Annotated in this window: 37 protein-coding genes and 6 pseudogenes; 20 read left to right on the forward strand and 23 right to left on the reverse strand. The window is 70.1% G+C overall.

The window, feature by feature from the left end; genetic code table 11:
- Together AC0666_RS32970 and AC0666_RS32975 are read left to right on the forward strand one after the other, a co-directional pair.
- A pseudogene (locus AC0666_RS32970) lies at window positions 1-323 on the forward strand (amino acid permease); the annotation flags it as partial.
- A 343-nt stretch (window positions 324-666) separates the two neighbouring features.
- Window positions 667-1572 carry a LysR substrate-binding domain-containing protein gene (locus AC0666_RS32975; protein ID WP_468973511.1) on the forward strand — a complete coding sequence of 302 codons (906 nt, stop codon included), beginning with the start codon at window positions 667-669 and terminating at the stop codon, window positions 1570-1572.
- Between the two features lie 288 nt (window positions 1573-1860).
- Here AC0666_RS32975 and AC0666_RS32980 read toward each other — a convergent pair whose 3' ends face one another.
- Window positions 1861-4224 (reverse strand): non-reducing end alpha-L-arabinofuranosidase family hydrolase, encoded by a 2364-nt coding sequence (locus AC0666_RS32980; protein WP_468973393.1) that lies wholly within the window; start codon window positions 4222-4224, stop codon window positions 1861-1863.
- Window positions 4225-4750: 526 nt separating this feature from the next.
- Window positions 4751-6322: a sigma-70 family RNA polymerase sigma factor gene (locus AC0666_RS32985; protein WP_468973394.1), complete on the reverse strand. Its 1572-nt coding sequence runs from the start codon at window positions 6320-6322 to the stop codon at window positions 4751-4753.
- Between the two features lie 354 nt (window positions 6323-6676).
- On the opposite strand from AC0666_RS32985, the pseudogene AC0666_RS32990 reads away from it, so the two are divergent.
- Window positions 6677-6880, forward strand: a pseudogene (locus AC0666_RS32990) (ABC transporter ATP-binding protein); the annotation flags it as partial.
- A gap of 491 nt (window positions 6881-7371) precedes the next feature.
- Complete coding sequence (locus tag AC0666_RS32995) at window positions 7372-9807, forward strand: SpoIIE family protein phosphatase (RefSeq protein ID WP_478709005.1); 2436 nt, start codon at window positions 7372-7374, stop codon at window positions 9805-9807.
- 159 nt (window positions 9808-9966) lie between these two features.
- Here the strand turns inward: AC0666_RS32995 and AC0666_RS33000 are convergent.
- From AC0666_RS33000 to AC0666_RS33015, 4 genes and pseudogenes are all read right to left on the reverse strand, one after another.
- A pseudogene (locus AC0666_RS33000) lies at window positions 9967-10372 on the reverse strand (peroxidase family protein).
- Window positions 10373-10447: 75 nt separating this feature from the next.
- Window positions 10448-10816 (reverse strand): VOC family protein, encoded by a 369-nt coding sequence (locus AC0666_RS33005; protein WP_468973398.1) that lies wholly within the window; start codon window positions 10814-10816, stop codon window positions 10448-10450.
- 743 nt (window positions 10817-11559) lie between these two features.
- Window positions 11560-12660, reverse strand: coding sequence for a serine hydrolase domain-containing protein (locus tag AC0666_RS33010; RefSeq protein WP_478709006.1), 1101 nt, complete (start codon window positions 12658-12660; stop codon window positions 11560-11562).
- Window positions 12661-13968: 1308 nt separating this feature from the next.
- Window positions 13969-14368: pseudogene (locus tag AC0666_RS33015) on the reverse strand (transposase); the annotation flags it as partial.
- A gap of 187 nt (window positions 14369-14555) precedes the next feature.
- On the opposite strand from AC0666_RS33015, the gene AC0666_RS33020 reads away from it, so the two are divergent.
- Window positions 14556-15389 carry a PIG-L family deacetylase gene (locus AC0666_RS33020; protein ID WP_478709007.1) on the forward strand — a complete coding sequence of 278 codons (834 nt, stop codon included), beginning with the start codon at window positions 14556-14558 and terminating at the stop codon, window positions 15387-15389.
- 503 nt (window positions 15390-15892) lie between these two features.
- On the opposite strand, the gene AC0666_RS33025 is transcribed toward AC0666_RS33020, so the two are convergent.
- Window positions 15893-16093 carry a hypothetical protein gene (locus AC0666_RS33025; protein WP_478709008.1) on the reverse strand — a complete coding sequence of 67 codons (201 nt, stop codon included), beginning with the start codon at window positions 16091-16093 and terminating at the stop codon, window positions 15893-15895.
- Between the two features lie 126 nt (window positions 16094-16219).
- Here AC0666_RS33025 and AC0666_RS33030 point away from each other — a divergent pair, with 126 nt between their 5' ends.
- The 3 genes from AC0666_RS33030 to fabV all read left to right on the forward strand — a co-directional run bounded on the left by AC0666_RS33030 (window position 16220) and on the right by fabV (window position 20350).
- Window positions 16220-18175, forward strand: a complete 1956-nt coding sequence (locus tag AC0666_RS33030; RefSeq protein WP_478709009.1) for a DnaB-like helicase C-terminal domain-containing protein — start codon at window positions 16220-16222, stop codon at window positions 18173-18175.
- Window positions 18176-18350: 175 nt separating this feature from the next.
- Window positions 18351-18578 carry a hypothetical protein gene (locus AC0666_RS33035; RefSeq protein WP_478709010.1) on the forward strand — a complete coding sequence of 76 codons (228 nt, stop codon included), beginning with the start codon at window positions 18351-18353 and terminating at the stop codon, window positions 18576-18578.
- Window positions 18579-19135: 557 nt separating this feature from the next.
- Entirely contained in the window at window positions 19136-20350 is a 1215-nt protein-coding gene (fabV, locus tag AC0666_RS33040; RefSeq protein WP_468973410.1) for an enoyl-[acyl-carrier-protein] reductase FabV, read from the forward strand.
- Window positions 20351-20806: 456 nt separating this feature from the next.
- Here fabV and AC0666_RS33045 read toward each other — a convergent pair whose 3' ends face one another.
- From AC0666_RS33045 to AC0666_RS33055, 3 genes and pseudogenes are all read right to left on the reverse strand, one after another.
- Window positions 20807-21079, reverse strand: a complete 273-nt coding sequence (locus AC0666_RS33045; protein ID WP_468973411.1) for a LuxR C-terminal-related transcriptional regulator — start codon at window positions 21077-21079, stop codon at window positions 20807-20809.
- A gap of 146 nt (window positions 21080-21225) precedes the next feature.
- On the reverse strand, window positions 21226-21459 hold the full coding sequence (locus tag AC0666_RS33050) for a hypothetical protein (protein ID WP_468973413.1): 234 nt from the start codon (window positions 21457-21459) through the stop codon (window positions 21226-21228).
- 23 nt (window positions 21460-21482) lie between these two features.
- A pseudogene (locus AC0666_RS33055) lies at window positions 21483-21839 on the reverse strand (ATP-binding protein); the annotation flags it as partial.
- A 118-nt stretch (window positions 21840-21957) separates the two neighbouring features.
- Here AC0666_RS33055 and AC0666_RS33060 point away from each other — a divergent pair.
- A complete protein-coding gene (locus tag AC0666_RS33060; RefSeq protein ID WP_478709011.1) occupies window positions 21958-23466 on the forward strand; it encodes a DUF4246 domain-containing protein in 1509 nt (502 codons plus the stop codon).
- A 65-nt stretch (window positions 23467-23531) separates the two neighbouring features.
- Here AC0666_RS33060 and AC0666_RS33065 read toward each other — a convergent pair whose 3' ends face one another.
- Genes AC0666_RS33065 through AC0666_RS33080 form a run of 4 tightly spaced genes read right to left on the reverse strand, consistent with a single transcriptional unit; the run spans window position 23532 to window position 28403 of the window.
- Window positions 23532-24542 carry a DUF5914 domain-containing protein gene (locus AC0666_RS33065; RefSeq protein WP_468973417.1) on the reverse strand — a complete coding sequence of 337 codons (1011 nt, stop codon included), beginning with the start codon at window positions 24540-24542 and terminating at the stop codon, window positions 23532-23534.
- Window positions 24539-25558, reverse strand: a complete 1020-nt coding sequence (locus AC0666_RS33070) for a phytoene/squalene synthase family protein (RefSeq protein ID WP_468973419.1) — start codon at window positions 25556-25558, stop codon at window positions 24539-24541. Before AC0666_RS33070 ends, AC0666_RS33065 begins: the two co-directional genes overlap by 4 nt.
- On the reverse strand, window positions 25555-27075 hold the full coding sequence (gene crtI, locus AC0666_RS33075; protein WP_478709012.1) for a phytoene desaturase family protein: 1521 nt from the start codon (window positions 27073-27075) through the stop codon (window positions 25555-25557). Before crtI ends, AC0666_RS33070 begins: the two co-directional genes overlap by 4 nt.
- The gene (locus AC0666_RS33080) at window positions 27072-28403 is read right to left on the reverse strand and encodes a polyprenyl synthetase family protein (RefSeq protein ID WP_478709013.1); all 1332 of its coding nucleotides are present in this window, start codon (window positions 28401-28403) and stop codon (window positions 27072-27074) included. Before AC0666_RS33080 ends, crtI begins: the two co-directional genes overlap by 4 nt.
- Window positions 28404-28619: 216 nt before the next feature.
- Between AC0666_RS33080 and AC0666_RS33085 the strand changes: the two genes are divergently transcribed.
- The 3 genes from AC0666_RS33085 to AC0666_RS33095 are packed head-to-tail and all read left to right on the forward strand — an operon-like array spanning window position 28620 to window position 32135.
- On the forward strand, window positions 28620-29807 hold the full coding sequence (locus AC0666_RS33085; RefSeq protein WP_478709014.1) for a lycopene cyclase family protein: 1188 nt from the start codon (window positions 28620-28622) through the stop codon (window positions 29805-29807).
- Between the two features lie 55 nt (window positions 29808-29862).
- Window positions 29863-30582, forward strand: a complete 720-nt coding sequence (locus AC0666_RS33090; RefSeq protein ID WP_478709015.1) for a class I SAM-dependent methyltransferase — start codon at window positions 29863-29865, stop codon at window positions 30580-30582.
- The gene (locus tag AC0666_RS33095) at window positions 30579-32135 is read left to right on the forward strand and encodes an FAD-dependent oxidoreductase (RefSeq protein WP_468973429.1); all 1557 of its coding nucleotides are present in this window, start codon (window positions 30579-30581) and stop codon (window positions 32133-32135) included. Before AC0666_RS33090 ends, AC0666_RS33095 begins: the two co-directional genes overlap by 4 nt.
- A 99-nt stretch (window positions 32136-32234) precedes the next feature.
- Here the strand turns inward: AC0666_RS33095 and AC0666_RS33100 are convergent, their stop codons facing one another.
- The 3 genes from AC0666_RS33100 to AC0666_RS33110 all read right to left on the reverse strand — a co-directional run bounded on the left by AC0666_RS33100 (window position 32235) and on the right by AC0666_RS33110 (window position 34615).
- Window positions 32235-32723 carry an isochorismatase family protein gene (locus AC0666_RS33100; protein ID WP_468973430.1) on the reverse strand — a complete coding sequence of 163 codons (489 nt, stop codon included), beginning with the start codon at window positions 32721-32723 and terminating at the stop codon, window positions 32235-32237.
- 420 nt (window positions 32724-33143) lie between these two features.
- Entirely contained in the window at window positions 33144-33374 is a 231-nt protein-coding gene (locus AC0666_RS33105) for a hypothetical protein (protein WP_478709016.1), read from the reverse strand.
- A gap of 677 nt (window positions 33375-34051) precedes the next feature.
- Window positions 34052-34615 (reverse strand): PadR family transcriptional regulator, encoded by a 564-nt coding sequence (locus AC0666_RS33110; RefSeq protein ID WP_468973434.1) that lies wholly within the window; start codon window positions 34613-34615, stop codon window positions 34052-34054.
- Window positions 34616-34707: 92 nt separating this feature from the next.
- Between AC0666_RS33110 and AC0666_RS33115 the strand changes: the two genes are divergently transcribed.
- Complete coding sequence (locus AC0666_RS33115) at window positions 34708-35268, forward strand: hypothetical protein (protein ID WP_468973436.1); 561 nt, start codon at window positions 34708-34710, stop codon at window positions 35266-35268.
- A gap of 252 nt (window positions 35269-35520) precedes the next feature.
- On the opposite strand, the gene AC0666_RS33120 is transcribed toward AC0666_RS33115, so the two are convergent.
- Entirely contained in the window at window positions 35521-35979 is a 459-nt protein-coding gene (locus tag AC0666_RS33120; protein ID WP_478709017.1) for a hypothetical protein, read from the reverse strand.
- Window positions 35980-36119: 140 nt separating this feature from the next.
- On the opposite strand from AC0666_RS33120, the gene AC0666_RS33125 reads away from it, so the two are divergent.
- The 3 genes from AC0666_RS33125 (at window position 36120) to AC0666_RS33135 (ending at window position 37447) form a co-directional block, all read left to right on the forward strand.
- The gene (locus AC0666_RS33125; RefSeq protein ID WP_478709024.1) at window positions 36120-36320 is read left to right on the forward strand and encodes an RHS repeat-associated core domain-containing protein; all 201 of its coding nucleotides are present in this window, start codon (window positions 36120-36122) and stop codon (window positions 36318-36320) included.
- A 35-nt stretch (window positions 36321-36355) separates the two neighbouring features.
- A complete protein-coding gene (locus AC0666_RS33130) occupies window positions 36356-36565 on the forward strand; it encodes a hypothetical protein (RefSeq protein ID WP_478709018.1) in 210 nt (69 codons plus the stop codon).
- A 207-nt stretch (window positions 36566-36772) separates the two neighbouring features.
- Window positions 36773-37447: an Lsr2 family DNA-binding protein gene (locus tag AC0666_RS33135; RefSeq protein ID WP_478709019.1), complete on the forward strand. Its 675-nt coding sequence runs from the start codon at window positions 36773-36775 to the stop codon at window positions 37445-37447.
- A 479-nt stretch (window positions 37448-37926) separates the two neighbouring features.
- On the opposite strand, the gene AC0666_RS33140 is transcribed toward AC0666_RS33135, so the two are convergent.
- From AC0666_RS33140 to AC0666_RS33155, 4 genes are all read right to left on the reverse strand, one after another.
- On the reverse strand, window positions 37927-38214 hold the full coding sequence (locus AC0666_RS33140; protein WP_468973446.1) for a chaplin: 288 nt from the start codon (window positions 38212-38214) through the stop codon (window positions 37927-37929).
- 579 nt (window positions 38215-38793) lie between these two features.
- Window positions 38794-38922: a hypothetical protein gene (locus AC0666_RS33145; protein WP_478709025.1), complete on the reverse strand. Its 129-nt coding sequence runs from the start codon at window positions 38920-38922 to the stop codon at window positions 38794-38796.
- Window positions 38912-39316: a transposase gene (locus AC0666_RS33150; protein WP_478709020.1), complete on the reverse strand. Its 405-nt coding sequence runs from the start codon at window positions 39314-39316 to the stop codon at window positions 38912-38914. Before AC0666_RS33150 ends, AC0666_RS33145 begins: the two co-directional genes overlap by 11 nt.
- 346 nt (window positions 39317-39662) lie before the next feature.
- The gene (locus AC0666_RS33155; RefSeq protein ID WP_478709021.1) at window positions 39663-40070 is read right to left on the reverse strand and encodes a VOC family protein; all 408 of its coding nucleotides are present in this window, start codon (window positions 40068-40070) and stop codon (window positions 39663-39665) included.
- Window positions 40071-40155: 85 nt separating this feature from the next.
- Here AC0666_RS33155 and AC0666_RS33160 point away from each other — a divergent pair, with 85 nt between their 5' ends.
- The 4 genes and pseudogenes from AC0666_RS33160 to AC0666_RS33175 form a co-directional block, all read left to right on the forward strand.
- Window positions 40156-40779: a TetR/AcrR family transcriptional regulator gene (locus tag AC0666_RS33160; RefSeq protein WP_478709022.1), complete on the forward strand. Its 624-nt coding sequence runs from the start codon at window positions 40156-40158 to the stop codon at window positions 40777-40779.
- Window positions 40780-40878: 99 nt separating this feature from the next.
- Window positions 40879-42504 carry a PEP-utilizing enzyme gene (locus AC0666_RS33165; protein ID WP_478709023.1) on the forward strand — a complete coding sequence of 542 codons (1626 nt, stop codon included), beginning with the start codon at window positions 40879-40881 and terminating at the stop codon, window positions 42502-42504.
- The gene (locus tag AC0666_RS33170; RefSeq protein WP_468973456.1) at window positions 42501-43355 is read left to right on the forward strand and encodes a PEP/pyruvate-binding domain-containing protein; all 855 of its coding nucleotides are present in this window, start codon (window positions 42501-42503) and stop codon (window positions 43353-43355) included. The genes AC0666_RS33165 and AC0666_RS33170 overlap by 4 nt, the downstream gene beginning before the upstream one ends.
- 165 nt (window positions 43356-43520) lie before the next feature.
- A pseudogene (locus AC0666_RS33175) lies at window positions 43521-43755 on the forward strand (DUF4246 family protein); the annotation flags it as partial.
- A 174-nt stretch (window positions 43756-43929) separates the two neighbouring features.
- Here the strand turns inward: AC0666_RS33175 and AC0666_RS33180 are convergent.
- Window positions 43930-44307, reverse strand: a complete 378-nt coding sequence (locus tag AC0666_RS33180) for a hypothetical protein (RefSeq protein WP_468973457.1) — start codon at window positions 44305-44307, stop codon at window positions 43930-43932.
- Window positions 44308-44567: the final 260 nt, after the last annotated feature.

Raw genomic sequence — 44567 nt, forward strand, 5'->3', positions numbered from 1 at the left:
TCGTCCTGAACTTCGCGGCGATCGGCATCCTGGCCACGTGGGGCATGATCATGATCTGCCACCTGCTCTTCTGGCGGAAGACGCAGCAGGGCGAGCTGACGCGTCCTGGCTACCGGCTGCCCGGCTCGCCATGGACCGAGATCGTGACCCTCGGCTTCCTGGCCTCCGTCCTGGTGCTGATGTACGCCGACGGCGGGGCCGCTCGGACCACCGTGCTGTGTGTGCCGCTGATCGTCGGGGCTCTCGTCGCCGGGTGGTTCGGCGTGCGCGGCCGGGTGGCCGGCATGCGCAGGGCAGCCGAGGACGCCCAAGCCAGGCCATGACGGGCGGCGACATGTCCGGGAAGGGCCGCCCAGGCAGCAGTGGCCGGTGACATCACCTGCCTGATGGGGGGCGTGCCGCGATCCTGCCCAGGACGCACGCAAATGTGACCTCATAGCGCTTTTCAACCGCCGGGTGGTCACCTTACGATCCGACCGCGCCCCAGGGATTCCTGCCCCCCGCGTACCCCTCGCCCCTATGGCACCCAGCCCTAAAACCCGCGGCGCTGCTCCTTGCAATCCGCCGTCCTCAGCCCGAGTCAACCGCGACGCGTAGCGTGGCATTCACAGTCTGCGCATGCGGAACAAGCTCTCCAAGAGAAAGCCAGCTGTTTCAGGCGCTGTCATGTTCGATCTTCACCGGCTCAGACTTCTCAGGGAGCTCAAGCACCGCGGCACGCTGGCCGCCGTTGCCGCTGCCTTGTCCTACAGTCCATCGACCATTTCCCAGCAGTTGTCCTTGCTGGAATCCGAGGCCGGCGTCCGGCTACTGGAACACGTCGGTCGGCGGGTGCGTCTCACCCAACAGGCGGAAATCCTTGTTGCACACACCGAGGCCGTCCTGGAGCGGCTGGAACGCGCGGAGACCGACATCGCGACATCCTTGACCGATTTGACCGGAACGCTCCGCATCGCTTCCTTTCAGAGCGCGGCGCTGGCCCTGGTCCCCCCCGCGCTGAACCTGTTGCATGCAGCTCATCCGCTCCTGCGTGTCCATCTCACTCAGATGGAGCGGGAAAGGGCCCTCTCTGCCCTGCTGGCGCGCGACTTCGATCTGGTCCTCGACGTGGAGTACCCCGGCATTCCCGGTCCACGGCCCGCGGAGGTGGAGCAGGAGGAGTTGTGTGAGGACACCCTGCATCTGGCTCATCCGGCCATCGGGGGCGTGGCAGACCCCATGGAGGCTCTCCAAAGCCTGGCAGGAGAGCCGTGGATCATGGAGCCCGAGGGAACCATGGCTCGCCGCTGGTCGCTGGCATTGTGCCGCGAAGCAGGCTTCGAACCCGACATCCGCTACGAGTCCACCGACCACTTCCTGCACCTGAGACTCGCCGAACAGGGTCATGCGGCCGCGCTGCTTCCGGGCTTGGCGTGGCACGGTCGCCCCATCACCGTCCCCATACAGCCTCTGCCACGGGCTCATCACAAGCGCAGGCTGCTCACTGCCGTGCGTCGCGGAGGCGGCCAGCACCCCACCATCAAAGCCACACGGCAGGCACTGCTCCAGGCTGCTGAGCAGTTGGTGCTGTGACCGCATGAGCCGCGGGGCCCGGCTCTCGTCAGGCCGGACGTCCGAGTCCGTCTTCGACCGTGTCGATGAGAACCTGCGTCCGGGGTGGCGTCGTAGTGCTTCGGTCCGTACCCACGATGAACGTCCACAGAGATGAACGTCCGCAGAAGAGAGGAACCCCAGCCGACCCGCGGCTGGGGTTCCTCTTGGCGGTGACTATCGCTCAGCAGGTGGAGTCACCCGTGCCTGAACCGTTCGTCTCCGCGCCGGGAGGCCGGCCCGAAGCGTGATCACCGCGGATCGGGGAGGTCAGCGCTGCAGGGTGAGAACCCCCGGCCGGTACGGCAGTTGGTCGTAGGGGCCGCCCGCAGTGGGGGACTTGCCCTGGTAGAGGAACTGCAGGTTGCAGGGGTCGATGGTCATGGTCTGGTCGGGGTTGGTGCGGACCAGGTCACCGTGACTGATGTCGTTGGTCCAGGTGGCACCGCTGTTGGCCTTGCCAGCGAAGGGGTTGCTCTCGGTGGCGGCCTGGGGGGTCCACGAACCGCTCAGGCTGGAGGCCGTGAACGAGCGGAAGTAGCGCTGCTCATTCGCGCCCCGAGCCTCAACGAGCATGAGGTACTGGTTCTGACCCTGAACCTTGTACACCTGCGGCGCCTCGAAGAGGTTCTTCACCGTGTCGCTCATGACGGTCGTGTACGCCGAGCCGAAGTTGCCCGGGAAGTTCCCGATCGGCATGCTCGCCCGGTAGATGCTGCCGTTGTCACCGGCGAAGAACAGGTACATGTTCTGGTCGTCGGCGATCAGGGTCTGGTCGATCGGGGCGGCGTTGGGGATGCTGCCGGTGAACAGCGGCTGCGGCGCGGACCAGCCGTTGGGGTTGGTGGGGTCGCTCGACGTGCGGTAGATGAAGGGCCACGCACCCCACTGGTACGCCAGCACCCAGATTTTCTTGGGCGCGAAGTAGAACAGCGTGGGCGCCACCGCGGGCTGGCTCATCCCGGTCTGGCCGGCCGACGCCATGTCCGTCCAGTTCGTGAAGGGACTGAACATCATCGAGCCGTACGACGACCCCGACGCGCTCGACGCGTAGACCAGGTGCTTGCCGTTGTACACCACGCTGGTGAAGTCCTTCACCGCGGCCCACCCGTTCGCCGGCTGCGCCAGCGCACCCGTCGACGTCCACCGGTACGTCGACGGAAGGGCACACGTGCCGCCCGTCGGCGCGGGCGTTGTCGGGGTCGACGTCCCGGACAGGCCGGTCCACTTCTGGTTGGTGCCGGACCAGCAGGAGTACAGCTGGATCTTGGTGCGGTTGGCGGTGGCCGCGCCGACGGCGTCGAGGCACAGCCCCGACTGCACGCCGGCGATCGTGCCGTTGGTGTTGACGTTCCACTGCTGGCTGGCGCCGCCGTCGCAGTCCTCGATGACCACCGCGGTGCCGTTGCCGGTGCCCTTGGACATGGCGTCCAGGCACTTGTTGCCGTAGATCATCAGCTGCTTGCCGGAAGTATAGGTCCAGCGCTGATTGGCCTGTCCGTTGCAGTCCCACAGCTGCGCCTGAGTGCCGTTGACGGTGGTGGAGCCGTTGATGTCCATGCAACGACCGGAGGGGACGCCCTTGATCGCCCCGGTACCGGTCCCGCCGGTGGTGGCGGGGGCGGCCTTGAGGGCGTTCACGACGGCGGTGTAGGCGGCCTTGGGGTTGCCGTTGTTGTCGAACAGCAGGGGGCTTTCGCCGCTGCGCCAGGAGTCGCTGTCACGGATGCCCCACACCGTGATGCCGGTGCACCGGGCCACGGACAGACAGGCCTTGACCGTGTTGGCGTAGTGGGTGGGCGACGCCTGCGCGATGTCCAGCTCGGTGATCTGGACGTCAACGCCCAGGGCGGCGAAGTTGGACAAGGTGGTCTGGAAGCTGGACGGCGGGCCGCCGGTGCCGAAGTGGCTCTGGAACCCCACGCAGTCGATCGGCACGCCACGGGACTTGAAGTCCCTGACCATGCTGTAGACGCCCTGGGTCTTGGCGTCCGACCAGTTCTCGATGTTGTAGTCGTTGTAGCAGAGCTTGGCCGAGGAGTCTGCCGCCCGGGCGGTGCGGAACGCTTCCTCGATGAAGCCGTTGCCCAGCACGTTCTGGAACACCGAGCTGCGGTGCTGCGAGGAGCCGTCGGCAAACGCCTCGTTGACCACGTCCCAGGCGTAGATCTTGCCCTTGTAGTGGGTCATCTCGGTGGTGATGTGATGGTTCATCACGCTGCGCAGCGTGTTCGCGTCGCCGATGGAGCTGACCCAGGACGGGAGCTGCGAGTGCCAGACGGTGGTGTGGCCGCGCATCCGCTGGCCGTGTGCCATGGCACGGTTGACGATCTGGTCGGCGGGGCCGAAGTTGAAGTTGCCGCGGGACGGTTCGATGGCGTCCCACTTCATCTCGTTCTCCGGGGTGATCATGTTGAACTCCCGGTCCGAGATCGCGGCGTACTTGGAGTCGCCGAGCCTGCCGGCGGCCACGGCGGTGCCGAAGTACCTGCCCGAGGGGGCCGCCTGCGTACCGAGGTTCGCGGCTCCGGCGGAGCTGGGGAGAAGCGTCACGACACCGGCCACCAGCGCCGCGGCCGACAGTCCTATCGTCAAGGTCCGGCGACGCCGGCTGAGACGGTGCAGGCCCTTCATGATTCTCCTCGGGGGTCGCGGGTCACCCTGGGTGCCGTGATGGTGCGCGCATCGGCCGGTTGGACCTGATCCGCCGCGGGTTGGGTGCGGTGCAGGACGTGGCGCCGTTCCTGCATACCGGTCGCACGGGGTTCGTGCGTGTGTCGCGTCATGGGAGGGGCTTTCTTCGGGAGAGACGTCAACGGGGAAGTGGGGGAACCTCCCGCGCCGGCACGCCATGGTGAGCGGCGGGAAGGGCACCCCACGTTATGGAGGCCTCGGAACGCGCGGTCTCGTAACAAAAAAGTCGCGCCGCCCCGACGATTGCCCAGTGATGCATCTCGCAGGAAAAAAGCGTTATGCCAAACTCCACGGTCTGGTCGGCCCGGTGGAAAGGCGTGCCACCCTGACCATCAGTGGGGGTTGAGGAAAGTCGATGAATGCGGACCGAAGCTGGATGCGGCGCAGCACTCGGCTCACTGCCGGTTCGAGAACGGCGTGGTGCAGGATCACGAGCTGTCACTGCGCGGCTCGGTCCGAAAACAACTCAAGGAGCGGTAGCCCAGCCCTTGCGCATGATGAAGGACGCCTGGCCGGCAAAGGCCCGTGTGCCGTCGGAGCCATCGAGCCAGATGCCACCGTCGCGGTGGCGGAGGACCGATCCGGGATAGTTGTGCGCGTGCAGGGTTACCGACCCGGCGACCGCCCCGGGGTGCGGACAGAAAGTGGCGTCTTCACGGAACAGTTCGCTGCCGTCATTGGTGCTCAGCCGTAGCCGCAGGTCACGATGGCGCAGGTAGCGACCATCGGCGGCGCGGAAGGTGACGCACCGTGTGTCGGCCAGTCCCCGGAGGACCGTGAAGGTGACCCGCTGCCGTGTCTGCGCGCTGCTGGACGCGGAGACGCGGCCGAGCGTCGCGAAGTCGTCGGCGTACGTGAGGTACAGGGCGGGGTCGTCCACGGACTCCAGCGACTGTGCGCCCAGCGGAACAGTGCCTGCGACGGCGGACGGACTCACCGGGGACGGCCCGGCCGACGTGGTGGTGCTCGACGGGATCGGCGTGGGGTTGCCGGCTGTGGGAGCGGCGACGACGCCGGGCACCCGAGGCGCCGGTTCGGGCCAGGTCGCGTAGGTGGCGGTCCCGGCGACGAGCACCGCGCCGGTGGCGAGCCCCACCAGCGGATGAGCGGTCACGGCGTGGAGTTTGCCGATCAGCGAGCTGTGCAGACCGCCTCCCCCCGTCGCCGTCGCCGTCGCCGTGCCGACGGCGACGGGTGCTGTGGCCAGCCCGGCGGCGCTCGCGGCCGTACCCGACAGCAGGCCCTTGGCGACCAGCGCGGCGATGAGTCCGGCCGGGACGGCCAACGGCGCGAGGTCGAGGAGCAGTAGTTCGGCCGGAACCCGTTCTGTCGCCGTCGCCATGCAAACCGGGCAGTCGCGGGTGTGCCGCGCGATCCGCTTGCGCCACACCGATGTACGGAGACCGTCCCAGCCGACGACGGTCTCGCCCAACTGCGGACAGCGCGGATCGGCCTCCAGCGCCGCGACGATCGTCCGGCTCAGTTCCAGCTGCTCACGCATGCGTTGCAGGCGAACTCCGACGTGGGCGACGGTGAGCCCGGTCGCGTCAGCTATGTCGTCACGGCTCAGCGAGCCGGCGCGCTCCTGCCACCACAGCGACAGCAGCACCCGATGGTCCTGATCGAGCCACCGGCCGGCTTCGACGACCTGACGGCGCTCGTCCGACACATGCAGACGCAGGATCGTCACGTCCTCAGGCTCGGCGCCGGCGTCCGGTACCTCGAATGCCTCGTCGATGACCGTGACCCGGCCGGCGAAGGCGCGTTGCCGCTGCCAGTGGGTATTGATCTGGCGGAGCGTGATCGACACCAGCCAGGATCGGAAGCTCTCCGGGGCACGCAGGGCCGGCAGGTCGCGCACCACGCGCAGCAGGGTTTCCTGGACGACGTCGTCGACGTCGGCATGTCCGCTCAGCGCTCGCCGGACGATGTTGTAGAGCAACGGCAGGTACGCGGCGATCAGCTCCTCGCGCGCCCGATCGTCACCGGCCTGCGCCGCGACAACCAGCCCCGCGTGGTCCGCATGCATGAGCCCCATTCCCACCTTCCTCAGGGGAGCGATCCGCCGAGTACGGCGTCACACCGTAGCCTCGGGTATTCAACTGGGCTCGGTTATCTGACGCTGAGTTAGGAGAAGGTACCCTGAGCGCGAGGATTCGAGTCGAGGTCGGATCCGCCGCAAGAACAGGTGCACCTTCTCGGTGAGCGAGCGTACAGGGTGATCAGCGGCTGTCCGTGGCCGCTGACGGGAAGGGTCTGGTCAGGCACGCCGGAGTAGTACTGCTGTACCAGGTCGCGGACCGTGTCTGGTTGACCGCCGCACTGGGTCGGCCGTGCAGAGGGGCGGGAGTGCGATCTGGCGCGACCGCGGACACCCGCTGCTCGGTGCGGCGAGCGCAATGCCGGCTCGGCGGACGGGCCTGCCGTACAGCCGGCTTTCCTGGCGGTGCTCGGGATCGGCGGGGGGCGGGCGGCGTCCGAGGCGATTCCCGTGTCCACGCTCATCGCCTTCCGCTGCACCTCTTCTACCTGCGGGAGCCGGTGTCCCAGCTGCTGGTCGACGCCATGTCCCGTGCAGGAGGGCGCGGCCGTGATCTGCAGTGGCGCGGCCTGGCCACCCGCTACGACTGTGAGGAGGTTCAGGTGCCGCTTCGGACGGTGGCCTGCCCCGCGTTACGATTGGCTCGGTGCCTTGGTTTTCATCGCCGCCGCCGGCACATCACACGCTCGCGGAGCGGCCACCCCAAGCGTCGGCACCGTCGCTGGAAACCTCGCCCGGCGGCCCAGGGGAGCCCCCTCCAGCCACCGGCGGCGCCGAACGCGGCGGCCGTCTGCTTCCGTCATCGTGCTGTGTGCCTGAGCACGCCCTCCATCCGCGACGGTGTGCCGGAAGCATGCCTCCCTGAGACCCGTGTCCGAGCGATCTGTCGGGTGCGTTCCGCTCCCGCCCGACGATCTTCTTCTCGGTATTGCTGCCCTGCCCCGAGGCGGGCAATCCGCTCTGACTCGCGCTGACGGCGTGAGGCGCGACAGCATGGAGGGAGGGCGGTCGACCGGGCCTGCCCGCGTAAGAGAGCGTTACACATTGTGACCAGGCAGCGCTTTGCGTTCTGCGGGGCTGAGCTGGCCGCTGTCTACGTGCTCGCCGAGGGCCGCGGGGAACTGCACCTGGCCGAGATGACCGGAAACCGCGCCATGCTGTACGGGCTGCCGGCGGTCCTCTCCGTGGAGGGGCACTCCCCGGCCGCCGAGGCCTACCGTTCGGGCCGTCCGCTGTGGCTGAACCCCAAGGAACTCGCCGCATACGTGGAGGAGGACCCGCACCACTACCCCGGGCGGGTGCGGGACGACTCCGTGCAGGCGGCGCCTGCCAGTGTCTCGCTCGGTGCCCTGCCGCTCGGACACGGCTCCAACGAGTTGGGATGTCTGATCGTCGCCGGCAAGGTCCCCGACGGGTTCAGCAACGATCGCCGGAGCCTGCTGGAGCTGTACGCCGACCAGGTCGCCGCCGGACTGGAATCGGTGGCCGCGCACGCGCCCGGGCGCACCGCCCCGCGCCCCGTGCTGGGACACACACTGGTGCCGCTCCGGGGCGGCGCGTTCATCCTGGACCTCGGCTCCGGCCGTATGGAGGCGCACGCGCGCGTGCTGGAGCTGCTCGGCATCCCGCCGGACCAGTTCGGCGGCAACGTGGAGATGCTGCTCGCGAGTGCCGTACCGGACGACATCCCCGCACTGATGGCCATCATCGAGCCCGACAGGCTGACAGCGGATCCGCAGCAGCTGGCGTTCCGCGTCCGCAGGCCAGGAGGTGAACTGCGCTGGCTGGGCCTGCGGAGCCGGGTGATGACGGACGACGAGGGCACCCCCGTGCGGGTCCTCGGCGTGGTGGCCGACGCCTCCTACCTCCGCCCCAGTGCCGACGAGGTCTCCATCGTGCAGCGGCTGTCCACCAAGCTGGCCGGCTCGACGACCACCAGGGACGTCAGCCAGATCGTCGTGAATGCCCTGCGCACCCCACTGAACGCGAGCCGGGTGGCGGTCGCCGAGCTGGAGGCCGACCGGCTCGTGGTCACCGTGCTCGACCCTCCCGAGCCGCGCGCCTGGCCGGGTATGTGGCGTTCGGAGTGGCGATCCGAGTGGCCGGACGCCTCGATGCACGACCTGCCCACGCTGCAGAACGCACTTCGGGAGGGCCATGTGAGCCTCTGGCCGCCGGGTGCGGACCTCGAACCTTCCCTCGCGGGGATCGGGCCCGGTGGGCTTGCGGTCCTGCCGCTGCCCGCCGACGGCCGGATGGTCGGGGTCTGCCTCGTCGGATGGGACGGTGAGCACCGGTTCGGACCGGAGGAGCGGTCGCTGCTGACCGCCACAGCGGGGCTGGTGGGGCAGGCGCTGATGCGCGCGCACGCGCTGGACGCCGGCCATGAACTCGCCACGATGCTCCAGCGCAGCCTGCTGCCGCGCAAACTCCCGTCGCTGCCCGGTGGGATGGCCGTCGCCCGCTATCTGCCCGCGACCGTGGGGCTCGAAGTGGGCGGCGACTGGTACGACGTCATCCCGCTCGGCGACGGCCACGTGGCGCTCGTCATCGGCGATGTGCAGGGGCACAGCGCCGGAGCTGCGACCATCATGGGCCAGATACGAACGGCCGTGAGGGCCTACGCAGTGGAACGCCACCCGCCCGACGTGGTCATTGCCCGGGCCAACCGGCTGCTCGTCGGCATGGAGACCGACCTGTTCGCCACCTGTCTCTACGTGGACCTGGACATGGAGGAGGGCATCGCCTGGTGCGTCCGCGCCGGTCACCTGCAGCCGGTCCTGCGCAACCCGGACGGCAGCACCGAGGAGATTACGGTCGAAGGAGGACCGCCCCTGGGAGTGGTCACGGACGCCGAATTCCCCATGACGGAGATCGGCTTGGTCCCGGGGACCGTCCTTGCCCTGTTGACGGACGGCATGGTGGAGTCGTCCAACGTCCGTCTGGAGGACGGCATGCGCCGGGTGCGCGACGTACTGGCCACAGCAGACCCGGCCGACCCGGGGAGGGTGGCCGACGAACTGCTCGCGCGGGTCAACCGGCGAGACGACGACGTGGCGCTGCTGCTCCTGCGCTACGACGGCACCCGCGTCCGGCCGATGCGGACCAATTGGACCGTCTGGCGGCTCCCCAACGCCGTCCAGCACGCTCGCCGTTTCACCGCGCGCACGCTGCGCTCGTGGGACGCGGAAAAGGAGATCGATGTCGCCCTGCTGGTGGTCTCCGAACTCGTCACGAATGCGATCGCCTATACACAGGGAGAGGTACGGCTGGATCTGACGCTCTCCGCGGACCGGCTGCGGATCGCCGTGAACGACGCTTCACCCCGCAGCCCGGTCAAGCCTACGGACGTGGACTGGTCGGCAACGGGTGGCCGGGGGCTCCTCATCGTCGAGGCGACGACGGCGTCGTGGGGCTCGGTACCTCTCAGCGGCGGCAAGCAGGTGTGGGCCGAGGTGCCGCTGGCCACTGCGCGCGGCTGACCAAGCGCGCGGAGCGGCGCCGCCCTGGGGGCAAGCGGTGGCCCTGGATTCACGTAAACAGTCGGGTTCGGCTGCGCCTGCCCCAGGGTGGTGATGAGCGCCTGCGCCAGGGGGACACCCGCCGTGCTCACGGTGACGACCTCCCGCGCGCGAAACGGATCAGATCGGCAGATGGAAGACGTCGTCCTGGATGTTCGAGATCTGCGTGTTCCGCTTGATCCCGACCGACATCCTCGTGCTCTTGATCGCGGTGACCTCGGCCGTCGTGAGGGCCGGGCCGTTCTCGAACCAAAGGCGGTTGCCGGCTCGCGTCCGCGTGAGCTGATCGGTGATGACCGCGGTGAAGAGCGGACCGAAGGCCGTGCCCGGGACGTGAGGCTCGGCGACCACCGATCAGCGGGTCGACCAGGCGGACGTCGCCGTACGCGGCGTTCAGCTTCGCCTGTACCACCGGGTCCGGCGTCAGCTCGGCGAACGTGCGGCGCGTGGGCAGCCCGTACGCCTCGCGGCACCAGTTGTAGTCCGGCACACCGTGGTCGCGGGCGCGCTGGATGTCCACCGCCACCAGGTCCGGCGGCCGGGTCGCCGGGGGCCCCTACCGCAGGTAGCCCACGATCGGCACGAGCACCGCGGAACTGCGTCACCGGGCCGGGATCGATTGGGTGAGGTTCACCGGGTTGCCGTCGGGGTCCTGAATGTGGGCGACGCGCTGTCCCCACGGCATGTCGTTGGGGCCGCTACGGACGGAGCCGCCCAGCGCCTTTACCCGGTCGAGCGTCTCGTCGACGTCGTCGACACCGATGCTGAGCAGGATCCGCGGCGCCGCCCCGGTCCCCGGGTTGGCCGTGGCCACCAGTCCGAGATCGGTGTCGCCGATGCGCAAGCCGAGGTAGAAGGCCGGGCCTTCCTCCGGCACTCGGAAGACCTCCTCGGCGCCGAACAATTCCGTATAGAAGCGGAGCAGGACGTCCTGGTCGGCAGTAATGATCACTGGCTGGATGGTGGACATGGCTCTCCTGTCGAGAACGGTCGTGTCGCTGGGTAGACCGTTCGAGGGCGGTGAACTCATCGGCCGCCGCGGTGCCGGCCGTCCTGGCCGTGACGGGTGCGGTCCTGGCCGTGACCGGTCCATGCCCAACTGGGCGCTTTGGGTGTTCCCCCGGGCGGCGGCCTGCCACCTGATTTGCGGCGTATTCAATCTGTCACTAAAGGCGACACGAGGGTTGTCGGTGGATGACGGAGCAGAGCCGAATGATCAAGCTACGGATGGACGGCGCGTCGGGTAGCCGTCGCTGATTCTTGCGGGGTGCGGCAGGCGCCATCGCTGCAGTCGGCACCGGGGTGCTGTTCTCGGGCACCGCTCAGGCGGCGCCGGCGGTCTTGCGGGTCGGCAAAGGTTCTGCCTCTGCTGCCGGGGATCGGGGTGGGATGCCACTGCCTCCGGGCGGCACGGACGTCCCGCGCCGCATGTACGCGGCCAATGTCGCGCTGAAGCTGAGCAGCCTGGGCGCGCTCACGCTCGACTTCAAGGGCGGCATCACCTTCCTGGTGAGAGCGGCCACACAGGACAGGATCCCACTGGAAGTCCAGGGGTTCAGGAGGGAGGCGGACACGAGTCCGCAAACCCCCAACAGCGGAAATGCTCATCGCCCTGACGCTGTCGGCAACCGCGCTCCCGCCACTGAGCGTCCTGCAGACCCGTGAAAACGGTGGCCTGGAGATGCTCGTCCAATCTGAGCCTCACTGTTGAGATCATCGACAAGTCGACCGGGGAAGCGGTCCAGATGTTGATGGGTCCTTACGAGAGGCGACCTCGTTCTGGAGGGTGCGCAGCAGGTCGAAGGCGGGGGCGTCGACGGGGCGCTGGGTGTTGCTCAGGACGATGACGGCCGCGCCGGTCTCGGGGTCGAACCCGACGAAGGAGGAGAAACCTCCGGTTCCCCCGTTGTGCCAGATCTGCAGGTGGGCGCCCTGGCGGGGGTGAAGGCGGTGGGCCCTCCAGCCGAGGTGCATCCAGGCGAAGGGGCTGTTGCGGTGCTCGACTTGCCGGCTGAGGCGGATCGCTTCCGCGAGCTCGGCGGGGGCGCCGCTGTCCAGTTGGGCCCGTACGTAGGACACCAGGTCGGTCGCGGTCGACCACAGGCCGCCCGCCCCGGCGAGGTCGGCCAGGTTCCACGGCGGGGTGGGGCGGCGCCTGCTGTCATGGCCCTGGGCGAGCCGGCCGGGCCGGGCGGCGGGAGCAGCCACCATGGTGTCGGACATGCCGAGCGGGGCGCACACGTGTGTGGTGACCAGCTGCTCGTAGGTGGTGCCGGCGCGGCGGGCGAGGGCCAGCCCGAGGAGTCCGGCGCCGAGGTTGGAGTAGTGGACCCGTCGGCCCGGGGGAGAGCCGAGGCGGGTGCGGGCCAGCCCGGACAGCAGGACGTCCGCGGTGCAGTCGGCGTACGGATCGGGGGTACGGGGGCGCAGCAGGGCCCGCAGCAGCATGCCTTTGGGCAGCCGGGGCAGACCGGAGGTGTGGGTGGCCAGGTGCTGCAGGGTGATCTCCTGCCCGCCCCGTGATGGTACGGCTGTGCCGTCGGGGAGGAGACGGGCCAGCGGGTCGTTGAGGTCCACCGTGCCGGCGACCGCCATTCGTGAGAGGGCCAGCGCGGTGAAGGTCTTCGTTACCGAGCCGATCTCGAACAGCGTGCCGGCGCCCGGTGTCCCGCTGCCGGTCCCTCCGGTGGTGCCCGCCCCCGCGACCCCCACATGCCCGTCGACGACGGCGGCGACCACGACGCCGACGTGCCGTCGGGCGAGCCGGTCCGCGGTCGTCAGGGCGAGCGTGCCGAGTTCCTGCGCCTTGTCCATGTCTAAATGATGCGGAAGTGCGATCACCCGCCGACAGCGCCGCGATGATGATTCCCCGCCGCCGCCGTGCGACTTGAGGAGGAGCAGGTCCGATACGAAGGAGGCTAGGCGCTCGGCATCCTTGCGTTCCTGCTGTCGCTGGTCAGTGAATCTGGGTAGGTGTGATGTTCCTGGCCCGGGACTTGCACAGATTGGCTGCGTGTGGTCGAGGCTTGGCGACTTGTCGAGCCTGTGCAGAGTGGAAGCTCACTGGTGTTCACCGACGCCCCCACCGACACCGCCCTCAGGCTGCCACGGGCGAACTCGGTCAGGCACTGAACGACTACGCGACCTGGGCATGGATGGCCAACGGCCCCTGCGGATCCGGCCTGCCCGCCGCCGACTTGCTCCTCACACTGGGCCGCTGGGAGAGAAGGCCAGTTCCGCGGTGTTCCCCCGGCCCTGGTTCCTGCGACGACCAAATGGGTGCCGTCCGCGCTGAACGCCATCGTGTGGGCGGTACCGACCGGTGAGGAGAGCGAGCGCGTCACCGTCCCGGTGGTGGGGTTGCGGAAGCTCAGCAGCACCTTCATCCCAGCTGCCACCAGTGTGGAGCCGTCCGGGGTGAAGGCCATGGCTCCGTTGGGGGAATCGTTGGACGAGAAGTCGGCGATCATTTCGTGCGAGTCGGTGGCCCCATAACCAGCCGTCGCCGGAGATGTTGCCTCCCGTGAGGGTGCGCCCGTCGGGACTGAACGCCACCGTGTACAGCTCCTTGTCGGTCAGCGGTTGCGGTGGGACCAATGGTTCCGGCCGATCGGGACGGCCGCAGCGCCGAGCGCAGCCAGACCGCCGATCAGAAACACGCGCCGGGGCAGGCGGCGCCCTGGAGGGCATCTCGGGACCGCTGGGTGCCCGGTGACCAGGCGGGTGTTGCTCCATGTCGTCGGGTATGTCCGGGGCTCGACCGTGGCGGGAACGGCCTCTGCAATTGCCCTCGTGCATAGCGGGACCGAAGAAGAAGGTGCCGAGGCCGGGGTATGCATCTGGCGTTCGGCGATCATCGTCGCGATCGCTGGTGGGAGCCATTGGGTGGTCGGCGGAGTGGGGTTGGTGAGGTCCCTGAGGATGTCGGCCACACATGGGCGGTCGCCGGGAGCCTTGGCCGGGCAGCACTGCAGCAGGCCCGTCAGGCGGATGGGCAGGCCGGCCAAGTCGGGTTCGTCGTGGGCTATGCGGTGCAGGAGGCCACGAGATCGGCCCACCCAGCGCTGTCGGGCAAGTAGTTAGCCATCAAGCCAGCGCGGGGAGGCGATCGGGCTCTTGCGGCTTGGTGAGCCGGCGGGTCGTGGGGGTGATGGCGGCCCAGGTGATCAGGGTCCCGGAGTGCTGGACGAGTCGTTCGTAGTCGCGTGCATGTCTGCGGGCGTGCATCATCCAGGTCAGGGTTCATTCGACGACCCGGCGGCGGGGAAGGACGACGAACCCGGAGGTGTCCTTGGGGCGGCTGACGGTCTTGATCGTCAGGCTCAGGTGGTTCTTTGCCCAGGTCACCCGCTCGCCAACGTAGGCGGAGTCCGCCCGGATGATGGTGATCTCGGGTGCATGAGCCGAAGCCGGAAGAGGCCTTCTTGGCGGCCTGGCTGTCGTGGAGGTCGGCGGGGGCCATGACGAATAGTGGCAGGTGGCCGGTGTCGACCACGAGATGGCGCTTTCGGCCGTTGTTCCTGGAAGGCCGACGGCTGCGCCGGGAACAGCCGGTGCGGTCGGCGCGGTTGCATCGACCGAGGGACCGGAGCCACGGGCGGGGAGCACGGCGACCACGAGGTCGTCCGCCCACAGGATTCAGGCCCCAGGATCGCGGTACGCCCGCCGCGAGCTCGGACCAAGAAGTATTTCTGCAGGAGGATTGTTTCATGACTGACCGGCCCTTGACGCTCATGGCAGTGCACGCCCACCCCGACGACGAGGCCACCGGAACCGGAGGGGTCCTCGCGCGGTACGCGGCGGAGGGCATCCGCACGGTTCTCGTGACGTGTACCGACGGCCGTTGTGGTGATGGACCGGAGGGTGTCAAGCCGGGTGATCCCGGGCACGATCCGGCGGCCGTCGCCTTGATGCGCCGTCAAGAACTGAAGGCGAGCTGTGATGTCCTGAAGATCAGCGATCTGGAGATGCTGGACTATGCCGACTCCGGGATGATGGGCTGGCCGAGCAACGACGCCCCCGGATCCTTCTGGCAGACCCCCGTGGAGGAAGGCGCCGCCCGACTCGCGGAACTCATGCGGCACTACCGACCCGATGTGGTCGTCACCTACGACGAGAACGGCTTCTACGGCCACCCCGACCACATTCAGGCGCACCGCATCACGATGGCGGCGCTGGAGATGACCGAGCTGACGCCGAAGGTGTACTGGACGACGATTCCCCGCTCGGGGATGCAGCGGTTCGTGGAGATCATGCGCGAGTTCCATGAGGACATGCCGGAGCCGGATCCCGCCGAGGCCGCCGCGATGGCCGAGATCGGCCTCCCCGACGATGAGATCACCACGTGGGTGGACACCACCGCGTTCAGCGGTCAGAAGTTTGATGCTCTGGCCGCGCACGCCAGTCAGGGCGAGAACATCTTCTTCCTCAGGATGGGCAAGGAGAGGTTCGGCGAGTTGATGGGTATGGAGACCTTCGTACGGGTCAAGGACGCCACCGGCGCGGCTGTACCCGAGAACGATCTCTTCGCCGGACTGCGCTGATCCGCCCGTCCGACCGGAGTCCGGGAGAGCTCATCGGCCGCACGGCCCGATCGAGCGGGTCCGGGAGCTCGCGGCCGCGGGCCCGGGAGCTCCCGGGCCCGCGGGAGGCTCCCTGCGGGAGCGGTGGGGCCGCAACCGCTCCGACCTCGCCGGGCCCATGGCAGCCGTCCGCTTCGCCCCGGAGTCCGGCCGGCCCTGTGCCCGACGCGTCGGCTTGGGCGACGAAGCCACGCCTGGACCAGGCCCGCGTAGTGGCGGGCCGGCATGGCTGCGGCGAGCCGTACGGTCGTGCGCGCCCGGCGGATTCTGCCTCCCGGCTCCGTGCCCGCCTCGGGACCGGCCGATGCCGCCGCCCCGGCACGGCAGTCCCGTCCGAGCCTGCTGAGCCGGTACGGAGGCAGGCGCCGGACGGCTGCCGCCGCGCGACCGCCGCCACACGGCTTGCCCCCGCCCCGACGTCACTGCCCCCACGACCAGCGCCTTGGCCCGGGCGTTGCAACCACCTACGTCAGGGCTGTGATCACGACTGCGAACACGGCACTGATCACGGTCAGGGTGGTCGCAAACGCCTTGCCGGCAGTGGCGACGCACCCGGGTACCGGACTCCCGCCCCATCGGGCGACGGCGAACGCCGCACCGGCCGCCAGGAGCGATACGACCACCGCTAGGACCGTCGCCAACAGCAGCAGCGCAGTGTGAGTCATGTTCACGATTCCCTCCAGGATCGATTGCGTGGGAGGCGGCGCTCCTCCACACCGCCCTGAATCGACGATCCAGCCCCCGCTGAGGCTGGAGAACCGCTTGGATGTTGTTTCCCCGACAATGTCGGGTTGTTCGACGGACAACGCGTTGTGGAGGGGGCCGATGTGGGAACTGCCAAGCGGCCGGGACGGCCGTGGGCGAAGGCTCGCGCGTCGTCACAGGAGATCAATGACCTCATCCATATCCTGCGTGACTGGCTCGACACGGTCCACGTGTCGGTGACTCAGCTGCACGGTCTTCTGACCCCGGAGCATTTCGGCGGCTCGGTCCCGCCGTTGTGGCGCCTGCGTGAGCAGCTCAACGGCGTAGGACTGACCTGGGAACTGGCCGAGGCCGTTGCGGATGTCTGCTTCCCGGCCGAGACGGGGCAGCAGGCGGCCGAACGGCTGGCACTGATACGGCCGTTGTGGGAAGCGGCAGGCGCGTCTCCGACCCCGGCTCGTGTCGATGCGACGTACGAGCTTCTGGAGGCTCAACGGGGGAAGATCGCTGCCCTGGATGAGCTCAACCGTGTGCGCCAGGCGTACGAGATCAGCGAGCAGGCCCGGCTGCAGGCCCTGCAGGTGGCCACGTTCCTCTTCGTTCTCCTTGGTCAGACCCAGGCGCAGGTGGCCCAGCTCACCCGTCGGCTCGACGCCATGCGGAGGTCTGCTGGATCCCAGCCGGCCGAGGTGACCAGAACCGAGGACCGCCTCGGGCGTTCTCAGCAGCAGACGGAGGACCTCCGCGCCCAGCTGGCCCGTGCCGAGGCGGAGCGGGACAGGGCACAGCAGGTCGCGGACCTCGCGGCACGACAGATCATCCAGCTGGAGGAGGAGCTACACGGCCTCCGTCCCGAGGCGGAGACCGTTGAGCAGACCACGCCCAGTGCTGAGGTCATGGTTCCCGGGGCGGTCGGGGTTTCGGCGGACGACGACGCCCTCGACGAGGTGGACGCCGCTCTCCGGAAAGCACGCGAAGTTCTCGACCGCGAGCACGAGGCGGTTCAGGAAGCGGCCGAGGACGTCGGATGGCGGGCCGAGGAGGCACCAGAGGCTGACGGCTGGGAGCGGAACTTCCGCGTCATCAGGGGCGAGGGGTTGTTCGGAACAACCCCTGACAACTCCCCTTCCGGCGAGGATCCAGCCACCGGTTCGGCCTCGGGCGCCGAGCGGAACGCCGTAGGCCCACCGGCCCTGCAACTCGGAGATGTCCTCGAAGGAACCCTGGACCAGCTCGAAGCGATGGGTGTTCACGGCACGTCCGGCTTGCCAACCGGTTTCAAGGACCTTGACGCCCTGACGGGCGGGCTGCGCCCGGGGCAGCTCGTCGTCGTCGCGGCCCGCCCCGGCATGGGAAAGTCAACTCTCGTACTGGACATTTTGCGTTCGGTTGCCATCCGCAGCAACCTTCCCTCCGTCCTCTTCGCACTGGACCAGAGCCGCAACGACGTGGCAATGAGGCTCCTGTCCGCGGAAGCCCGCGTCCCGCTGAATCACATGCGAGCTGGGACGATGGGCGACGAGGAATGGACTCGGCTGGCCCGGCGCGCGCCGGACGTAACTTCTGTGCCCCTCTACATCCAGGATGACGCCTACTCCCAGTTCACGGATCTGCGCTCGCACGTTCGCGAACTGCACGCTCGGACAGACATCCGACTCGTTGTCGTCGATCCCCTGCACCTGCTTGCCCACAACCGGCCCATGGACACCCGCTCCGGTGCGATCTCCGAAATGGGGCGCCAGCTGAAGCTTCTGGCCTCAGAACTCGGCGTCTGTGTGATCGCCGTATCGCGGCTCGATGGGTTCCCCAAGTCGCGCGCCGACTGGCGGCCGACGCTCGCCGACCTGCGCGATGCGGACGACCTCGTGGAGAGCGCCGACCTGGTCATCCTTCTGCACCGCGAGGACGCCTACGACATGGAGTCCGCCCGCGCCGGGGAGGCCGACCTGATCGTCGCCAGGCACCGTCAGGGCCCTACGAGTACGATCACCGTGTTCTTCCAGGGGCACTACTCTCGGTTCGTCGACATAAACGACATCTGACAGAGGAGTTGTAGGATCTCGGATTTCGCGGCACAGTCTCAGATCCGATGGCACAACGGTGGTTTCGGCGTCGTAGTCGCAGGACAGCCGAAGGCGGTGGTGGCGCGGTGGAACCCAGGGTCCGGCGGGCGTCCAGCCAGACCCTCTCGAACTCATCGGCCGAGATCGCGGCAGCGTGCGACGCTTCCTCCCATCCCTGGAGCTTGCCCTCGACGACGAGGCCGTACCGCTGCTCGTAGCGGCTCATCGAGGCGATGTCCGCGCGCTCCTGATACCGGAGAACCTCTTCCAGGGAGGCGGCGGTTACCGGGATGCCGTCATCGCCTCGGACGTCCACTTGCCGGAGAACCCACCCCTCCTCATCACCCTCGAAGTACGCCACAGGTCCAAGGCCTCGTCGTAGGTGCGGATCCACATCGCCATGACACCACCTTCGCGCAGGCAATAGGGCGCGCCGCAACGGCACGCGCAGGGCTGCGAACAGCTCACCCGTCTCCAGCACCGGGCAGCCTCACCCAACGGATCGGCGGGCGTCTCGTACATCGTCCACCAGACCGGAGGCAAGGATGAGTTTGGCCCGTCGTCGGTCGCAGCGTCCCGTCGGCCGGTCAGGGGAGCCCGCCGGCCCGGTACTACGTCCCTTTGCAGGGATGGCCCTGGGTGGTGGTGACGGTGTCCCACCAGCCCGGCATGCTGCGCCGGTCCCGTGCTGAACGAGCCGATGGGGTGCGCACCAGTGACACCGACCGCATGGGCGCCGTCCGAAGCCCTGAACGGTGATGCCCAGCAGGTCAGGGCTGCCTCTGGCTCGACTGGAAGTGGTGGAACACTCCAAGACCGGACCATGATCATTGTTCTTGGCGGGACCACCGTGTGCGGGGAAGCAGACGCAGACTTGCAGGGCGTGGTCGGCCGAGCTGGTCGCCGCGTCCGTTCCCGGCCGACCCAAGGACTGTCATCGTGAGCGAGCGTATTCTCACCCCCCGCAACCGGGGCTTCCTCTTCCTCGACTCCCACCCGGAGGGCTGCCGGCAGCTGGTGGCCGACACGTGGCAGGCATGCCCCGCGCCCGCCGGCGTGCCGGAGAGCGACGGGCCGGTCGCGCTGGTCATCGGCTCCTCCGCCGGATACGGCCTCGCGGCCACGCTTGCCGGACTCAAGCGCGCCGGTATCCGTGGTATCGCGGTGTCCTTCGAGAAAGCCCCCACCGTGCGGCGTACCGCGACGGCTGGCTGGTATCGGACCGCAGCCACCGCCGACATCGCCCGCACCGCCGGGCGGGACCTGGTCTTCCTCAACGGCGACGCGTTCTCCGACTCGATGAAAGATCAGGTCGCCGACCTCATCGAGCAGCGTTTCGGCGGTCGACTGGACTACCTGATCTACTCGGTGGCCGCGCCCCGGCGAACCGACCCCGACACCGGTACCACCTACGCCTCGGTCCTCAAGCCGATCGGCCAGGCGAACCGCACCAAGACCCTCGTCTTCGACGCCGAGGGGGTTCCCGAGGTCCGCGAGGTGGAGACCGAACCGGCCGAGGGCGACGACGTGGAGCAGACCGTGGCCGTGATGGGCGGTGCGGACTGGGAACGCTGGATCGACCACCTTGCCGCGCGGGGACTGCTTGCCGACAAGTTCTCCACTGCCGCGCTGTCCTACATAGGCTCGTCGTTGACGGCGGCTATCTACCGGCAGGGCACCATCGGCGCGGCCAAAGGCCATCTGGAGGCCACCGCCCGCACCCTGAACGAGCGGCTCCACAAGACAGTGGGCGGGCGGGCCGTGACCTCCGTCAACGGCGCCGCCGTCACCCAGTCCTCCACCGCGATCCCTGGCATCGCCCTGTACACCGGCCTGTTGCGCGGCGTCCTCGGAGAGGACCTCGTCCCTCCGATCCGCCAGCTCGCCGCCTTGTGGGACCAGCTCACCGGCGCCGCCCCGCTCGCCTTGGACGAGGAGGGCCGTATCCGCCTGGACACCTTCGAACTGACCGACGATGTCCAGGCGGCCGTCGCAGAACGCTGGGAGACCGCTACCACGGCGACCATCGCCGACCTGGCCGATCTCGACTGGTTCCGCGCTGAGGTCCGACGCCTCTACGGATTCTCCGTGCCCGGCATCGACTACACAGCGCCGGTCGCCACCGACGTTCCCTGGCCCAACCACACCCCCTGACCCGCGTCCGGAGAAGCACCAGGGGGAAGGCGCCACGGAGCGACCTCACCCCTCATCGGCAGCGTCCTTGTCGCGCAGGGGCCGCATCCCGCCGGGCAGGTCCGGGAGCTGGAATGAGTACCGCCCGAGCAGGTTGATGTGGTGCCGGACGAACGGCGAGAGGCGCGCCACATCCGACCACGCGAACCTACGACGCCGCCGGCCGTCCCGCCGAGCTCACTGCCCCCTTGTGGCCGTACGCTCGCCTTCGAGCGCGACGCGGCCGCCGCGAGCAGGTTCCCGTTGTGGCAGGCGGCAGAACGGCCGAAAAAGCGGCCGCCCCGCGCGGGGGTTCAGCGGGCCGGTCCGGACCTTTCGTCTCGGCGCGGCAGCCCGGGCGAGGGGGCTCTGCTGCGCGCCTCAGGGGCCTGAGCGCCCGGGCGGCTCAGGCCCCTGACAGGGGCGGAGCGCCGGCGGTCAGCCGGCTTCCGCGAGGGTGGGGGTGGTGGCCTGGGTGTAGGCCGCGGCGGCCAGGCAGGCCTTCAGCCGTGAGCACAGGCCCAGCTTGGCCAGGATGCTCACGATGTGGGCGCGGGCCGTGCGTTCGGTGATGAAGAGACTGTCGGCGATCTCGCCGTTGGTGGGGCCGTCGGCGAGGAGGAGGAAGACCTCCTGCTCGCGGGTGGTGAGGCGTCCGACCTCGGCGAGGGCGGCCATCCTGCTGGGTGTGGGGCGGTCTTCGGTGTGCACGTTCCCCCTGTCTACGCCAGGGGCGGAGATCTGGCGGTTCTGCCCCTGGGGACTGGTGAGCCGAGGGCTCGGTTCGGTGCGATGTGCCGGACGAGGGACGCCTGGTCAGTGGCGTGCAGGTCCGGCGCCGGTGTCCGGTGCGCCGGTCAGGACGTGGCCTCCCGCGACCGGGACTTGGCGACCCAGTAGGCGCCCTGGACGATCAAAGCGATGCCGGCCAACTGCGGCCCGTGCCTCAGGAGCGTGTTGTCGCCCGCGATGGGCAGCAGGCCCCACGTGGTGATGACCACGAGGACGATTCCGAGGAGACCGGCTGCAATGCCTGCCGCGAGGTAGAACGCGGGCGACCGGTGCGACTGGTCAGGTTCTGGTGCATTCATGATCATATTTCTACCTCCGCAACTCACCCGCCTCGTAACTTCTCGGCCATCCCGCCGTGGGAGCAGGGGTCATGGGGTGCCGTCGGGCACGTCCTCCGGGTCGAGGTGCCCGGACGCCTGCAGCGTAAAATGAAGTTGCCGCCGAAGGTGAGCCGGTCGACGATGGCCGCGCAGAGGCGGGGGTCGGTGAAGGTCTTGGTCCCGCCAGAGAAGGACGTGTTGGAGGCGATGGCGACGCTGTTCTTCTCCTCGCGTTCGGTCAGGGCCTGGAAGAGGAGTTCGGCGCCGCGGCGGTCGACTTCCCTGGAGCCGAGTTCGTCGATGCAGAGGAGGTCGACGCGGCCGTAGCGGGCGATGGTCTTGGTCAGCCCCACGGTGTCCCGCCTCCGGGCGGCGGGGTGACCGCGACGGTCGTCCCGCCCGGGGGCCGCGGCTGTGGTGTCAGTGGGGCGGGCTATCCTTCCCGGCACCGCACACCGACCGTGAGGACCACCAGTAGTGACCGGCCTGTCCGCCTTCCCGTTGCCCTTCCAGAGCTCCCGTTCCCCGGCGTTCGCGACGCCCCGGACGCTGCGGGAACTGCAGATGATGCAGTGCAGCTCGCACCTGCGCGCCAAGCCCGCGTGGTTCGAAAAGATGAACGACGCCGACATCGTCGCCAGGTGGACGCAGGAAGCGGTGGCGCAGGGCCTGACCGAAGCGCAGGTGCGCTACGTGCTCGCCGAGCTGGGGCACTACGCCGCGCTGCGGGACGCGCGGACCGGCATCGAGGTGTCCGCGGTCGACGGGGTATGGCAGTCGGACACCCTCGTCGACGAGCAGCTCGGGTCCCGGTTGCGGGGGGCGGTGCGGGTTCTGGAAGAGGTCCCCGAAGCGGAGCGGGACTGGCATCCCGGATCCGAGGGTCAGGTGCTGGATCTCGTGCACCCCTCACTGTTCTGTCTGGTGCGGGGGGTGAGCGGAGGGCCGGAGCGGGCCTGGCAGAACCCGGCGAACCACTACGCGAAGTACGAGTTCTCGCAGAGGTTCCAGTGGCTGCCCACGGACGTCGACGTCAGTGACGACGGCGCCGTCGCCTTCCGCTCGTACGTCAACAACGTCCACCCCGAGGAGCATCGCGCACTGGCCTCCGTCCTGCCGGACGTGTTCGCCCGCCTGCTCCCGCTGTTCGAGAACGTGCTCACCGATCTGCGGCACCCGCGGCCCTTGCGGATCGAGGCCGATCCCTACGGCTGGTACGACTCGGAACCGGAGTATCCGCGCCAGTCGTCCTACAGTGACAACGCGGCTTACCTGGATGCCCGCGCCGCGTGGGACGAGGCCTATGAGGCCTGGTGGGAGAACCGCCGCCCGATCGTCCCGGACGCCCCCGCCTTCAGCCCGCCCGCACTGCCCGACGCATCCGCCCGGGTCGACCTGCGCGGCCGCCGACTCCAGGTCATCGTCAAGCTCGCCACCGTCCACCTCACCCCGGACAAGCCCGAGTACCGTGGGGGTTCGTGGCACGTCGAGGGGATGCTGAACGAGCGGATCGTCTCGACCGGCATCTACTACTGGGGCAGCGAGAACATCACCGAGAGCCGGCTGGGATTCCGGGCCGCACTCGACGACCCGCACTACGAACAGAACGACGACGCCGGGCTGCGCGAGGTCTACGGCCTTGAGGACGAAGACGCGCTGAACCAGGTGCTGGGCTCGGTAGCGACCCCTGCGGGCCGCTGCCTGGCGTTCCCCAACGTCCTGCAGCACCGCGTGGACGCGTTCCGCCTCGCGGACCCCACCCGCCCGGGACACCGCAAGATCCTCGCGTTCTTCCTGGTCGACCCGGCGGAGCGGATCGTCTCGACCTCCGACGTGCCACCACAGCAGCCCTGGTCCGACACCTCGACCATGACGATGGAGCAGGCCAAGACGTACCGCGAAGAACTCATGAAGGAAAGGAAGTTCTTCGTCGACGAACACAACGAGCAGCTCTACGAGCGGGAGTTCTCCCTCTGCGAGCACTGAACCGCGGGTGGGGGACCCGGTCAGGTGTCGTCGTGCAGGTCGGTCGAGTGGTGTGCAGTGTGGAGTCATCCCGGGAACCTGCCTGCCGAACGCAGCTGCCAGCGGCGTTCGGCGTAGGCCAGGTCGTCCCGCCACAGCCGGGCCGCCGCTGCGCGCATCACCGGGCGCAGGAGTGGGGCGGCCCGGCGCACGAACGCGAAGCCCGGGCGGTCGGAGGTGGCCCTCACGACCTCGGTCACCGCCGTGCGGGGACGGTTCCGTTCGTCCGGCCCGAGCGGGGTCGCGTGGGTCTCCACCACGGAGCCCACGCCTTCCCCCTCGGTGATGCGCATGACGACGGTACGCGGCTCGGGCGCGGTGAAAACCGCTCGCACCGGCACCACCAGCCGCCCGGCCGCCTTGAAGGAGACGTCGACCGTGAAGCGGTCGTCGGGGTCGTCCTTGTCGGGCGAGCCGACCACCGTCAAGTCGACGAACGAGTACGGGTGCAGCCACGCCCCGTGCCACGGATCCAGACGATTGGCCATGACGTCCTCGGGTTCGCACACCCCTGTGCCTTCGTATACGGCCGTCACCCCGCGCGAGGGAGCCGGGCGCACCGGTACGACGGGGGCGTCCAAGGGCTCCTCCCCGCCGACTTCGTCGAGCCGTACCCAGACGAGGACGCCGTCGTCGAAGGCGGGGAACGGCTCCCAGCCCGCGAACGAGGACCCGTCGAGGGCGAGTCCGTGCCAGTGGCACACCAGCGTCCCGCACCGGACCGGACTGTCCGCCAGGGGCGCCCCCAAGTGAGGGCAGACACCCGGTCCGGCGAGCAGCCGTCCGTCGTCGCCGCGCCAGGCGACCACCTCACGGCCCCCGATCGTCCGGGCCAGGGGACGGTCGTCGCGCAGCGCGGCGGAGCCCCCCGCGACGTACCAGTTCCCGGACGGCCGGGACTGGGCGCGCTTCAGCGCCTCCGCGATGAGGACCGGTTTGGCGGCTCGCCAGGTGGGACGCTGCCGCTCCCACGGCACGGGCCTGCGGCGCAGCGACAGGGGCAGACGGGCGCGTCGTGGGGACGGTTCGGGGTTCACTTGACCTCCTCGGAGACCACTCGGGCCGGGGTGGCGGACGGCGCCGGGCGCGTCGCCGTGCGCTCGGTTGCGGACCGGCTCCGGTGGCGCAGTCTGGCCGCCACCACCCGGACCAGCCCGTCTGCCGCGACCGTCGCACGCTCCCGGCGCGGCACCACGGCACGGCGGTGCAGCACGGCATAACCGCCCCGGGCGACGGCGTCGAGGATGCTCCCGTACAGGATGTACGCGGTCCGGATGCAGGGCCGGGACGCCGGATCGAGCATGGCGAGTCCGGGCCGCGCCTCCTGGTAGACGCGGCGGGTGAGTGCTTCGAACTCCCGCAGGGCGGCGAGGACCCGGTGGTCCTGGCGGCCCGTGTCCCGGCACCGGCGCAACAGCTCCCGGTCGACTCCGTGCCCGGCCAGCAGGTCGGCCGGCAGGTACACCCTTCCGCGGTCGAGGTCCTCGCCGACGTCCCGCAGGAAATTGGTCAACTGGAAGGCCACACCGAGGGCCGCCGCGTGCGGCTCGGCCTCCTCGCGCGGCACCACCGTGCCCAGCACCGGCAGCATCTGCAGACCGATCACGGCGGCCGAGCCGTGGGTGTAGCCGCGCAGGTCGGCGTAGGTGGGGTAGTCCGTCACCACCAGGTCGGACCGCATCGCCGTCATGAAGTCATGGAAATGTCTGTGCTCGATGGCGTACCGGCGGGCGGTGTCGGCGAGGGCCCGTACCACCGGTTCCTCGCCGTCCCCCTCCCGCAGCCCGCTGTCCAGACGCCGCCGGAGCGCTGCCAGTCGCGCACCGCGCAGGCCGCCGTCCTCCGCACCGGGACCGGTGGAGTCGACGATGTCGTCGGCCCACCGGGCGAACCCGTACAGCGCGTGGACCGCCGGTCTGCGTTCGGCCGGCAGCAGGCGGGTGGCCAGGAAGTACGTCTTTCCGTGCGCCGCGTTGAGCTCACGGCAGTGGCGGTACGCCGCTCGCAGCACCGGGTCGGTGATGCCCGCGGCGTCGAGTTCGCGTCCGGTCATCGGGCCGCCCTCTCGGTTCGGGCGGACGGACGCCGGGCACCGCCGGTGATCCGGGCTGCCGCCAGCTTCCCCGACACGAGGGCGGTCGGCACGCCCACGCCGGGGGTGGTGCCGCAGCCGGCCAGGACGGCGTTCTGTGTGCCCCGGACCAGGTTGCGGGGGCGGAACGGCCCCGTCTGCAGGAACGTGTGCGCCGCCGAGAACGGGGTGCCCGCCGCATGCCCTTGGCCCAGCCAGTCCGCCGGGGTGACGAGGAACTCGTCCTCGATCGCGGCCTCGATGCCGTCGAGGCCGCGCCGCTCCAGCTCGCGCAGCAGGCCGGCCCGGTAGCGCGGGCCGAGCTCGCCCCAGGCGGCACCCTGTGGCCCGATCTCGGTGTTGGGGCAGGGCGCGAGGACGTAGTGCAGATGGCGGCCGGGTGGGGCGAGAGCGGGATCGGTTGCCGTGGGCCGGGTGATGAGCAGGGAAGGGTCGCTCATCAGTCGGCCTTGCCGGGTGAGTTCGTCGAACGTGGTCCGCCAGGCGGCGCCGAACGAGATCGTGTGGTGGGCCAGCTGGGGCCAGGTGCGGTTCGTGCCCGCGTGCAGTACCACGGCGGAGGGGGAGTGCCGCAACCGTATCGGCCGACGGGGCCGGCGGCCGAGGAGCCGGTAGGTGACGGGCAGGTCCGGCGTGAGGACCACCGCGTCGCAGGGGATGCGGTCCTCTGCGGTGACGACGGCGGTGATCCGCTCGCCCGACCGTTCCAACCGAGTCACCCGCTCGCCGAACCGCAGCTCGGCGCCCGCGTCGCCGGCGGCGTCCGCCATGGCCTGCGGCAACGCGTGCATGCCGCCGCGCGGGAAGTACACCCCGGCGACCGTGTCCATGTAGGCGATGACCGCGTAAGCGGCGAGCGCTCGGGCCGGAGGCACGCCCGCGTACAGGGCCTGGAAGGAGAAGACCCGCTGCAACCGCTCGTCCTTGAGGAAGCCGCCGATGCGCCGGTCCAGCCGCCCGAAACCGCCGAGCGCCGCCAGCCGGGCGAGGTCACCGGTCAGCAGGTCGAGGGGGGAATCGAAGTTGGCGTCGATGAAGTGGCGCATCTGGGCCCGGTAGAGCTGCCCCAGCCAGGCACGCAGCCGCCGGTAGCCCGCCGCCTCACGGGCCCCCGCGAAGCGCTCGACCTCAGCGGCCATCGCCTCGCCGTCCGTGTGCACGTCCAGCGTGCTGCCGTCGGCGAACGAGGCCCGGTAGGCGGGGTGCAGTGGGACCAGTTCCACCCGCCGGTACAGGCTGTCACCGACCGCCGTGAAGGCTTCGTCGGCGAGATCGGGCATGGTCAGCACCGTCGGTCCGGTGTCGATCCGGTAGCCGTTCAGATGCAGGCGTCCCGCCCGTCCGCCGGGAAGGCCGTCCCGTTCGACGACGGTGACCCGGTGCCCGGAACCCAGCAGGTGGAGTGCGGCGGACAGGCCGGCCAGGCCCGCCCCGATGACCACCACGTGGTCCGTACGGCCGCTCACTGTACGGGTCATCGCCGGGCCCCCGGCGCGTCGAAGACCACCGGGGCCGTAGCGGGCGCGGCATGTGAGCGGGCCGGCGGGGCGTGCGCGGCCCGGGAAGCCGTCGCCGCGATCAGCAGCCCGCGCAGGCGGCCCGCGGCGTCAGCGTCGAGCGGGACGCCGTCGAAGTGCCGCAGGCCCTGGGCCGACAGGCGGTCGATCTTCCTCTCGACCGCCGCACGGGCGCCCGTACGCACCAGGACGTCCCGCACCTCATCCAGTCCGGCCGGAGTCAGGTACGCGTCACCCAGCGCCCGTTCCAGCACGGCCAGGGCAGGCCCGTCGCCCGTGGCCTCGGCGCGCCCCACCGCCAGCGCGGCCAGATAGGTCGGCTTTCCCTCGCGGATGTCCCCGCCGCAGCTCTTGCCGGTGTACGCGGGATCACCGAAGACGTCGTCGAGGTCGTCGCGCAGCTGGAAGGCCATGCCCACGCAGCGCCCCGCCGAGCACAGCGCCCGCAGGGTGCGGCCGTCCGCGCCCGCCACCGCTGCGCCCAGCGCGAGGGGCCGTGCGACCGAGTACGACGCGCTCTTGAGTCGGGCGGCGCGCAGCGCCTGCGACCGGGAACGCGCACCGGTCAGCTGGCCCTGAAGGTCGAGGAACTGGCCCGCCACCATCTCGGTGCGCATGTCGCTCCACAGCCCGCGCACCCTCGTCGCCGTCCACGGGTCGAGCGCCGTCTCGGCCACCACGTCGTCCGCCCATGTGAGCGCCAGATCCCCGGCCAGGACTGCGGCCGCCTCCCCGAAACGTGTGGCGCGGGCCGGTGACGCGGCACCGCTGTACCGGTCGCGCACCTCGGCGTGCAGCGCCGGACGGCCGCGTCGCACGGGCGAGCCGTCCATCACGTCGTCGTGGACCAGGGCGCAGGTCTGGAGCAGTTCGAGTGCCGCCCCGATGCGCAGGGCCGCCGCGGCCGTCGGCTCGTCGCCCCCGCCGCAGGCGCGCACCGACCACCAGACGAGCTGCGACCGGGTGCGCTTGCCGCCCTCCCGGGTGAAGTGCGCGACATGCGTGGCCAGTTCACCGGCGAACAGGGCGTCCAGTGCACCGGCCCGGGTGAGCCGGTCGGCGAGGATCTCCTCCAGCACCTGCCCGACCGCGGCGGGTACGTCCGCATCGACGGCGTCGAGATCGACCTCCGAGATGACGGGGCCCTCAGGTGCACCCGCGTCGGGCGCCGCACCGGCGACGGCTCGTCCCGGCCGACTGCGGCACGCCGAGGACCCCGAGGGGGCTACCAGGCGGGAGACGGGTGACGGCGTGACCGCGGGGTGGTCCTTCGCCTGCGTGGGGCGCATCCCGGTTCCTCTCGTCGTGGCATCGACTGCTCCGCAGCCTCTTCGCTCCCTTCCCGTGATGCGGATGCGGTTCCAGGCGGATTCCTGAAACGCGTGGAAATGCCACCATGCGGACGCGCCCGATGAGGTGACGGCAGCTGATGACCGCATCCGAATCCACTCGAAGGCGGGAACTGCTGGTGTGGGCGCACGCAGACGCGGATGGAGGGAGTGGCCGTGCCGAAGGCGGACGTACTGATCATCGGGGCGGGAGCCGCCGGACTGTCCCTGGCCCACCGGCTGATCGGACACGTGGCCGGGGCCCGTACTCCGTCCGTGATCCTCGTCGATGCTCCGCCCGGCCCGCTGCGCCCGGCCCCGCGCACGTGGTGCTTCTGGGAGCCCTGCCGCGGCCGCTTCGACGCCGCGGTCCGAGCACAATGGCGCCACCTGCGGGTACGGCCGGGCGCCGGCCCCTCGATCGAGGGGGACATCGCGCCGCTGCGGTACAAGATGATCCGCTCCGACGACTTCGAGTCCCTGGTCACCCGGGACCTCGCGCGCAGCCCCAACGTCCGGCGCCTGGAGGCGACCGTGGACACCGTGGAGGAGGTCCACTCGGGGGCACGGGTACTGATGACCGCGTCCGACGGCCACCGCCGCGCCCTGGAGGCCCGCTGGGTGTTCGACACGCGTCCCCTCGGCCGTCTCCCGGCCGCCCGAACCACTTTGCTGCAGCACTTCCACGGCTGGTTCGTCCGTACGGCCCGGCCCGTCTTCGACCGCGGGGCCGCCGAACTGATGGACTTCCGGACACCACAGCCCGCTGACGGTCTCTCCTTCGGTTACGTCCTGCCCACCGGCCCGCGCGAAGCCCTCGTGGAGTACACGCAGTTCTCCCGGCGCCCCCTGACGGCGAGCGGTTACGAGGCGGCGCTACGGCACTACGCCGCAGACGTACTGTCCCTCGGTGACATGGAGATCTTCGCGACCGAGACGGGCGTGATCCCCATGACGGACGCTCCCATGCCGCGACCGGTCGGCGCGTCGGTGTTCCGGATCGGTGCCGCCGGCGGCGCGACCCGCCCATCCACCGGCTACACCTTCGCCGGAATCCAGCGCCAGACGCGGGCGGTCGCCGCCGCGCTGCGGCAGAACCGCAGGCCGGTGCCTCCGGCCGCCCACTCCGTGCGGGCCCGCGCCATGGACTCGGTACTCCTGCGCGCCCTGGACAGCGGTCGGGTCGACGGTCCCGAGCTGTTCTGCCGGTTGTTCGCACGTGTCCCGACGGTCCGGCTGCTGCGCTTCCTCGACGGGCGCACGAGCCTGTTCGAGGACCTTTCCGTCGGCCGGCACGCCCCGGTCGGGCCCATGCTGCGCACCGCCCTTGAGCTGCCCCGACTGCCGCGCCGCCCCTCCAACTGACCCGTTCGCCGACTCCTTCGTCCCCGACCCGACCTCACCAGTCCATGGAGACCGTATGACCCTGCTGCGCGACGAGGACCTCGCCGCCGCGTTCGACCACGCGTCCCGCAGTTACGACGCGCTGGTGGCCGCGAACCCCGGCTACCACGCGCACCTGCGGCGCTCGGTGCGCCGCCTCGGCCTGCCCGGGCGCGGGCAGGGGCTGCGCGTGCTGGACCTCGGCTGCGGTACCGGAGCCTCGACGGCTGCCATCCGGTCCGTCCTCCCGGCCGCCGACGTCACGGCCGTCGATGCCTCGGCGGGCATGCTGGCGAGGGCCGCCGGCAAGCCGTGGTCGGGCGGTGTGCGCTTCGTCCACGCGCCGGCCGAGCGCCTGACGGACGCGGGCGTCGACGGGCCGTTCGACGCGGTGTTCGCCGCCTACCTCTTCCGCAATCTCTCCGACCCCGACGCCGTCCTCGGTGCCGTCCGCACCGTACTGCGACCGGGCGGGCGGCTCGGGGTGCACGAGTACAGCCTCAGCGGCCGCCGCGCCGACCGGGCGGTGTGGACGGTGGTGTGCCGCGGTATCGTCCAGCCCGCCGCCACCCTGCTGGGGGACGGACCGCTGTACCGCCACCTGTGGCGCAGCGTCGTCCAGTTCGATCCGGCCGACCGGTTCGCCGGCCGGATCCGCGACGCCGGCTTCGGGCCGGTCCGCGTCCTGCCCCTGCCGGGCTGGCAGACGGGCATCACCCACACCTTCGTGACCTCGCGCCCGGAGGACCCCCGATGACAGGCCCCGCCCGCCACCGGTCCGCCGCGCGCCGTGGCCGGGACCGCCGGGCCCGCGTCCTGCGGGGCCGGCAGGGAGCCCCTCACGCCGCCGGCCGGCGCACGGCCGCCGTGATCGGCGGCGGCATCGCCGGGCTCGCCGCCGCCACCGCGCTGGCCGAACGGGGCGTGGCGGTGACGCTGTACGAGCGCGAGCGCCACCTCGGCGGGCGGGCGGGCGGCTGGCCGACCCGGCTGCGCGACGGCAGCACCGTGACGATGAGCCGCGGCTTCCACGCGTTCTTCCGGCAGTACTACAACCTGCGGGGCCTGCTGCGCCGCACAGACCCCGCCCTGGCCGGGCTGGCCGCACTCCCCGACTATCCGCTGCAGCACGCGGACGGGCTGCGCGACAGCTTCCGGCGCGTGCCGCGCACCCCACCGTGGAGTGCGCTGGGCTTCGTCGCGCTCAGCCCGTCCTTTCGGCTGCGGGATCTGCGCGCCATGGACCCGGTACCGGCGCTGCCGCTGCTCGACGTCCGCGTGCCCGACGTGTACCACCGCCTCGACGACATCAGCGCCTACGACTTCCTGGAGGCCGTCCGGTTCCCGGAACGGGCCCGCCACCTGGCGTTCGAGGTGTTCTCCCGGAGCTTCTTCGCCGACCCGCGGCAGCTGTCCGCGGCCGAGATGGCACTGATGTTCCACATCTACTTCCTCGGCTCCGCCGAGGGCCTGCTCTTCGACGTGCCCCGCTCGCCCTTCCCGGCGGCGCTCTGGAGTCCCCTGGCCGGATACCTGGAGCGGCACGGCGCCGAGGTGCGCACCGGCAGTCCCGTCGAGCACGTCGCACCCGCCTGCGACGGCGGGTTCGAGGTCGCGGGGGACCACGACGAACGCCGGTACGACGCCGTGGTCCTCGCCCTGGACCCCGCCGGTCTGCGGTCCCTGGCCGTCCGCTCGGAGCGGCTGGGCGACCCTGCGTGGCGGCAGCGCGTGGCGCGCCTGCGCTCCGCCCCGCCGTTCCTGGTCACCCGGCTATGGCTGGACCGGCCCGTCGCCGCCGACCGTCCCGGATTCCTGGGGACCAGCGGTTTCGGCGGTCTCGACAACATCAGTGTGCTGGACCGCTGGGAGGACGAGGCGGCACGATGGGCGGCCCGCACCGGGGGATCCGTCGTGGAACTCCACGCCTACGCCGTCGATGCGCGCGCTCCGCGCACCGCCGAGCAGCGACGACTCGTCGAACAGCTCCACCGCGTGTATCCGGAGACCCGCGCCGCCACGGTCGTCGACGAACGTCACGAATGGCGGGAGGACTGTCCGTTGTTCCCCGTGGGCGGCTACGTCGACCGCCCCACTGTCCGCACCTGCGATCCGCACCTCGTGGTGGCCGGTGACGTCGTCCGCACCGACCTCCCGGTCGCGCTGATGGAAAGGGCGGCCACCACCGGCTTCCTGGCCGCGAACGCCCTGCTGGAGCGCTGGGGCGTACGCGGGCAGACCCTGTGGACGGTACCCGAGCGCGGCCGTTCCGCCGTACTGCGGAAGGCGGCCGCGTGGGCGGCCCGCTGACCGACCGCAGCCCGCCGGCCGACGGGCCAGGTGCCCGCAGGTCTGCCGGGGAATTTCGAGCGCAGCGCGATCGTACGGCCGACCGCGGGGGAGCCGGTGTCAGATGTAGTCGGCGGTGTTCCGTACCTCGCCGAAACGGGGGAAGGTGCGCTCTACGGTGAACTCGTGCTCGTCCGCGGCCAGGCCGGACATTGCGTCGGCGACAAACTCCAGCCGGTAGCCGTGGTCGGCCGCGGCCCGTGCGGTGGATTCGACACCCATCGTGGTGACCAGGCCGGCGAGCACCACGGTGTCCACACCGAGTTCGCGCAGCTGCTCGTCCAGATCGGTGCCGTAGAACGCTCCGATGGTGCGCTTGACCAGCACGATGTCGCCGCCCTGGACCAGGCCGTCGGCGAAGCCGCTGCCGGGCGGCTGCTGGGCGACGTTCGGGCGGTCCACCCGGACCAGCACCACCGGCTGACCATTAGCCCGGAAAGACCTGGCCAACGCACGGCAGCGCGCGAGCACTTCGTCACCGGAGTGCGGTGCGAGCGGGAGCCCGATAATGCGCGGCATGAGGTCGATGAGGATCAAGGCAGCGGTCATGGCCATGATCGTAGGGCTCTGCGGGGGCGAGCGCGGCCGTTCGGTGCACCGGTATCCACGTGGCTCTGCGGTGAGGATGGTCGGATTGAGGTGCGCCTACGCCAGCACCCCCGGCTCCCGTGCCGCGGGAGGGGTGTGGCGGCACACCCGGTGCGGGAGGGCTTTGCCCGCCGTCTTCCCCGAGGCCCAGATCACGAGTCCGGCCGGAGGTGGACACGATGCGGGCGGTCCGTACCGCCCACACTGTCTGGCGGATCGCGGCGCTGAGCTTGTTCCCCGGCCTTGCGCGGGGCTCTGGTTCAGGATCGCTTCCTGTACCTCGTTGCCGGCGCCGAGGAGCCCGTGCGGAGGGGTCGCCGCCAGGGCTGCGATGCCCACCCCGGAGGCCGTGACGACGGTCGGGTTCACCCAGCCCGGTACCTACTCGTCTCCGTTTCTGCCGTCCGGACTGTCGGAGCAGACGATGGACACCGGGAACACTGACTTCGTCACCAGGTACCGCTGCGGGGCTTCCCGGTCGAGCCCCATCCCGTTGCATTGCACATAGGGGTCAGGGACGCTGAAGCCCGTCATGCGCCCCCACCCGAAGGCGAGAACCGCGATTCCGGATCCGGCCAGCGCCAGCTGGCAGCAGACGACCGCCTTCTGCATCGGGCGCAGGGAGCGGTGACGCCGACGCGCACGAACACCGCGCCGGTCATGGCCGCCGTGAGGACGGGCACGCCGATCACCAACAAAACGATTGGAATCTCCGACGCGGGTGCACGGCCGCCGGTTGCACAGGGCGAACCGACGGGGCAGTGCGGGATGACAGCACTGCCCAGGGCCGCGCCGTGCCGGGCATGACCCGGGCGCTCGCCACGGACGCGACGGGCTTCCACGATGAAGCAGCCTTCCTTCCCCGGGAACCTGTCTCGCAGAAGGGCGGCCAGGGCATCACTCGTCCTGCCGGCGCTGAGAAGCTGCTCCGCGGCCGGGCCGCCGCGCAATGCCCCAGATGATGCTCAGCTCCTCCAGCCGCCGAGGGCGCCACGGTGGTGGTCACCGACCTCGACCCCGCCAAGGTTGCGGACGTGGCGGGCGAGACGGCGCCCGCGCGAAGCGCGCCACGCGGGGAAGCCGTCATCCACGCGGATCTGAGTCGGCTCTGGCAGACCGTGCCGTCGTGCATGCGCACGTAGGGGGGTGTTGACCATGGTGGGTGCTGTCGGGATGCCGGCGAACGGCGCCGCTACGCTGTTGGGGGCCGCGGCGGGGGCGTCGGTCGCGCCCTGGAGCATCCCGCCGATCCGGGCGGGCGCAGCGGCGACCGACGGTGGGGCCGCCGGTCACGCCTCGCCTGCATCGGCGGCTGAACCCTCGGCGACACCACCATCGAGCTCGTGGATCCGCTCGGCTGCCCAATGGGCCCAGTCGCGGCGCATGGTGTTGAAGCGCAGGCCGTACTCCAGGGCAATCCGGCCGTGGACCGACAGGGTGTCGTCGCCCCACTCGATGGACTGTTCCAGTCGGCGCAGGTCCTCGTACTCCTGCTCGGACATGTTCGCCAGCTCGTCAAGGTAGCCCCGCGCCCGCTCCGGGGGGAGTACGCCGAGGAAGAACACCCGCAGCAGCAGGTCGCTGCGGGTATTGCGCTGCGGCTTGGTCTCGGTGAGCCAGCTGCGCAGTTCGGCCAGCCCCTCGTCGCTGAGGGTGTACTCCTTGCGTCCGCGCGGGCCCTCCGCCGAGACGCTGATCAGTCCGCTCGCGGCGAGCTTGGACAGCTCTGAGTACAACTGGCTCTGGGTCGCGGGCCAGACGTTGGCGAGCGAGGTCTCGAAGCGCTTCAGCAGGTCGTACCCGCTGGCCGGGCGTTCTGACAGGAGTCCGAGGAGGGCGTGTCGAAGGCTCATGCCTCTCATCCTACCTTCCATCCTTGACATGTCACTCGCGGACCTTCTACTTTTGACCTGTCAAAACAGGAATGTTACTCGGGGGTCATCCAATGTCGTACGTACGCACCTTCCTTCCGTGGATCGTCTTCGCCGTCTTCCCGACCGCGCAGTGGCAATGGGGCGCGCTCGCCGGTCTCGTGGCCGCGGTGGCGGTGACCCTCCAGCAGCGCCGGGCCGGGGCCGGGTACGACGCGCTGATCATCGAGATCGGCTCGGCGGTCTTCTTCGCCGCCTTGACGGGCATCGCCTTCAGTGACCCTGCCTCGGGCGTGCACGCCTACTCGGCAGCCCTCTCCTCGGCCACCCTGGCCCTCATCGCCGCAGGCTCGCTGCTCGTGGGTCGGCCGTTCACCCTGGGCATCGCCAAGCGCACGACCCCACGTGAGGTCTGGGGCACGAAGCCGTTCATCCGGATCAACGCCGTGATCACCGCTGTGTGGACCGCGGCCTTCGCGGTCACCGCCGCCGCGCTCGCGGTCCTCGCGCATGCCGGCCAGGGCCACTCGACGTCCGCGACGCTGGTCCAGGCAGCCGGGTTCGTCGTTCCGATGCTCTTCACGGTCCGCTACGTCGCCGCCGCGCAGGCCAAGGCTCAGGCCGTTGCCCGATGAGTACCCCCGGCTCTAGGCGGCCCGCCGGACTCCGGTGAGCGCGCGCCGCCATCGACCGGCCTGCATCTGCGCAACGGCGCCCAAACCTGCCGAACCCGCCTCCGGCAAGTTCCTTCGGCGATGGAATTGGTCCCCGTCGTGGTCTACGGCCGCGGTCGGTAGGGACCGGCTCGACAGGCCGAAGCCGCCGACGGTGCGCCTCAGACGGGGAACGTCCCGGGGAATGCCCCGTGGCCGACACCCGGTGCAGGGTCACTGCGGCCCTCTCGGAGCCACCTGCTCCCACGTGTCGAGGAAGAGCACCACCCAGGGGTACCGCTCGCACAGCCGGCCCAGCTCGGAGACGAACGCGCGATTGACCCCGGCCACATCGCCGCCGCGTGAGCGCCGCCCACGGCCACGCGCCCCGGCGCGTAGACGATCCAGCCCCTGGGCAGCAGTGTCCGGGTTCGTCATGGCGGTCACCACTCCGGCTCCGGGGATCAGCGACACGGCACCCAGCGCGGCCTGCGACACCAGCCGGCTGGAGACCGATGGCCCGCCTTCCGCTACGTCGGCCCCCTCCAGCGGCATGGGCTCGGCGGCTGCCTCCTGCCCGACGGTATTGATCGGCGGCTCGGTCGAACTCCTTGAACGGCCCCGCTTCCTCGGCCAACTGCCGTGCCAGCTCCACCAGGGCCTGTGGACACCGTGGACGTCCCCCTCGTCCACCACCGCGGTGATCGCCCCGGCTGCCCGCGCTGTCTGCTGATGCCGACACGCACGCCCCTGACGGATCAGTCGCCTGGCGCGCGCGCAGCACGACGTGGGGCGCCACTCAGTGGAACCGGGACGCAAGCGCCTTTACCCCACTGCGATACCCAGGCCAGATCTTCTTCCATTACAACGTCAACCGGTACTACGACCCGGCCACGGGCCGGTACATCAGCCCCGATCCTCTCGGCCTCGCCCCCGCAACTCAACCACTACAGCTATGTACCCGACCCGTTCACCCTTTGGGACCCCCTGGCCTGGCCGGCTGCGACGCAGACCCACATGGGGCCCGAAAGTAACCTTGGTACGCGATGAGCACGGGCGACCCTTCGAGATGCACGCCACAGTGACGCGCGACGTGCTCAACGAGGGAACTCACGCAAGAAACCAGCTCAGTCCGCCGGGCTTCGTCCGCGGCACTGACCACAACCAGGCCCGTGGCCACATGCTTGCCAGAATGCTCGGCGGATCCGGCGACACGCTGGACGACCTGTTCACGGTTACCCAGAACCCGACGAACTCATGCGAGACCTCCAGCAACTGATCTACAACGCGGTCGCCGGCGATCCGAGGCAGGGAATAGCAGGCCAGACTGTCCAGTACAGCGTCTACCTGGAGTGCACAGACGACCTGGCGGACTCCGTGCCGCACACATCTACATGCAGGCCGGCGGCAGAAACGGATTCCACCTGGACACCGACTTCCCCAACCCCGATCATGCCGCCCAGCACCGACGCCGCCGAGGAAACCCGTGACCGCCCTCAGCACCCTCAACCGGCTCTGCCCGCCCCCCCCCCGCCCGGCCATGCACATCGCCTGGGAACACGTCGAATCCACCCTGAGCATGACCCTCCCCACCGACTACAAGCAGCTCGCCGAGCAATACGGCCCAGGCGCGTTCAACAACTACATCCACATCCACCACCCCCATGGACAGACCGAGTACGTCAGCCTCACCGGCCCCATGCCCGCCAGGATCCGCGCCTACCTGCGCAAGGACTACGACGAGGGCACCTACCCCGTCCCGTATCACCCGGAGCGCCTCTTCACCATCGGTGCCACCGACAACGGCGAACACCTTTTCTGGATCACCGAACCCCTTCAGGAACTTGACCGCTGGCGGATCGCGGTCAACGCAGCCCGAGGTCGGCAGTGGTTCACCTTTGACGGAACTCTCGTCGACTTCCTCACCTCCGTACTCAGCGGCCAGACCAAGGTCCCCCAGTTCCCCCGCGACCTCCTCGCGGCAGGCCTGTCCTTCACTCCTTCGCAGCCGGACCTGTGGAAGGCGGAAACCGCGCCGGACCAGCCTCCCGTGGACACCGCCGCCATCCGGGCATGGGCCCTGGCCAACGGCTACAGCGTCCCTCCCCACGGGTGCATCCCCCCCGAGGTCCGCGCAGCGTGGGAACGCGCTCACAGCTGACGAACTCGTGCATGGTTGGCGGTCAGAAAGCGACGACATCGTCCCCGTCTTTCCGCTGCGCGTCGCCGGGATGCGTTCGGGTGCCGCCTCCTGCGGCATGACGCACTGGGACCGCACATCCCAGCGCCAAGGCCCCCACCGCGCCGGTGACAGAGGTGATCAGTGCTGTGCTGGCCGCCAGGGCGCCCGGCGCAGCGCCGCAGGCCCCCCCGGCGCGCAGCGGAGGGCTGCGTCGGGGGAGTAGCGGATTGGGGGCTGGTGCCGGAGAGAAGGAGGCCCGGCTTGCGTACGGGTGACGGGCTGGTTCAGAACCTCCTGCCCGCGGCCTGGCTCGGCTGGCTGCACCGCCCTGGATCTCGTCATGAGATCGGCCTCCCCTTGGAGGATGAGGGGAGGCCGATCTGTACAAGCGGTATGCGCGACGGCTGGTTCAGATGACGCTGGACGTGCTGGTGCGCTGGGTCCAGAGCCTGGGGTTGTCAGTACTCGCCGTGCTGCTCGCCCTTGTAGTGGCCGTCCTTGTGCCCGCCGTCGTTGATGCACACGTTGCCGAAGGCGGGGTTGAGGAGGCCGACGATGTTGACGGTGTTGCCGCAGATGTTGACGGGGATGTGGATGGGGGCCTGGACGACGTTGCCGGACAGGACGCCGGGGGAGCCGATGGCTGCGCCCTCGGCGGTGGCGTCGGCGGCGGCCATGCCGGCCCCGCCTGCCAGGATGGCGCCGGCGGCGGCGGTAACGGCTACGGCCTTGGCGATACGTGACATCGAAATCTCCTTGAACACACAATTGCCGGGATACAGCAGGACGATATACCCCATAACCGCCCTAGCCGCCCGCCCGTTACGGGCATTGGGCCGAATCAGTGACCTGACACCGGTGCGGCTGTCGAACCGTCCGCTCTCGCACGTCTCCGCTCACTGCCTGTTGCGCTGATCTGATGTGCTGCTGTGGGATTCAGGGCTGGTTCGGGCGGAGTAGCGGCGAGCACGGTACGGGGTACGCGTTGGCCCGGCTGTCGGGGCGCGGCTGCAATTCGACGTCTCGCATGCTGCGGCGTGCGCTACCCCGCGGCAGCCCCGGGGCCCGTCGGCCGGCGGGCCCGTTCGGCCCGACTCCCCGGGCGGAGGAACCCGAGCTCACCGCTTTGACCGCCGGCCCTGTGCCGGGGCGTCCGCCGTCGGCAAACGGGTGCACCGCAGGGGGTCATCGCGGCTGTGGCGTTGTGGCGGGGAACCGAGGCACGGTGGTGCCGCTATGCCGTCGGGGTGTTTGGTGACGTCCAGCATGAGTGCGAGTTTCTCCTTCGCCCAGCCGATGAGGCCGCCGGTGCAGCTGCCGTCAGCTCAGAGGAGGGTGATCTCCCGGTGCAGCGATCGCAGTCGCTGAAGCAGAGGAACGGCCGCGTCGCGATCACCGACGTTCGCGGCGGTCACGGCGACGACCAGGAGCAGGCCGAGGGTGTCAGTGATGATGTGCCGCTTGCGGCCCGGGACTTTCTTGGTCGCCGTCGTAGCCGCGTGAGGCGGCCGGCACCGACGCGGCGACCCGCACCGACTGCGCGTCGATGATCCCCGCGCTCGGTTCCACCTCCCGGCCCTCGCGCCCACCGCCCTTCCCACGCAGCCGGTCGTGGAACTCCACGATCAGCCCGTGCTCGCGCCACCGGCTGAAGAAGGCATAGACCTGACCCCAGGCAGGGAAGTCCGCAGGCATCGCCCGCCAGGAAACCCCGCCCGCGACCAGGTAGCGGATCGCGTGGAGCATCTGCCGGTGGCAGTGGCCCTCGGGCTGCGCACCCACCCCGCCCCTGAAGCCAGGCGGCCCCGGGAGCAGCGGGCGTACAGCCGCCCACCCTGCGTCCGTCATTGTCCGAGAAATTCAGGCGTTCCCGGTCCGGATGATCGGCCGCGTTCCCGTACACGTACACGTACACGAGACAAGCGCACGACACGACCGGCAAGTTGAAGTCAACGGGCGCGGGCGAGTGCGGCAGCGACAACAGGGCCTCCTGGTGCTGCTCGGATTGGTTCGCACCCCAGAGCTACCAACAGGCCCTGCCTTCATGCGCGTACAACCGGAACATCACCCGACCTGGAGCCCGGTTCGACCTGCAGGTTCCAAGATCGGTTGAGATGCGGCTTCTGAAACCCAACCGGCACATCGCAGGTGATCCTCGAGTAGTGGACCGGTAGGGACACACTCGACCTCCACTTCAATAGGGACCGCCGGAGAACCGAGGCGGTCCGCCGAACTGGACCAGACCGAGCAGGTTCCCCTCGCTGTCCTTGACGTACCCGGCGCGGCCCACGCCCTCGACCCGGCAGACGCCGTCAGCCGTTCGGTAGCCCGGCAGGTCGTACTCCTCGAAGGTGACGTCACGCGACTTGAGGGCCGCAACCTCGGCATCGATGTCGTCGACCACCCAGGATGCCTGGGTCCCCCCCCCGTCGCTCTTGCCGTAGCGGGTGGTGAGCATGAAATGGCTGCCGCCCGACTCGTACGTCAGGGCGCTGCTGATCTCCTGGGCCGGCGTGAGGCCCAGGAGATCGTGGTGGAAGCCCCCGGCCCGGTCCAGATCGGCGGCAGGCAGGAGGGTGAGAACCGGATGTCCATCCAGCATCTCTCTCGGCCCCCATCCCCCCTCGGGGGAAGATTTATACCGTTTCTTGACAGTTTAGCGTGAATTAGAGTACTGTCAACGTGCCATGAAAGAGAAGCGCGCGTACGAGAGTCCGCTGCGTGCCGGGCAGCTTGAGCAGACCCGGCAGCTGATCCTCGCCGCGCTCACCGAGGCCATCGCCGACGAAAGCGTCGAGGAGCTGACCATCCCGCTCGTGGCGGAGCGCGCAGGCGTCGCCATCCGCACCGTCTACCGGCACTTCCCGACCAGGGAGGCGCTCTTCGCGGCCTGGGGCGGGTGGGCCCAGGAGAATCTGCACGTGCTCATGCAGTCCTACCCGGACACCTTGGACGGGCTGCGCCGCGTGGCGCCGGAGCTCTACCGCTCGTACGACGAGCACGCGCCACTGATCCTCGCCATGCTGAACTCCAAGGCGGCCCGGCCGCTGCGGGAGCAGGGCCGCAGGCACCGGTTCCACTCGGTGGAGGCGGCGCTGGCCGAGCTCACGGCGGAGGCCGACCCGGTAGCCCGCCGCCGCGCGGTCGCCGTGGTGTACCTGCTGGTGAGCGCCCCGGCCTGGCAGGCCATGCGGCTGCAGGCAGGGCTCGACGGGGCGGAGGCCGGCAAAGCCGCCGCCTGGGCGGTGCGGGTGCTCACAGACGAGCTGCGGCGAGATCCGGACGGCCCGCTACGCCACCCGGGCAGATGACCGGCGAGGAGGAGAGCCATGAGCATCGCCACGGAACGCACTTTCGCTCCACCGGGGCCAGGTACATGGTTCCTGGACCCGACCCACTTCACCCGCCCGGTGACCAGGTTCCACGCCGACATCTTCATCGAGGAGCTGCACCGCGGCTTCGGAGAGAGCCTCCGCCGGTACGGGTCGCTGCTCGAACGGCTGGACTGGGCCTTCGTCAACGGTTTCTGCTACTACCATCCCCAGCCGCTGGGAGCCCCGCCGGACGCCACGGACCACCCGCCGAGAGAAGTCTGGGAACGCCTTGCCGCCGATCATCCCGAGATCCGCGCCAGGCTCGCGACCAGCGCGACCGTCTTCGAGCGCAAGCTGTGGCGCGAGGACCTGCGCCGCTGGGACGAGGAGGTCAGACCCGGGCTCCAGCGCGAGCGGCGCGAACTACAGCAGGTCGAGCCCGGTCTCCTCGATACCGGCAGTCTGCTCGCGTACCTCGACCGGTGCCGGGAGCACCAGCGCCGAGCCGGCTACCTGCACCACCTGTTCAACATGCCGGCACTGCTGCCGATGGGCGATTTGCTCGCACACTGTCAGGAGTGGACCGGGCGCACCACCGGCGAGATCCTGGCCCCGCTGGCCGGATCGAGCCCCGACCCGCTGGCGGACCGGGAGGAATTGGCCGAGCTGGCCGCCGCCGTAGCAGCGGACCCCCGGGCGAGCGAGCTGCTCGCCTCCCCAGCGCGACCCCAGGAGCTGCTGGCGGCGCTGGGGGCCGTCGAGGGACGTACGAGTACCGCCCTCGCCGAGTACCTGGAGACGGCGGGCTGGCGCCCCGTCAATGGCGAGGACGTGGGCGACCCCTGCGTGGCGGAGTTGCCCGCCGTCGTGCTCGCGGCCATTCGCTCGGCGGTCTCCTCCTCGACGAGGCCCCAGGCGGACGCCCGCGCCGACCAGCGCGCCGACGCGGCGGCCGACCTTCGCGACGCCGTACCCGCGCCGCACCGCTCCCGCTTCGACGAGCTGCTCGCCGAGGCGCGGTTGGTCTCCCGGCTGCGCGATGAGCGTGGGTCGTGCGCGGACCTGCCGGCCATCGGCCTCACCCGGCGCGCCATCCTGGCGGCCGGCCGACGCCTCACCGAGCAGGGCCGGATCCACGCACCCGCCCACCTGGCCGAGGCGGGCTACGCCGAGCTGCGCGCCCTGGTCCGTACGGGCTCCGGGCCCGACGCCGCCGAACTCGCCGCCCGGGCCCACTACCGCGACCACGCCCGGTACGCGGACGCGCCGCCGATGCTGGGTCCACCGCCGGGCGACCCGCTGCCGCCCGATTGGCTGCCGCCCGCCGCGGCACGCCTGGAACGCGCCCTCGGGGCCATCGTCCTTGCCATGTTCACCAACCCGGCGGCCCGGACCGAGGGGCGGACCGTGCACGGGCTCGGCGCGAGCCCGGGCGTGTACGAGGGAACGGCACGGGTGATCAGCGGCGTGCCCGAGTTCGACCGCATCCAGCCAGGCGACGTCCTGGTCACCGACGCGACCACCACGGCCTTCAACATCGTCCTGCCACTGCTCGGCGCGATCGTCACCGATCGCGGCGGGGCGCTCTCCCACGCCGCCATCGTCGCCCGGGAGTTCGCCATCCCCGGCGTCGTCGGCTGCACGGATGCCACGGCGGTGATACCCGACGGCGCCTGGGTGCGGGTCGACGGCCGGGCCGGAGAGGCGGCGGTGGTCCGATGACGGGTCCGCTGTCGCCGCGCACGTGGTCCGCCCCCGTGCCGCTCCGCCTGGCCACCGACGAGAGCCGGTACGGCGGCAAGTCCTCGCAGCTCGCGGCCGCCGCCCGGGCGGGTCTACCGGTACCGGAAGGAATCGCCCTGGAATGGCTGTTTGTCGACGCCGTCGCAGCAGGCGACGACGAGGCGCTCGCCGCCCTGCACGTGTCGACCGCCGACTTGCAGGGCGGCGGGCTGGCCGTGCGTTCATCCGCGCTGGGCGAGGACTCGGCCGCGGCGAGCTTCGCCGGACAGCACCTCACCTGCCTCAACGTACGGGGTCCGGACGGGCTGACCGAGGCGGTCCGAATGGTGAGAGATTCGGCGCACTCGGCCGCCGTGCTCGCCTACCGTGAGCGGCTCGGGCTGCCCGGTCGGCCCCGAGTGGCAGTGGTGGTACAGGAGTTGGTGGTACCCGAGTGCGCCGGAGTTCTGTTCTCCCGAGACCCACTCGACGGCTCCGATGTCTTGGTGATCGAGGCGAGTTGGGGCCTGGGCGAAGCCGTGGTCAGCGGCCTGGTCGTACCGGATCACTACCGGGTCCGCCGCGACGGCCGGGTGATCGAGCGCACGGCGGGCAGGAAGGACCTGGCCGTGGAGCCCGCGCCGGCCGGCGGAACGAGCCAGGTCCCGGTCCCCGCCGACCGAATCCACCGACTCTGCCTCGACGAAACGCGGTTGGAGAGCCTGCGGGAACTCACCGCCCGCTGTGAGCAGGTCTTCGGCGGGACACAGGACCTGGAGTGGGCCTTCGTCGCCGACCGCCTCCGTCTGCTCCAGCGCCGGCCGATGACCGGGGCCGTGCCCCCGCACTGACCTCTGCGTAGCCGCCCACCTCAGCTCGGGACGATCATGGACTGCTTGTGGTTGAAGAGGCCGGCGGCGTCCCAGATGGGGCACGACCCAGAGAGGGTCAATCGACGGTGCAACCGCTCGCCGACTCCAGGTCATCGTCAAGCTCACCACCGTCCACCTCACCCCGGACAGGCCCGAGTAGCCCGGCTCGCAGACCCCACCCGCCCGGGACACCGCAAGATCCTCGCGTTCTTCCTGGACGGCCCGGCGGAGCGGATCGTCTCGACCTCCGACGCGCCGCCGCAGCAACCTGGTCCGACACCTCGACCATGACGCTGGGCAGGCCAAGACGTACGGCGAGGTACTCATGCAGGAGAGGCAGTTCTTCCTCGACGAACACAACGAACAGCTCTACGTGTGAGTGGGTGGGGTGGTGGCAGCGGTTGGTCGTCAGCGGCGGCTTTGTTCATCTCCGGCGGTCCGGGCTCAACTTCTGTGGTGACGGGCCGATGGTCGGGCGCAGGGGGATGCGGGGTGGTCCCACGCAGTCATGCGTGCGCACGTGAATACGCCCCCACGGCTCACAGCTACGCCCCTACCCCGGACCCTGTCCCCAAGGTCTGGCTCCCTCCGGGTCAAGGGCGTCCGCTCGGGCGCGGAGGTCCTCGGCGATGTCGTCCCAGGAAGGGCCGTGTGCCTCAAGGTTGAGGGCCGCCTCGCGCATCATCGCCGGGTCGTCGGGCCGCTGGAGCAGAATCAGCCGGTAGGCGAGGTTGCGGACCCACACGGGCAGGAGGCCGTCGACCAAGTGAGGGCAGAGCTCACGCAACATGGCGAGGATCGCCTCGGCATCGGCAAAGGTCAGCTCTTCCGTGAAGTACATCCAGTGGTGCTCTCGGGCTTCGCACTCAGGCGTCGGGCCGTACTCGTCGCCCCAGACGCACCGCGCGTGCTCCGCAAGGGTGGTGTGCATGCGTCGAACGCTACGCGAGGGTTGATCTGACCTGGTCACCCCGATGGGTATGGCATCAGCTCGCCACCACAGAAGTTGTGCCAGAACCTCTCCGGCGACAGCGTTTGTCGACGAGTTTCAGCGGCGTTTGGTGATCAACTCGCTCGTGCTTGTTCATGAGAAATAGGTTCTGGCACAGATCTTGGGGAGCGATCGCGGAGGGTGACAGCTTCGTTCGATTGTAAGGAGGGGCGGCGACCTGGGGGACCGTCACCGATCAC

The organism is Streptomyces sp. NPDC043680 (assembly GCF_056436685.1).

What these genes read in the sequence shown, in the direction of transcription:
- AC0666_RS33140 (WP_468973446.1), bottom strand. Translation starts at nt 38,214, where the DNA reads ATGTCACGTATCGCCAAGGCCGTAGCCGTTACCGCCGCCGCCGGCGCC.
- AC0666_RS33180 (WP_468973457.1), bottom strand. Translation starts at nt 44,307, where the DNA reads ATGCACACCACCCTTGCGGAGCACGCGCGGTGCGTCTGGGGCGACGAG.
- AC0666_RS33025 (WP_478709008.1), bottom strand. Translation starts at nt 16,093, where the DNA reads ATGACTCACACTGCGCTGCTGCTGTTGGCGACGGTCCTAGCGGTGGTC.
- crtI (WP_478709012.1), bottom strand. Translation starts at nt 27,075, where the DNA reads ATGACCCGTACAGTGAGCGGCCGTACGGACCACGTGGTGGTCATCGGG.
- AC0666_RS33170 (WP_468973456.1), top strand. Translation starts at nt 42,501, where the DNA reads ATGACGGGTCCGCTGTCGCCGCGCACGTGGTCCGCCCCCGTGCCGCTC.
- AC0666_RS33005 (WP_468973398.1), bottom strand. Translation starts at nt 10,816, where the DNA reads ATGTCCACCATCCAGCCAGTGATCATTACTGCCGACCAGGACGTCCTG.
- AC0666_RS33160 (WP_478709022.1), top strand. Translation starts at nt 40,156, where the DNA reads ATGAAAGAGAAGCGCGCGTACGAGAGTCCGCTGCGTGCCGGGCAGCTT.
- AC0666_RS33100 (WP_468973430.1), bottom strand. Translation starts at nt 32,723, where the DNA reads ATGACCGCTGCCTTGATCCTCATCGACCTCATGCCGCGCATTATCGGG.
- AC0666_RS33080 (WP_478709013.1), bottom strand. Translation starts at nt 28,403, where the DNA reads ATGCGCCCCACGCAGGCGAAGGACCACCCCGCGGTCACGCCGTCACCC.
- AC0666_RS33130 (WP_478709018.1), top strand. Translation starts at nt 36,356, where the DNA reads ATGCACGCCACAGTGACGCGCGACGTGCTCAACGAGGGAACTCACGCA.
- AC0666_RS33090 (WP_478709015.1), top strand. Translation starts at nt 29,863, where the DNA reads ATGACCCTGCTGCGCGACGAGGACCTCGCCGCCGCGTTCGACCACGCG.
- AC0666_RS32975 (WP_468973511.1), top strand. Translation starts at nt 667, where the DNA reads ATGTTCGATCTTCACCGGCTCAGACTTCTCAGGGAGCTCAAGCACCGC.
- AC0666_RS33110 (WP_468973434.1), bottom strand. Translation starts at nt 34,615, where the DNA reads ATGAGCCTTCGACACGCCCTCCTCGGACTCCTGTCAGAACGCCCGGCC.
- AC0666_RS32980 (WP_468973393.1), bottom strand. Translation starts at nt 4,224, where the DNA reads ATGAAGGGCCTGCACCGTCTCAGCCGGCGTCGCCGGACCTTGACGATA.
- AC0666_RS33150 (WP_478709020.1), bottom strand. Translation starts at nt 39,316, where the DNA reads ATGACGGACGCAGGGTGGGCGGCTGTACGCCCGCTGCTCCCGGGGCCG.
- AC0666_RS33020 (WP_478709007.1), top strand. Translation starts at nt 14,556, where the DNA reads ATGACTGACCGGCCCTTGACGCTCATGGCAGTGCACGCCCACCCCGAC.
- AC0666_RS33105 (WP_478709016.1), bottom strand. Translation starts at nt 33,374, where the DNA reads ATGCAGAAGGCGGTCGTCTGCTGCCAGCTGGCGCTGGCCGGATCCGGA.
- AC0666_RS32985 (WP_468973394.1), bottom strand. Translation starts at nt 6,322, where the DNA reads ATGGGGCTCATGCATGCGGACCACGCGGGGCTGGTTGTCGCGGCGCAG.
- AC0666_RS33050 (WP_468973413.1), bottom strand. Translation starts at nt 21,459, where the DNA reads ATGAATGCACCAGAACCTGACCAGTCGCACCGGTCGCCCGCGTTCTAC.
- AC0666_RS33095 (WP_468973429.1), top strand. Translation starts at nt 30,579, where the DNA reads ATGACAGGCCCCGCCCGCCACCGGTCCGCCGCGCGCCGTGGCCGGGAC.
- AC0666_RS33155 (WP_478709021.1), bottom strand. Translation starts at nt 40,070, where the DNA reads ATGCTGGATGGACATCCGGTTCTCACCCTCCTGCCTGCCGCCGATCTG.
- AC0666_RS33070 (WP_468973419.1), bottom strand. Translation starts at nt 25,558, where the DNA reads ATGACCGGACGCGAACTCGACGCCGCGGGCATCACCGACCCGGTGCTG.
- AC0666_RS33010 (WP_478709006.1), bottom strand. Translation starts at nt 12,660, where the DNA reads ATGGACAAGGCGCAGGAACTCGGCACGCTCGCCCTGACGACCGCGGAC.
- AC0666_RS33115 (WP_468973436.1), top strand. Translation starts at nt 34,708, where the DNA reads ATGTCGTACGTACGCACCTTCCTTCCGTGGATCGTCTTCGCCGTCTTC.